Consider the following 50,099-nt stretch of genomic DNA (forward strand, 5'->3'; position numbering starts at 1 on the left):
AAAAGCATCATTTTATTTTTTAAAAATTCAACCTTTGCTGAAACGGCTCTGATTAAGGCTGTCATGCAAAGGTCTCAGATAGTTAAAAATTCTCATATTGTATTGAGATACCTTTATTCAGATAAATAATGAATATTCGACCACAGCCCAGCATACTGCTTTCGTAATGTACTTATTTTCAGCTTTTACTTTTTTAAATCCAAATACATTAGCCAGTAAAAACTTGAACGTAACTCTAGATCTTGATCGCGATTTCAATAATTTTAGAGCATTTAAACTGAAAAATTACTACTTTGATTCGAAAAAATAAGCTCGATCAACAACTTATGTTATTGAAAGGCGTCTGAACTTTCTAAGCAACCCAAAACAGCTTTCAGGCTCCCTTTGAATAGTAAATTAAGGGTCGTATAAAAAATTATTTTATTTTCGTTGCTGCTTCAAAATCAAAAAGACGAAATTTGCGTTTTACTCAAAGCCTTTTTCAAAAGCACTATAGCGTAAAGAAAGTATGGCATGTCCGCTGTTCTCAACGTCATTAGACAAAATTTATACAGCATCCCTTTCATGAAAATTTGCTGAGTCTGTAGTTGAAAAGATGTTTGGCATACAGCGCTGTAAAAAAATCGCCAGCGATACATTAGCCGACTTAAAACAGGCTGTAAGACTGGTACAAAAATTAGGTATTTCTCAAATATCTCATCGTAAATCCGCACTTTATGAAGCAAATTTTTCTGGACATTGCTTTCCTTACTACCAGTCTTCCATCCTATGCCCGTGATGTGAGTAGTAGCGACAGGCAGGTGATTTTGGATGCCGCTCGTTCTGTTGCAAGCACCAAGGCGGGTCAACCAGTGCGCTTAAAGGCGAGTAAACTCAATGTGGATCGAAATTGGGCAGTCTTGGTCGGATATATTGTTCCCGTCGACGGTAAAGGCTTAGATTGGGATTTGACGTATGGTGAGTGCAACCCCCATTTAGACAAAATGTTATGGGTGGTACTGAACCAAAAACACAAGCGATGGACAGTTAAATACATCGAGATTTGTGCAGCCGAGCCACCTTATTGGAGCATGGAACAATACGGTGGTTTAGTCTGGCCGTGTGGTGTTTACAAAGGGCTGGAGGATGGTAGTGGCGAGACGCTGGATGTTCAGTGCCGCAAACAGATTAATGCTAGGCACTAACTGCCGTTTGGCGAGTAGTCAATTGGCGGCGTTGTCATCAGGGGGCGGGTAACCCCGCCCTGAGAGCGGAGTCACAAATTATTTAGTAACAGTAGCAGTAGTTGCTTGAGCTGGAGTCTGACTAGCTGATGCTGTTGGCGCAACTGGAGCTGTCGTTGCCGCAGGTGTTTGGACGCCGACTACTTCACCGATTTTGCGCAATATTATCGTTACAGATGATGGGTAATCAAAGCCTGCGCCTGTGTTTCTATCCACGATGTAACCAATTCCACCACCGAGCAAGATATTGCCCCAGACCGCGCCGTTAGATTTTGATACTAGCGCTGTGTTACCAGCTAAGTCGTCTTTTTTGCAGTCAATTGCCAAATCACCTGTGCTTTTATGCACGACAACACTGGCTGGTGATGTGACGAACCAAGAGCCTGCATCGTTTTTCAAAGTACAACCGATGCCAGCTACTTCTTTATTATCTTGGACGGTAATGACAGAAACTGGTTGCAGTTTTTCACCGGAAACAGATGCGCAGCCAGTCAGGACTAAAGCGGAGGTAATCACCAATAATTTGAACATGAAATCTTTCTTTTAGTTATTAGTAACGAATTGTTACCGTGCAGATAATAAATGAGATTATTTCCTGAGAAAATGGCATAGAAGAAATAGCCTAAATTTTGCGCTCTGTTCTTTCATTTTTGAGGCAAAAGTGTCGTATTTTGAGCTTTAAGATGAGTGATACGGATAGGATGCAACTACTTGTTTGCCTGTTTAGAAACTCATTTGCGGCCCAACAAAATACCCTACAATAACGGCTCGATCTCATTGCTAGGAAACCTCATGGCCGTTAATTCTCCCATCCCTGTCGCCGCTGATTTAAAACCTGTTGCGGGTATCCAGCTTGGCTATGCCGAGGCAGGTATTAAAAAACCGAATCGTAAAGACATTGTGGTGATGGTACTGGCACCTTCTGCCACCGTCTCTGGTGTGTTTACCACAAATCGTTTTTGTGCTGCGCCGGTCCAAGTATGTAAGGCGCATCTGGAAGGTCTGCACATCACGGCCGGTCCCATCCGTGCGTTGGTGGTAAATACGGGTAATGCCAATGCCGGGACGGGTGATGCTGGTCTGGCTGCGGCTAATGCCACTTGTGCCGCGCTGGCGGAACTGATGCAGTGCGAGGCATCACAGATTTTGCCGTTTTCAACGGGGGTGATTCTGGAGCCGTTGCCGGTAGATAAATTAATTGCCGGCTTGCCGCAAGCACTTGCTAATCTGAAAGAAGACAACTGGTTTCTGGCCGCAGAAGCGATCATGACGACCGACACTCAGCCAAAAGCTGCATCCGCTACGGTGGTAATTAATGGTCAGACTGTGACCATGACGGGCATCAGTAAAGGTGCTGGCATGATCAAGCCGAATATGGCGACAATGCTGGGTTACCTGGCGCTGGATGCGAAGGTCGCGCAACCTGTGCTGGATCATCTGGTGAAACAGGCGGCGGACAAATCGTTTAATTGCATTACGATTGATGGCGACACCTCGACCAATGATTCTTTCATGCTGATCGCTACTGGTGCTGCCGACGTAGAAGTCACAGAGATCGATTCGCCAGAATATAAATTATTGGCGGATGCGGTGATCGCCTTGTCGCAAAAACTGGCGCACATGATTATTCGGGACGGTGAGGGCGCAACTAAGTTTATGACGATCGCGGTAGAAGAAGGTCGTGATGTAGAAGAGTGCCGCAAGATTGCCTATTCGATCGCGCATTCTCCTTTGGTCAAAACGGCATTCTTCGCATCGGACCCCAACCTTGGCCGTATTCTGGCTGCGATTGGTTATGCTGGCGTGCTGGATTTAGATGTTAGCAAACTCAACTTGTATCTGGATGATGTCTGGGTTGCTAAAAACGGCGGGCGCAATCCTGATTATCGTGAGGAAGACGGTAAGCGCGTGATGCAGCAAAGCGAGATCACGATTCGCGTCAAACTGGCGCGCGGTGCGGCAGAGGCTACCGTCTGGACTTGCGATTTGTCGCATGATTATGTATCGATTAATGCTGACTATCGTTCTTAAATCTCGCTTTTAAATCTGGTCTTTGATCCTGGTTATTAAGCTTGGTTTTAAGGCAGGCGATTAGCTGCACCAAAATTCTCAATAAATTTGTCCCTAAAACTCGCCGGACTGTATGACTCAATTAGATCAATTTTTAATCCGTGCCGAGCAGGTATTAAACCGTTTAGAAACACTATTACCACCTGTAATGCCTGTGCCAGATTTTTCCTTGGCGACGGCATTTCGCTGGCGCAAGCGCGGCGGCAGCGGCAGTAGCGCAGCCTATTTGCAAGCGGTGCGTCATGCGTCTCATATTGCCTTAAGCGATCTGCATAACATCGCTAATCAGAAGCATCAGATAGAGCAAAATACTTTGCAATTCGTGAATGGCAAACCTGCCAATAATGTGTTGCTAACAGGCGCGCGTGGCACGGGTAAGTCGTCTTTAATCAAAGCTTGCCTGAACCAATTTGCCGATCAGGGTTTGCGTTTGATTGAGGTGGATAAATCGGATCTGGCCGATTTGCCGGATATTGTCGATCTGGTGGCGGAACGTCAAGAGCGCCTTATCATTTTTTGCGATGATCTGTCATTTGAAGACGGCGAAGCAGGTTACAAGGCGTTGAAGGTTGCACTCGATGGCAGCATCGCGACGCAGTCTGATAATGTGCTGATCTATGCGACCTCAAATCGGCGCCATTTGTTGCCGGAGAAGATGTCGGATAACGCTAGTTATACCCATGGTGATGATGGTGATCTGCATCCCGGTGAGACGGTGGAAGAGAAAATCTCTTTGTCCGAGCGCTTTGGCCTGTGGGTGTCGTTTTATCCGTTTAAGCAAGATGATTACCTCAACATCGTGGCGCATTGGTTGGGCAGCATGGGTTGTAACGCCGAGCAAATTACCGCAGCACGCGGTGATGCTTTGCGCTGGGCTTTGCAACGGGGATCGCGCTCGGGCCGTGTCGCCTGGCAATTTGCCCGTGATTACGCAGGCAAGTTAGCCTAATTCTTTTGGTATGTATTTATATACCGGGGTAGAGTACAAGTGTTTTATTGCCTATCGTCCAAATAATACTTGGACAATTAAAAATACTCCCCTTATTTCTTTAATTTGATTAGGACTTATGCAAAACCGCCCCAGCTGCGTTGCAGCGACTAGCCGTACTAAAGTATCGTCGTCGCTACGCCTTGCTGGGACAATTTTGCGTAAGTCCTGCTGATATTGGCTCATTTATGACAAAACCCCCGATTGATGTTGCTGTTGGTATTTTGATGAAACCCAACGGTGACGTCTTGCTCGGACAGCGTCCGGCTGGCAAGCCGTATGAAGGTTACTGGGAGTTCCCAGGCGGTAAAGTTGAGGCGGGCGAAGATATTCTGGCTGCGCTGAAGCGCGAGTTTGTCGAGGAATTGGGTGTGCATATCCAGACGGCTGAGCCTTGGTGCGGAGTAGAGCATATTTATCCGCATGCTCATGTCCGGCTACATTTTTATATTAGCCGCGACTGGCAAGGCGAGCCACAAAGTCTGGAAGATCAGGCATTTGCCTGGCAGGGGAGTGTGGCTGTGTCCCCATTATTGCCAGCAACGATCCCGCTGCTAGAATGGTTAGATGTTTTGCGGGCAGAGTTGGTAGTCCGCCAAGCCTGATCAAGCTTAATTTGTAGAGCTGATACAAAACCGTCACCATTACATAAGCCTTAATCGGTCATATTTATCCGAATCTGAATCTGAATATGAGCACGTTTCTGTTGTGGTGAACTATGGATTTATACCGTTTTCCTGTGTGTATTTCACTACAGTGAGTAATTCCACGTATTGTTTCTTATTGCCAATACTGAAATCATCCAAATTCAAATCGATTTTTTGAAGGTTTTCTCGTCTTTTCTATTGTGTCGTATTAGAATTGATACACTGTATTTAAATCAATACGGCAGATGGATTGCAATATGCACTAGAAGAAAATCTCTAAATTTGTTCTAATCCCTATTAGATGTATTGAAAATGATACACGTCGGATTGGTTGACTCAGATTAAAATTTTCTAAGTCCATGAATTGATTCAATAAAATATTGTGGCACGGCGATTGCTAAGAAGAATCCCATGTGATGATCACAACGGAGATGCGCAGATGCAGCTAATAGCAGAACAGTCAGCGGAATATTCAGTAAAACATTCTGGAGCAGCTGGACGTGCCGGCGCCGTGCTGACAATTAATCTGCAAGCTCTGCGCTATAACTATCGCTTTCTTCAAAACAAACTAGGGCGGGCTCGATGCGGCGCAGCCGTTAAAGCAGATGCCTATGGTCTGGGCGCTGTAAGAGTCGCCTTAGCTTTGCAAGAAGAAGGCTGCCGAGATTTTTTTGTGGCACATCTTGATGAGGCAATTGCACTCCGTCCCCACTTGTTAAAAGACAGCATGTTGTATGTCATGCACGGGCCGCCAGTGGGATATGAGGCTGAATTTTTAGAACACGCCTGTACACCCGTTTTAAATAGTTTGGAGCAAATCGCCGCATGGCGTCGCCTTGCTCAGGCCAAACAAACCTCCTTGCTTGCATTTATTCAAGTCGATACAGGTATGTCGCGCATGGGCTTATCGACTAAAGAGGTCAATGCCTGGATTGCTGATCCCTCCTTAACCCAAGGCATTGCTATTAGTCACCTGATGAGTCACCTGGCTTGCGCCGAAGATCAGCAGCATCCAATGAATCAGCAGCAATTACAGACCTTTAAAACCCTGCGCGCTCAATTGCCCGCTTGCGCCGCTAGCTTGGCAAACTCTTCCGGTATTTTTTTAGGCTCTGACTTTCACTTCAATCTTGCTCGTCCCGGTGCTGCTTTATATGGCGTAGCACCCGTTGCCGGGCAAGCAAATCCTTTGAAGGCAGTCGCTTTATTGCAAGGCAAAATCATCCAGATTCGCGATATTCCTGCAGGTACTGGCGTTGGCTACAGTCTGACGTATCGCAGTCAGCAGCCGCGCAAGATTGCGACCGTGGCCGTTGGTTATGCCGATGGCTGGATGCGTAGCCTGAGCAACCGTGGCGTGGCATATATCGCTGGCCAGCCTGCGCCTATGGTCGGCAATGTGTCAATGGATACGATTACGCTGGATGTCAGCGATATTGCCCCGGAGAGTTTATATCCTGGTGCAGCGGTAGACCTGCTATCTGCTACTAACACAGTCGATATGGTTGCCAAACTGGCTGGCACGATCGGCTATGAAATCCTGACCAGTCTGGGGCAGCGTTATTATCGTGAATATACCGATGCCGTTTCTTCTGGATTTTCCAGCTCAAGTTTGTCTATCGATTCCGAATTACAGCATCAAAAATCTCAGCATAAAGTAACAAGTCATTCCGGCACTGTCAATACAGACGCCATTAAGGGAGAAGCACAATGAAAGTAGTCATACTCGGCGCAGGTGTGATTGGTACGGCATCGGCTTATTATCTGGCGAAGGCGGGGCATGAGGTTACGGTCATAGAGCGTCAGCCTGCTGCAGCTCTGGAAACCAGTTATGCCAATGCAGGTGAGGTTTCTCCTGGTTATTCGGCACCGTGGGCTGGTCCTGGTGTGCCAATGAAAGCTATTAAATGGCTAATGATGAAACACAGTCCGCTGGCGATACGTCCTAGTTTAGATCCTCATATGTGGCGCTGGGTAACCCAGATGCTGTTTAATTGCACAACCAAGCGCTACGAAATCAACAAAGGTCGTATGTTGCGGATGGCAGAATATAGCCGTGACACTTTGCAAGAATTACGTGCCGAGACAGGTATCCATTACGACGAGCGCACCCAAGGCACTTTGCAATTGTTCCGGAATCAGGCTCAGGTGGAGGCAGCGCAAGCAGATATCGCTATTTTAAAAAGTTATGGCGTGCCGTATGAGTTACTGGATAAAGCAGCGTGTCTGGCAGTGGAGCCAGCTTTAAAGCATGTGCAAGAGAAGTTTATCGGTGCTTTGCGTTTGCCCGGCGATGAGACTGGCGATTGCTTTAAATTTACTCAAAATCTAGCCAAATTGGCTGAGGATTTGGGAGCCCAGTTTAAGTACGGCGTAAGCATAGAAAAATTGCTGCATGAGGGCGATAAAATCACTGGTGTGAAAACCTCAGCAGGTACTTTTCAGGGTGATTCTTATGTACTTGCTCTTGGCAGTTATTCGCCAATATTACTACGTGAGCTGGGTATTAAAATCCCTGTTTATCCGATCAAAGGTTATTCAATCACTGTCCCTATCACCGATGTGTCAGGCGCACCGGAATCCACCGTGATGGATGAAACCTATAAGGTCGCGATTACGAGACTGGGAGATCGTATCCGCGTTGGCGGCACGGCTGAAATTACTGGTTATGACTTGCGACTGCGTGAAGATCGCCGTGCAACGCTGGTGCACTCTGTTACCGATTTATTCCCGCATGGCGGCGATGTAGAAAAGGCCGAATTCTGGACTGGTCTGCGTCCGATGACGCCAGATGGCACGCCAATTGTTGGTCCCACACCTTATCGTAATTTGTATCTTAATACTGGTCATGGCACCTTAGGTTGGACGATGTCTTGTGGCTCTGGCCGCTTCATCGCTGATGTCGTATCCAACAAACGCCCGGCAATTTCTACCGAAGGCTTGTACATGGATCGTTATGGCAGCGTCAATCGTCCCATCATTGTCTCTAAGGAGTTGCAAGCATGAATTTAATTGAACGCGAACATTTGGTCTCTACTACAGAGATATTTGCTGACCCGACTTTAAATATGCGTTTTTATATCGCAATTGAATTATTAGCGCAGATTGTGATGGTAATGCCCCGCACAGCGACGGTCGCTTCATTAGCGCAGGCTACCGGTAAAACACCAAGGTTGGTACGTTCGATATTGTCCACTCTGAGCAAAGATGGCCTGGTCGCACGCGATGTAAAAGAGAAGGACGCCTGGCATTGCCGCTCTTGTAACGGGATTATTACGCTGGCCGATATTTATCGTTGCTTTTGTCTGGCAGAGGAAAAAGCAGTCGCTAAAGCAGAAGAAAAAGCACGTATAGAATCCGATGCAAAAGCAGAGCAAGCAGCGATTGATGCTGAGGCTAATGGAGATTCTGAGCAAATAGCGGATCGTGCTTCAGAGCGTGATAAGCAAACCAGACCCCGTAGCTCAAACCAACAAAGTGTTGATCTGCTGATGATGCAAGTCAAAATGACGGTTAATCGTGCGGTGTTCCAGCAACTAGAGCAATTTGATCTTGGGCGCTTGCGCGGTTTGGCATCGACTACCAGCTTCCGCAGTCATAACGCACGGCCGCGTGGTTACATTCCGGAACCGCATTAAACATGATTTGATCGGCTCCAATGCGCATTAATATTCAGTTTAAAGACAGAGTTGGTATTGCGCATGAAATACTGGCAGTGTTTGCTCTGCGTGGTTTGAATGTAGTTGGCGTAGAGGTTGATCCGCCGAATATTTATATCGATAGTCCAGAGTTGCTAGAGTTCATGCTGCCATCTCTGCAGCAAGACTGTGACCAAGTGCGTGGTGTCGGTAAGATTAACGTTCTGGATATTTTGCCTGGTAAGCGCCGTCGTCTCAACTTAGATACTGTGATGGCGGTGATGGAAGATCCCGTACTTGCTATTGACGCTAATGGCAAAGTTGTCATTGCTAATGCCGCCGCCGCTGCCGTGTCTGGTATGACGGAAGACATTCTTTGTCAGAAAAATCTACGTGATCTGCTGGAAGATCCTTTGGTCGAGCATGAATTGATTACCCATTCTTTTCATGTACCAAGTCGAGAAGTCATTCTCAATGGCGAGCCGTTTTGGATGGACGTAACACCCGTCTCTGAGACTTTGTCAAATCCACAAATATCCAGTCTAACAATCAGCCAGACAACCAGTCCAATTAATATAAAACCCAATGGTCAGACTGTGGGTGCCGTACTGACTTTGCACGCCCCAAAGCGTATGGGAGGGCGGTTACATGCGCTACAGCATTCTGAGGGTAGCGGTTTTCATTTCATTATCGGTGAGTCCGAGCAAATCAAGGCACTAAAAGTACGTGCAGCTAAAGTGGCTGTCGTGGATGCACCCTTGCTGATTACCGGTGAGACAGGGACCGGTAAGGAGTTATTAGCGCAAGCTTGCCACGGTGTCAGTGCTCGTAGCAACGCGCCTTTTCTGGAATTGAACTGTGCCGCTTTACCTGAGAGTTTGGCTGAGAGTGAATTGTTCGGTTATATGTCCGGCGCCTTCACCGGTGCGCAACGTGGCGGTAAACCAGGCCTGATAGAAATGGCGGACGGCGGTACCGTATTTTTGGATGAGATTGGCGAAATGTCGCTCTACTTGCAAGCGAAGTTATTGCGCTTCCTGAATGACGGCAAGTTTCGTCGCATTGGTGGTGATAAAGAGGTTAAGGTTAACGTTCGCATTATCAGCGCCACCCACCGTAATTTGCGCAAGATGGTACATGAAGGCTTATTCCGTGAAGATCTGTTTTATCGGCTGAACGTACTTCATTTAGAAATGCCAGCCTTACGCGAAAGACCAGACGATATTTTGCAATTAGCCCGGCATTTTATTGAACGCGCCTGCACTCAGGCGCAAAAGCCCGTGTGTCGTTTGAACTCGGCCGCTTGCGCCGCGTTGTTGTCTAATCGTTGGCCTGGTAATGTCCGCCAGCTTCAGAATGTGGTTTTTAGAGCGATCACTATGTCTGATCAGCGTGTATTAGACGCAGCAGATTTAGATTGGGCTGAGGGTAGTATCACGGCAGACGAGGTTCATATTGATGCTGCCGAAAGCTGGGAGCTGTCCGTTAGAGAGTTTGAATCAGCCTTGCTAGAAAAGCTCTACTCACAATATCCATCTAGCCGCAAACTTGCTGCCAGATTAGATACGTCACACTCAATGATCGCGGCTAAACTCAGGAAATACGGCATACCTCAAAAACGCTGATACTTATCCCAAACATTGATTTTTGAATGGCAATCAAGAGCGAGCAGGTAGATTTAATGAGAGTTAATGACTTGATTGTGATAAATCTTCGTCAGGCTCTTCTGGTAAGTTGACTGCAGGGATTGTATATTTTTCTTCAGCCCATGCGCCCAAATCAATTTGTTTGCAGCGATCAGAGCAAAAAGGCCGGTAAGGACTCGCTTCCGACCAAACCACTTTTTTGCCGCAAGTAGGGCAATCTACAACTGTACTCATATAATTAATTCCAACTAAAGACGATCAGCGCATTGCACGATATCGCCATACAAAAACTTTTATAAGCACTCAACTCAAGGTTTATGAGTAGTGCGTAGCAAACAAAAAATTAAAAATTACAAAGTGTCAGATCAAATGGAATATCGCTTTCAAATGCCTTAGGTTTCATCGTTCCATCTTGCGACATAAAGCGTATCCAAAGCATATATTTATTAGCAGAAATTTCTGGAATAGCGCCCATATCTTGTACTAAAGTGACGCGTAACAGCTGATAAATTTTCCCTTGTAGCATTTGCTGATAACTGCCTGTTTGTGCAATCACTTTTGTAGTTACGCCAGACTCACGTAATAACCTCAGCACAATATTGATCGCATCAAATAGAGGAGCTATAGGTGCAAACCAGTTAGAGATATCGGAAAAGCGTTTTTCAGAGGTATTTTTTTGCCAGGCATGATAGCTAGGGAGATCAAATTCGCAAGCGCCGCCTGGAATAATGGTACGACCGCGAATACTCATCAACCATTCGTTATCGCGAACATTTTGCCCAGTCTTACCTGTGGAGGCAATTAGAGCACTACTTGCACGATCAACTTCATCCAGAATTTGATCCAGCATATCCGCTTGTACATTTGGATTTGATTTGAAGCTGATGAGAGTATGTTTTTGTCGTTCTAGTTCTTGGAGTAAATCAGACTTAAGGTCGGCACGACCAGCAACCTCCAGCATTTCAAAAATGGTGGACAGTGCGACGTGATGCTGCATAGGATCAGACTGATGTAGAAAAAAAGTGAATTTTTCATACAGATCTTCTAGCCGCAATAACGTGCGAATACGCTCGTTAAAAGGGTATTCGTAAACAATCAAAATAATGTCCTTGTTTAAATTGGTGCCAACGCGCAAGTGCCATATGATTCTGAACCATGCTGACTAAAATTACAAACGTTGTATGAGGATTATCAGTCATTTTCCTCGAGATTAATCAAGGATGATTTGGCTAATTGCAGATATTGACTGTGTAACTTTATAACCTGCTTATGAATCTGCGTTAAATCGCCCTCATTAAAAATAATATCGTCGGCGGCTTCAAGTCTTTGTTCTCGACTGACTTGAGCGTGCATGATGGCTAGTACTTGCTCTTGACTCAATCCATTTCTTGCCATAACACGGCTAATTTGAGTTTCTTCTTGGCAGTCGACTACTAATATTCGGCTGACTTTTTGTCTCCAATTGCTAGATTCGACCAATAGGGGAACAACAAATATAGTGTAAGCGCCATTTACGTTTTTTGCCGCTCGATTTGTTTCTTGACGTATTAACGGGTGAAGAATATTCTCAAGTTGTAATTTCTTTGCTGGATCGGCAAATACGCATTCGCGCATTTTTGCTCGATCCATTGCTCCATCAGGTTGAATAAATTCTGCACCAAATTCATTTTGGATTGGTTTAATAGCTATTCCATTGGCTGCAGTAAGTTCATGGGCGATTAGGTCGGTATCAACCAGACTTGCGCCAAGCTCTGCGAACATATTGGCAATAGTAGTTTTACCACTTCCAATACCCCCAGTAAGTCCTAAACTAAAGGCGCTTATTGCATGCATTAGCCTAGTAATCCCAAATAGTGTTGAGACAGCGTTTTCCCCCAAATTAGCGCAATTAAACCCGCCCCTGCCAAATAAGGGCCGAATGGAATGGGATTATTTCTACCCATTTTTTTAAAAACGATCATGCTAATACCAACTACAGCACCGACGGCCGAGGAGAGCAACACAATCACTGGTAGCATGCTCCAACCCATCCACGCGCCAAGCGCTGCGAGTAGTTTGAAATCACCATAACCCATGCCATCTTTTCCAGTAGCTAGCTTAAACAACCAGTAGATCGACCATAGACTTAAATATCCAGCAACCGCGCCGATCACTGCATCAGTAAGTGGTGTAAAGGTAGTATTCAGGTTAATTAGAAGACCGCACCAAAGCAATGGTAGCGTTAGATCGTCAGGCAACAATTGAGTATCGGCATCTATAAATGTCATGGCAATTAGAAGCCAGCCAAATAACACTGCTCCCAGTCCTGCAAGCCCACTGCCAAAATGCCAGACCAACAAAGCGGATATCGCGGCAGTTAGTAATTCTACTATTGGATAACGGATAGAAATTGGTGCTTTGCAACCTGCGCATTTACCACCGATCATTATGTAGCTAATGACGGGGATATTTTCTACGGCCGTAATTTGATGTCCGCAATTAGGGCATGCAGAGCGCGGTACCATTAAATTATAGCGATCTGTATGAGGCAGTACTTCACCTTTCTCACTGGCCACGTAATTGTCAGATTCACGCTGCATCATCTTTGGAACTCGATGAATTACAACATTAAGGAAGCTACCAACTAACAAGCTAATAATACCTACCGCACCAGTGCTGATCCAGTTGTTTGGCGTAGTAAAGAAAATTAATTCCCACATTAAACGACTTGTCCTAATTTGAAAATTGGCAAATACATTGCAACGACTAGACCACCAATTATTACACCAAGTATTACCATAATCATTGGTTCCATCAGGCTTGACAGCGATGAAACAGCTTCATCTACTTCTTCTTCATAAAAGTCAGCAACTTTACCCAACATTTGATCTAACGCACCTGACTCCTCTCCAATAGAAACCATTTGCGTCACCATATTGGGAAAAACATTAGAGTTTTGCATTGCAACAGTAAGGCTTGTACCTGTGCTTACCTCTGTTTGAATTTTAATTGTTGCATCGAGATAAACAGCATTGCCCGCTGCACCACCGACTGAGTCTAGTGACTCAACCAAAGGTACGCCGGCAGCAAACATAGTTGCTAAAGTACGCGTCCAGCGTGCAATGGTTGCTTTTCTAATAACTGCGCCAAATACCGGGGCTTGTAGCAGTAATCTATCCATCGTTCGCTGCATGCTAAGCGAGCGTTGCCAGGATTGAAAGAAAAAATAGATACTTCCGAAGATGCCTCCAAATATCAGATACCAATTTTTTACGAAAAAATCAGAAATTGCCATAACAAAAAGAGTTGGTGCTGGAAGAGTGGCTCCAAAGCTTGAAAATACGTCTTTGAACGCTGGTACAACCCAAATCATGATTACAGCGGTGACAATGAATGCAATTGATAAGATTGCTATTGGGTAAGTTAATGCAGATTTAATCTTAGCCTTAATCGCTAATGTTTTTTCTTTGTAAATAGCAAGCCTAGTCAGCAAATCCTCTAGTATACCTGCTTGTTCGCCTGCATCAACTAGATTGCAAAATAAAGGGTCGAAATACAGGGGAAATTTACGGAATGCTTGACTTAGGCTTGTTCCGGTTTCAACGTCCCCCCTAATATCTTGCAAAAGTTTGGAAACAGATGGATTTTCATTTCCCTTCGCGACAATATCAAAAGATTGCAATAGAGGAACGCCTGCTCGCATCATAGTTGCCAGTTGACGCGTAAATAAGGTAATGTCTTTATCAGTAACTCTTTTGCCCGAAGTATAACTTTTTTTCTTAACTTTACTAACTAGAACACCCTGACGTCTTAACGTTGCGTTGACTATGGCTTCACCTCCGGCGCGTATTTCACCGCGTACCGTTTTGCCAAATTTATCTTTGCCCTCCCAAGCGTATAAATATTCTTTAATTTGCGGAGCTTTTGGTGCTGTTTTTGGTGTGGTAGCCATATTGCTATCCCATTATTCGTTGGTACAGCCTAGGACTTCTTCCAAGCTTGTGAGTCCTTGCTTAACTTTTTGTAATCCAGATTTTCTAAGACTTCTTACACCTTCTTTTTCGGATTGTTTTTCAATTTCTAACGATGTGCCGTTTGAAAGAATAATACGTTCAATTGCTTCAGTAATTGGCATTATCTGATAAATGCCTACTCGTCCTTTGTAGCCACTACCGCTGCAGCGTTCACAACCTACAGGATGGTAAGGTTTCCAAGTTCCGTCTAGCTCCTCATCTTTAAATCCAGCCTGAAGAAGAACTTCGTCTAATACATCGGCAGGCTTTTTACAGGTGCAAAGACGTCTAGCTAATCTCTGCGCAGTTATCAAAATGACTGAAGATGCAATATTAAACGGTGCTACGCCCATGTTCATGAGACGAGTCAGGGTAGAGGGGGCATCATTGGTATGCAAGGTTGAGAAAACCATATGGCCAGTTTGCGCCGCTTTGATCGCGATATCTGCAGTTTCCAGGTCACGAATTTCACCTACCATAATGACATCGGGATCTTGTCGAAGGAATGACTTTAAAGCGACCGGAAATGTTAAGCCCGCTCTGTCGTTGATATTAACTTGATTGACTCCTGGTAAGTTGATCTCAGCTGGATCTTCAGCGGTTGAAATATTGATGCCCGGTTTGTTAATCACGTTAAGGCAAGTATATAAAGAGACGGTTTTACCTGAGCCTGTCGGTCCGGTAACTAATACCATGCCATATGGACGTTGTATGGCATTCATCAGAATCTCTTTTTGATCAGGATCGTAACCTAGCGCATCAATACCCATTTGCGCTTGAGATCCATCCAAAATCCGCATAACTATTTTTTCGCCAAATAGCGTCGGCAGCGTACTCACTCGAAAATCAATTGCTTTGGACACAGATAAAACTAATTTCATACGCCCATCTTGGGGAACGCGCTTTTCAGAAATATCCAATTTAGAAATGACTTTTATCCGTGAAACTAGCTTGTCTTTAATTGCAATCGGTGGCTGTGCTATCTCACGAAGTTCTCCATCAACCCTGAACCGAATACGATAGAATTTCTCAAAAGGTTCAAAATGTAAATCGGAGGCGCCCATATTGATCGCATCGATCAACATTTTTTGTAAAAATTTTACGATTGGCGCATCGTCAACTTCGGCTGCCTGAGCATCAGCAGCGCCAGTATTAATGTCTTCCTCTTTAAATTCAATATCGTAGTCATCGCCGGATATATCACTTAAGCTTTGTTCCGACGTTTTACTCAGTTTTTCTAATAGTTTAAGCAGTGCATCGTGTTGTACAACCACAATTTCTATACCTAAACCCGTTTGAAATTTAATTTGATCTTGAGCGGAGACATTGGTTGGGTCGGAAACAGCCAAAGAAATTTTATTACCACGCTTGGCTAACGCTACGATGCGTTGTGTCTGCATCAATTTAGAATCAACAATTTTTTCGGGTAAGGTCGCCTCATTAAAAACGCCCAGATCGACTAAAGGATAGCCAAATGTTTCAGAACAAAATGCAGCAAGATCTCTCGCGTTGATTAGACCGCTTTGCAGTAAGCTGTCAACGAAGGGTTTTTTTTCTAACTGAGATTTTTTTTGTACGTCATCTATTTGTGATGCTGGCAAAACATTACCTTGGATTAGCGCTCTGGCAAGTCCTGAGGTTGGTAAGGCTGGAGTCGTATTCGGTAGAACTGCTGACATAAGATCTCACATAGGGCTCTTGCTCAAATTAATCGATGTTATCGTTGCTTTAAGATAATGCAACCAAGCACCTCTTTTGTAAAGGAGCGCACATCATTTGTTTGATGCATTTTGCCTAAAAAAATATAAAGAAGCACAACTGCTTAAAATAACCCATCCTAAATAATTTATATCGCGATCTTCATATCAATAAAAATTAATGATTTCTATCAACCGAAAATTTACAAAGCGCTAATAATGCATCTTTGTATTGACTGTCTTGGAGATGCTGGATAGATTGAATCGCACGATCTGCAGCTTTTATTGCTTTTGCACGCGTAAAGTCAAGTGCACCTGATTTAGTGATTGCTTCGAGTATCACATCAAATTTGGATTCATCTCCTTGTTCTATGCAGCTGCGGACAAGCTTTTTTTCTTCGTCGGTACCATTTTTCATTAAGTAAATTAGGGGCAGTGTTGGTTTCCCCTCCCTTAGATCGTCGCCTACGTTTTTTCCAATATCAACCGCGTTACCGGAATAATCCAGTACATCATCAATTAACTGAAATGCTGTTCCAAGGGAGCGGCCATATTCTGCGGCAGCCTCAATTTGTATAGGGTCTGCGCCAGCAATCAATGCGCCTACTTGTGCGGCTGCTTCAAATAATTTTGCAGTTTTTGAGCGAATTACTTGCAGATAGCGCTCTTCATTTACATCGGGGTCATGCATATTAAGTAGCTGTAATACTTCACCCTCTGCGATCACATTTGTTGCATCCGCCAGGATTTGCATGATTTGCATACTATTAATTGAAACCATCATTTGGAAAGCACGGGAATACAAGAAGTCGCCAACTAACACTGAGGCGGCATTACCAAACATGGCATTTGCAGTTTTTCGCCCGCGACGCAAAGAAGATTCATCAACTACGTCATCGTGCAACAAGGTTGCCGTATGAATAAATTCAATAATTGCAGCTAGTTCGTGGTGCTGAGTGCCTCGATATTGATAGGCGTTAGCAACCAACAATACCAACACCGGGCGTATTCTTTTGCCGCCAGCATTGATAATATATTCAGCAATCTGATTGACTAAAGGTACTTCGGAGTGAAGCTTATTTCGAATCACCTGATTAACCGCAGTCATGTCGGTTGCGATGGATTCTGTGATACTTATTTGACGTGATGTTGTGGCAGACAAGGCGGTACCTGCTAAAAAATGCGTGTGAGTACTTAAGATAAGCATAGATTATACGATGCCAAGATGATTTCGCGTCAGGCCGAAACACTACGAGACTTATTCCCGCAACGACTTGCTGACGCAGGCTCTAATTTGGACGTTGATTTGTAAGAATTGCCCGCGGTTATCAGCCTCAGCGACAATTTGAGGAAAGTTTTGACGTCGTAGCTAAGTCTATGTATAATTGGAGGTTTTCCCGATTTATAAGCTTAATTTTTGGTTTATTCGGGGAATAAAAAATCGATTATTAATATCATTTGATGAGGTTTCACATGTACGCGGTCATAAAAACCGGTGGCAAACAATACAAAGTTGTCGCTGGTGAAAAACTTAAAGTAGAACAGATACCTGCAGACATTGGCTCCGAAATCACCATTGATCAAGTGCTCGCATTGGGCGCTGGTGACACCATTAAATTTGGTGCTCCCTTGGTCGCAGGTGCTACGGTGCTGGCTACGGTAATTTCGCAAGGTCGTCACGACAAAGTGCGCATTTTCAAAATGCGTCGTCGTAAGCATTACCAAAAGCGTCAAGGCCATCGCCAAAATTACACAGAACTGCAAATCGTTTCTATCAACGGCTAATCCTGTTTGATTTAATCAGAACCCAAGGAGCTAATAAATGGCACACAAAAAAGGCGGCGGCACCACGCGAAATGGTCGTGACTCAGAGTCAAAACGCTTAGGCGTTAAAGTTTACGGCGGCCAAACTATCAATGCTGGCGGTATCATCATTCGTCAACGCGGTACACGCGTTCACCCGGGTGAAAACGTTGGTATGGGCAAAGATCATACTTTGTTCGCATTGATCAACGGTAAAGTACAGTTTGCAATCAAAGGTGCAGCTCAGCACCAATACGCGATTGTTGTAGCAGCGTAATAGCTCGTTACAGACAGTACAATAAGGCGTAAGCCTGACGAAAAAGGCTCTGCCGTTGGTGGAGCCTTTTTAGTTTCAAAAGATCCTGTATAAATCTGTTGTCGGTATTTTAAACACGGTTTACACAAAGATTTATACAAGCTCTTTTTAGTAAGTGGTCTTGCATTGCTTGTTTTAATGGCAGGTTTTAAGCATCAAGCTACAGTTCCTGCTACTTTTTTTGACAAGGGTAGAGGATTAAGGCGCATTCGCTATTGATATTGAATTAATAATTAATTTATAACGAAGCGCGCCGAATTTATAGGTGAAACAAATGAAATTTATCGACGAAGCACGAATTGAAGTGATTGCTGGTGATGGCGGAAATGGTGTCGCCTCCTTCTGTCGTGAAAAATTCCGCCCATTTGGCGGCCCTGATGGCGGTGATGGCGGTAAGGGCGGCAGCATTATTGCGGTAGCTGATCGCAACATCAATACGCTAGTTGATTTTCGCTACGCAAAATTACACAAAGCGCGCGATGGGGAAAACGGTCGTGGTGCAGATTGCTATGGTAAAGGTGCAGACGATATTTTGCTACGTATGCCAGTCGGTACCTTGATTATTGATCGAAATACGGACGAATTGATTGCTGATTTAACCGAGCATGAGCAGCAAGTTGTATTGGTCAAAGGTGGCGAGGGTGGATGGGGGAATATTCACTTTAAATCATCTACCAATCGTGCGCCACGTCAACGTGGTGACGGCAAAGAAGGAGAACGTCGTGAATTACGTTTAGAGCTGAAAGTGCTGGCTGACGTTGGTTTGCTCGGCTTGCCAAATGCCGGTAAATCTACGTTTATTACTGCAGTATCGAACGCACGGCCTAAGATCGCTGATTATCCGTTCACGACATTGCATCCTAATTTGGGTATGGTTCGTGTCAGCCACGAAAAAAGTTTTGTGATTGCCGACATCCCTGGTTTGATCGAAGGCGCTGCGGATGGCGCTGGCCTGGGTATCCAATTTTTAAAGCATTTACAACGTACTGGTTTGCTACTGCATATAGTTGATCTGGCACCATTTGATGATAGCGTTGATCCGGTCAAAGATGCAAAAGCGTTGATCAAAGAACTGCGTAAATACGACGAATCTTTATACGAGAAGCCGCGCTGGTTAGTGTTGAATAAGCTCGATATGCTGAACGAAGAAGAGCGTAAAAAGAAAGTCAAAGACTTCGTAAAACGTTTTGGCTGGAAAGGTCCGGTATTTGAGATTTCCGCCTTAAATCGTGAAGGCTGTGAAGATTTAGTCACTGAAATTTACGCCTATCTTGCTGAAAAACGCATGCAAGAACAGCGTTCGCAAGAGACTCAGATGAAAGAAGAAGCGCAAGGCATTTTGTCGATCGATCCTGACGATCCTCGCTTTAAAGTGCTTGATTGAGTTTCAACTGAACTTCAACTGAATTTTAGCTGAGCTTCATTCCCCGTCGTCGCTGCACTCGCAGCGACGTTCCACATACAGTTTTGTTCGTAGCGCACACCTATGCATTCTGTCATCCAGCAAGCCAAGCGGCTTATCATCAAAGTTGGTTCTTCTCTAGTGACCAACGATGGTAAGGGGCTAGACCATCAAGCGATACAAAAGTGGGCCGCGCAAATTGCAGAATTGCGACAGATGGGCAAAGAGGTTGTGCTGGTTAGTTCCGGTGCGATTGCTGAAGGTCGTCAGCGCCTAGGATTTGATAAGCGCCCGACCGGCATTCACGAATTACAAGCCTGTGCCGCAGTCGGCCAGATGGGGCTCGCGCAAATTTATGAAAGTAGTTTTCGCGCACATGGTATAGGCACCGCTCAGATTCTGCTGACCCACGCCGACTTGGCGGACCGCGAACGTTATCTGAATGCGCGCTCTACCTTATTTACGCTGCTGCGTTTTGGCATCGTCTCGATCATTAATGAAAACGATACGGTCGTCACTGATGAAATCAAGTTTGGTGACAACGACACTTTGGGCGCATTGGTAGCGAATTTGATTGAAGGTGACGCGCTGATTATTCTGACAGATCAAAAAGGTTTGTACACTGCCGATCCGCGCAAACATCCCGATGCGCAATTTGTGCATGAAGCTAAAGCGGGCGATCCCGCATTGGAGGCCATGGCTGGCGGCGCTGGTTCCAGCTTAGGAAGCGGCGGTATGCTGACTAAAATCCTGGCAGCCAAACGCGGCGCTAGTTCTGGTGCGCATACGGTGATTGCCTGGGGACGTGAAGAGAATGTTCTGATTCGTCTGGCACAGGGCGAGGCGATTGGTACGCAATTAATTTCTCAGATGGCACCGTTGGCAGCGCGTAAGCAATGGATGGCAGATCATTTGCAAACCGCCGGACAATTGATATTAGACGCTGGCGCAGTTCAAAAATTGAGCCGCGAAGGTAAATCTTTGTTGCCTATCGGCGTGTTGGATGTCAAAGGTGAGTTTGGTCGAGGTGCCGTAGTCACTTGTTATAACGAAGCAGGGCAGGCAATTGCCCGCGGACTCAGCAATTACACCAGCACAGAAGCGCGCCGGATTAAGCGCCACCCGTCCACCGAGATTGCACAAATTCTTGGCTTTGTGGAAGAGCCAGAATTGATCCATAGAGACAACATGGTGTTGCTTTAACCAAGATTTTCCATTAGGCGCACCAGAGGTGCTATCTGAATGCTGGCGGCGCATTTTCGGTCATTTTTGGCGTTCTTCGTTGCTCATGGCTGGTGATGAGCGCCTTATTTACGACAAACTCACATCAAAACTGCCTCGAAAAGTCCATCCGTCATCAACTCAAATCCTAATGGAAAATCTCGGTTTAATCTGGTTTCAGCTGAAAGCGAATCAAGTAAAACGAAGATGTGGATGTTAGTAGGTTGCTGGCGCTATTTCTTCGGATACTTAAAATGAAATGAAAAAAATGAGGGGGCGTATTAATATACTCCCCCTCATTTTGTTAAAAATTGCTCTATTGTCCAATGATTCTCTGGGCAATTAAATATACTACTGATGAGTATATTTAATTGTTCTGATTATCGTCATCTCAAAAAATGCTAGAGCTGTATGTAATTAATGGTTATCCGTTGCGGCTACAAAGCCACTGCAAAGTTGACTTCAAGGAGTTAAAGCGGTTTCAGTGGTTGCCGTTTTTTCAGCCGTTCTAGCATTGCCGGTGCTTTTCCTGCGATGGTATTGCCCTCGCAAAAATAATCCGTGAATAAAGTCGAATGTTGTTTGTTCGCTGCTAATGCTTGAATGCTATCCCACTGATTGCGGCGAGAACGTGACCAACTGCCATCTGCGCGCCCGAATGCGTACAGTTTTTTCTCGTATGTGCTGCAGCGAATTCCCTCGTAACTGACATTCTTCGCACCAGAACTGCTGATCGATACCAGTGTGTACCTGACGATCCCATCGCTAGTAATCGTCAGCGATTTAGCATCGACAGAAAATGCCTGATTATCACTGTTATAAAACGGCAGCAGATTCGTGGCCTGAGGCGCTTCAGGAAGTTGCAAGGCAACTTCTTTCCACTCCTTCTCCGCATCCTCGTCGTCCATGGGTTGCGCATGCAAAGGTGCAAGCAAGCTAGCCATCAATATCAAACCTAACATCGAGTTTTTGATCATAGTGCGTGAAGTTATTTTTCGCGTCGTTGTTTGTGTCATCTTTTGCGCCATCATCATAGTCACTCAGGTTTATCTTGCGCAGCAGGTAGCTCTACTATTGCCGGAGCGATCTTGATCTCGATTTCGATCTCACTTTTGTCTGCGTCTGAAACGGTATCTAACCCGGCTTGTAGCTTGGCGGGACCATTAGCCTGGCGCGCAGTTCCCAAGCGCTCAGTACGATGGACAAAGCGCGACAATTCCTGCAGAGCCAATTGATAAACACCCCGTTTAAATTCAATCACTACGTCCAGCGGCACCCAATACTCGTGCCAGCGCCAGGCATCAAACTCAGGATGATTGCTGGCACGCAGATTAACGTCACAATCGCGCCCCAGCATCCGTAGCAAAAACCATATTTGTTTTTGCCCACGGTAATGTCCACGGATTTCACGTTTGATGAAATGATCGGGCACCTCATAGCGCAGCCAGTCGCGGGTGCGACCGATGACTTTGACATGCTCAGGCAACAAACCGGTCTCTTCTTCCAGCTCGCGAAACATCGCTTGCTCGGGTGATTCTCCGTATTTGATACCGCCTTGCGGAAACTGCCAGGAGTGCTCTCGCACCCGTTTGCCCCACCAAACTTCGTTGTTGGCGTTGAGCAATATAATGCCTACGTTAGGCCGGAAGCCTTCACGATCTAGCATGATCTTACCTCGAAACTTTCTGCCACTAAACGTTCTGTTACCCCAATTTGTCATTGGAATTGTTATGACACCAATCAACAAAGTGCTTGTAAATACACAGAAAAAATTGGCCGTTTTGATTTTATAAAAACGTCATTTTTTTCACTTCAAGTCGTCACTCTGTCGATATCACGTCGATGTCATATCGATCTAACGCTGATTTCAGGTTTATTTCGCACCTATCAAGCGTTTTTCCATCATCAAATTGGTAAACAGTGGGCGCATTAGTCAGCTAATCCTTTAAAATTGAGTCGATTATAACCCTCAATTTTTGAAAAGAATCATTGTCATGCGCGCTACACGATTTTTTATTTCCACTTTAAAAGAAGCTCCTGCCGATGCTGAAATCGTCAGCCATAAACTGATGATGCGTGCCGGGATGATTAAACGTCTTGGTTCCGGTATTTATAACTATATGCCGATGGGTTTGCGTGTGATCCGCAAAGTCGAAGCGATCGTCCGCGAAGAGATGAATCGTGCCGGTGCGATTGAAATGTTAATGCCCGTGGTGCAACCTGCAGAGCTGTGGCAAGAGACTGGCCGTTGGGACAAAATGGGGCCGGAGCTGATGCGCGTCAAAGACCGGCACGGTCGTGACTTCGTAATCCAGCCAACGTCGGAGGAAGTAATGACGGACGTTGCCCGCGCTGACATCAAATCCTATCGCCAGCTGCCGCTGAATTTTTATCATATCCAAACCAAGTTTCGTGATGAACGTCGCCCCCGTTTTGGTTTGATGCGTGGTCGTGAATTTACGATGAAAGACGCCTACTCTTTTGATCGTGATGTCGAAGGCATGAAAAAATCCTATCAAGCGATGTATGACGCTTATGTCAGAGTATTCAACCGCTTTGGCTTAGAGTTCCGCGCCGTGGCTGCGGATAACGGCGCGATTGGCGGCTCTGGCTCGCATGAATTTCACGTTATTGCAGAGACCGGCGAAGATGCTTTGGTGTATTGCCCGACCTCCGATTACGCAGCGAATATGGAAGCTGCCGAGGCCGTATCTTTGTTCTCGCAACGTCAGGCTGCAACACAAGTCCTGACTAAAACGGCGACACCAGGCAAGGCCAAGTGTGAAGACGTAGCAGCTCTGTTGAATATCCCGCTGGAGCGCACAGTTAAATCGATTGTGCTGACAGTCGAGACAGAAGAAAAAGAAAAAATCACTAAACAAGTCTGGCTCTTATTATTGCGCGGCGATCATGATTTGAATGAAATCAAAGCTAATAAAGTCGCCGGTTTAGCCAATTATCGCTTTGCCACAGAAGATGAAATTGTGGAGCATTTCGGAACCAAGCCAGGCTATCTCGGACCTATCAACACTAAATTACCCGTCAACATTGTGGCAGATCGTACCGTCGCCATGATGGGGGATTTTGTGTGTGGCGCGAATGAAGAAGACTTCCATTACACCGGCGTGAATTGGGAACGTGATTTGTCAGAGTCTTTGGTCGCGGATTTGCGTAACGTAGTTGCTGGCGACCCCTCTCCAGATGGTAAAGGTGTATTAGCGATCCAGCGCGGGATTGAAGTTGGTCATGTGTTCCAACTAGGTACGCGTTATTCGCAAGATATGAAAGCCACTTTCTTAGATGAAAACGGCAAACCGCAGTTTTTACAAATGGGTTCTTACGGCATCGGCGTGACCCGGATTTTGGGTGCAGCGATTGAGCAAAATTTTGATGAAAAAGGCATAGTCTGGCCGTTGGCACTGGCACCTTTTGAAGTCGTACTTTGCCCGATGGGTATGGATAAAAGTGAAGCCGTCAAAGCAGAAGCAGAAAAGCTATACCAAGCTTTGCTGGATGCAGGCGTTGATGTTATGTTTGATGACCGCGGCGAGCGCCCGGGTGCGATGTTCGCTGATTGGGAGTTGATCGGCGTGCCGCTCCGTGTCGTGATTGGTGACCGTGGTCTGAAAGAAGGCAAGCTGGAATATAAAGGTCGTCGGGATGCAGAGGCGATCGAATTACCTGTTGCCGAGATGCTTGCGTTTATCCAATCTAAGATTCAAGGGAAATAAGATATTAGGATGGAGTATTTTATAAGGTCCATATCTTTCCTGCTTAATAAGCCAGTTTTTAATGATACTCCTGTAAAAATCGGTAATTTTCATAGAAAATCTGGTTTCTTGAGTCGCTTGCTTAGTGCGTTTGGTCTGTGTGCTTTTCTGGTTGCCGGTCCGGCAATGGCTGGTAATCAGAAAGAAGAAGCGATGGCAGATTCGGTACGGCTGGCTTTGTCCAAAGCCGTTACCGATTCGCGCCCGCCCAAACCCAGTTTCGACAATATCAATGAGCGCATCGATTATTTGCTGTGGTTGGGCGAGATGTCCGACCGCCTTAAGCGCAGGATTCCTGACGCGAAGACAAGGCAAGAATTGCTGGAAGCGATATGGTACGAATCCAAACGAGCAGGGCTAGAACCGGCGATGGTGTTAGGACTGATCCAGGTCGAATCCGCTTTTCGTAAATACGCGACATCGGTGGTCGGCGCCCGCGGCTTTATGCAGGTCATGCCGTTTTGGTCGAAGACGATTGGTGACGGTGACGCACAAAAGCTATTCCAGATGCAAACCAATCTACGCTATGGTTGCTCGATTCTCCGCTTGTATATTGATATGGAAGCAGGCAATTTATATCTTGCTTTAGGGCGCTATAACGGTAGCCGTGGACGCCCGGAATATCCGAATGCGGTATTAGCTAATTGGAAGAATTGGGAGTACAAAAAAGACGCAACTAAAAACTAAAAAAGAAGTCAGACAAGTATGGAGCTGGAATAAAAATGGACTAAAAAAAGGTGAAGCATTGCGTTTAAATGAAAAAAATCCGGTACGCTGGACGTGGTTTTTAGTCATTATCGGAGTGCATATTGCCTTTCTCTTTTTGTGGCCAAAAGCAGAACCACGGCATGAAAAAAAGCCAGCATTGACGGAGCTGGTAATTCAATTACTGCTCCAGCCCACATCTCTTCCGCCCTTAAATCAACTACCACCGGTAGCGAATTCCCGCCAGATTAAGCCGATATTACCGATTGACCCAAAAAATAATCCATCTAAAAAAGATTTAGCGAAGCCATCAGCATCGCAAAATATTTCTATACCGATCACAGACGAAAGTCTGGCGAATACGCCGATTGCGCCGATTACGTCGACTACTAATCCGGCGATCAGCTCAGAGACTAAGCTTAATTTAGATGTACGTAGGATCAGTAAGGATCTGTTAGCAGAGCAACGTCCCACCCAATTCCCTGCCAGGCCCGCCGCATCTTCTTTCATTGCTTTTGCAAATAATGTGGCAGCGGCAGCGAGACCGCGAGACACCTCCGCACAGAATTTTGTGATGCCAGACGGTACTCGTATCACCAAAATGATTACACCCAGCGGTACCTATTGTGTGATCGCCGCTAACGCAGCCGGTGGCAGCACAATCATTGCGCGAGAAGTTTCCAGAGTGGTTAATTGCGGTAATTTATAAAGGAGGCGCTTTGGATTTAAATCTTACAAAACCACTGCGCTGGCCCTACTTACTATTGATTGCCGCAATCCATGGTGCTTTATTTTTTGTATGGACGGACACGACGGCTCATAAAAAAGCGAACGAGCAATTATCTGCACTTTTTGTGCTTCTGATTCCTGGCAATGCATTAGTGGTGCCTCAGAAAAAAGATGTGCATGAGTCAGAGAGCAAGCCAGTTTTCAACGCGCAAGAGAATGTACTAAAACATCATGAGCAAAAAATAATCGCATCCTCGGTTACTGTCATCAAAAACGAGAAGATCGCTAAGACCAAAACAACTACTGCACCTGTCAATACACTAATGATAGCGACTGAGAGCCAAGCAATGCCCACAGCACCAGCAAGTCAGGCGATGGTTGATAAAGGCCTCAACACCGATATAACTAACATCACCAAGGGATTAAAAACCGATTTTGAAGCCCGTGATCGCGTTACCCTAAAACCACCCGCATCTCCGATGAGTAAGCTGGCGCAAAATATCGCGGCGGCAGCGACCACGCAAAGAGAGGGCTATCACGAAGAGCGTGTGCTCCTAGGCGATGGTCGCCCAGTCACCAAAGTTATTACGCCATATGGGACTTACTGCATATTGCACAGAAAACCAGGAGAAATCATTGGCAATGAGTTGGCCGCGGTGCCAGTAACTTGTGGCAATTTGTAGGCGATCAATCTAAGTAGCGGAGATCGGGCTCGGAAGGGGTGGATTGAATATACTCCCCGTTATTTTTTTAAACATATGCCTGATTGTCCAAATATTATATGGACAATTAACAAATACCCTACCCGAGTATTTTCTTATTAAAAACAAAAAAGCCCGCGCGATGCGGGCTTTTTTGTTTGGGATTGGGATTGCGATGAAGCTTGCAATACGCCAATAAGTCGCCCAAAACGACTGCGGTCAAATTAAGACAGGTGACCGGAAATCAACTTTGTCATTTCAAACATAGAGACTTGAGCTTTGCCGCCGAAGACAGCTTTCAATTTGTCATCTGCATTGATGTTGCGTTTGTTTGCTTCATCTTGCAGCTTGTGCTTCTTGATGTATTCCCATACTTTTTTAGTGACTTCAGTACGAGGAATCGGCGCTGCGCCGATGACTGCTGCCAAAGTTGGCGAGATCGTCATTGGTTTCATAAATGCTGCATTTGGCTTACGTGCAGGTGCGTCTGCCTTAGCTGCTTTAGCCACTTTAGCTGCTGGTGCGGCCTTAGGTGCTGCTACTTTTTTAACTGCTGCTGGCGCTGCTGGTTTTTTTGCCACTGGTTTTTTTGCTGCTGTTGCCATATTGAGGCTCCTTCACAAGTATCTTGGAAAATGCGCCGTTTCACGCATCGCTAATAGTGGTGCGCTTTGCAGAGTGATGCAAGTGTTTTTTGTGGCTTTTTGTATAAAATGTGTCGTAATTAGCAGAGTGCAGTGCTGTAGAGTGAAAAAAACCGAATCACGCCTTAAATTTACATATTTTCAGGGCGGTATTCGGTCTGTAGTCTTGCGGTGTTACTGTTTGTGTCGGGGTTAGCAGAGGGCGCCATAGAGCACCATAGAGCGCTGGTATTGCTTTTGCGCTTATCTCGATTTGCCCGGCATCATGCCTTTCATGCTGCGCATCATCTTCATCATGCCGCCGCCTTGCAGCTTTTTCATCATGCTTTGCATTTGTTCAAATTGGGCTAGCATGCGGTTGACTTCTTGAATCTGGACGCCTGCACCCATTGCAATCCGGCGTTTGCGCGATGCTTTGATCAGATCTGGTTTTGCTCTTTCTCTTGGCGTCATGGAATTGATCATACCTTCCATGCGACGCACACTTTTTTCTGCCTGATCCATATTCGCGCCACTCGCAGCTTGCTGCATTTGCGCAGGCAGTTTGTCCATCAAATTGGACAAACCGCCCATCTTTTTCATTTGCGATAGCTGTAGCTTGAAGTCATTCATATCAAACTTACCGCCACCTTTGATCTTGTGCGCCAGATCTTGTGCTGCAGCGACGTCCATGCCTTTTTGAGCGGATTCGACCAATGCCAGAATATCGCCCATGCCCAAAATACGGTTCGCCATGCGGACTGGATCGAAGGCTTCTAAGCCATCTAGTTTTTCCGCTACACCCGCAAATTTAATTGGTTTGCCAGTGATATGACGTACCGACAATGCAGCACCACCGCGCGAATCGCCATCTAGTTTGGTCAGTACGATACCGGTTAGGGGCAAAGCATCGTTAAAGGCTTTTGCCGTATTGACCGCATCTTGGCCAAGCATGGCATCGACCACGAACAGGGTTTCTATTGGCTTGACCGCGGCATGTATCGCGGAGATTTCTTGCATCATTGCTTCATCAATACCCAGACGACCGGCGGTATCAATAATCAGCACATCGTGGTAATGCTTTTTTGCAAAATCCAGCGCAGCTAAAGCGATATCAACTGGGTTGTCGGTCGGCAGCGTCGGGAAGAAGTCAGCGCCTACTTGCGCAGTCACAGTTTGTAGCTGACCAATCGCAGCCGGGCGATACACGTCGGCAGAGACGGTTAAAACTTTTTTCTTTTTTTGCTCGCGTAAAAATTTAGCGAGTTTACCGACTGTGGTCGTTTTACCGGCACCTTGCAAACCTGCCATCAAAATAATTGCCGGAGGTTGGGTCGCAAAGCTGAGTTGATAGGCTTCGGGGCCGAGATCGGCACCCATTAAGCTTGCCAATTCCTTTTGCACCACGCCGACCAGCGCCTGGCCCGGCGTGAGCGAACTGATGACCTCTTCGCCCAAGGCTTTTTCTTTGACGCGGGCGATTAAATCACGCACCGCAGGCAAGGCAACGTCGGCCTCCAGTAAAGCCATACGTACTTCGCGCAACATCTCGGCGGTATTGGATTCAGTTAAACGAGCTTCGCCGCGCATGGTTTTCACCACTTTGGCAAGGCGTTGGGTCAGATTATCGAGCATGGATGAGATTTAATTTTCAGATAAATTATGGATGCAGCAACATTTAGAGCGAAATTCGGGTGCGCTAATCAGGCTAGCATTTTACCTGATCGAGCGTTCTGCTTGTTCCAATTCTGGAATAGGGCGGCAAACCCTTCGTACAACTTGTAAAAATCCCAAATAGTACGGTGTAGTTGCCTAAGATTAAACACCGATGCGTAGTATTACCGATGTTGGACATGGTTTTGTCCTGTTTAATCCTAGCGGTGTATTGCGGGGTTTGATTGCTGTTCAATATTGCCTAATATTGTGTAAGGCAGTGCGAGTGTTTGAATTCAAACAGATGTGTCAAAAAACTCAAACCTAGCTAATTACACTTAAACACAAAAAATAAAATATAAAAAAGAGAGTTCATTTCACTCATGTCGAGGAAATTTTCTCTCATAACAGGAGACAAATATGCTGCGATCTACATGGTATTTTTCGGCCAGGCTGTGCGCATCCCTGGCTTTGGTGTCCTCAACGCTGGGTGCTGGCGGTCTTGCCTATGCCGAAGATGGCGTAAGTGAGAGCACGATTTTACTGGGGCAGACGGTTGGTTTGACAGGGCAAATTGCCGGGCCCGTTAAAGAGATGAATGCAGGCGCAAATGCCTATTTTGCTTACATCAATAAAAATGGTGGCGTGAACGGGCGAAAGATCGAAGTCCGCACACTCGATGATAAGTTTGAGCCAGCGCTTGCCGCCGGTAATGCCGGGACATTAATCAAAACAGAACATGTGTTTGCTCTGTTTCAGTCGCGCGGTACGCCACATACCGAGGCTTTGTTGCCCCTATTGGCTGAAAATAAAATCCCCCTGATTGCACCAAGCACGGGTGCGACCTTATTTCATACACCGAATAACCGCTATGTCTTCAATGTCCGCGCCAAATACCGGGATGAGGTCACGCGAGGTGTGGAACAGTTTAATACGGTGGGTATCAAAGAGATCGGCGTATTGCATGTAGACGATAGTTTTGGCAATGATGGATTGATCGGTTTTAATCATGCAATGGCGAAATACAATCTGACACCAGCAATCGTCTTCAAATACGATCGCACAAAACCTGATGTTGCTGCTGTCGTAGCTACGTTGAACCAAAGTAAAGCAAAGGCCTTGATTATCGTCGGTTCTGCAACGACTACGGTAGACATCATTAAAGCCGTTCGTGCACAAGGCAATGCTGTGCAAATCATGACCTTATCCAACAACTCCTCTCAATCCTTTGTCGAGGCTCTGGGCAAGGCTAGTGCTGGCATTATTGTGTCGCAAATTATGCCTGCACCTAATTCGACCTCTACCAAGCTAGGACAGGAATTTAAAGAGATAGCTGCTCCGCAGGGCGTCAATTCTTCTTATGCCTCAATGGAGGGGTTTGTCGGCGCTAAAGTGATGGTGGAGGCTTTACGTCGTGCGGGTCGTAACTTGACACGTGATAGTTTGATTCGCGCTTTAGAATCAATGCGTCGTTTTGATCTTGGTGGAGTAGTGCTAAGTTACACCGACCAAAATCACAGTGGTAGCGAATTTGTAGAGTTGACGATCATCAGCAAAGACGGCAAGTTCCTTCGCTAAGCCTTGGTTTTGGAAAATGAAGTTTTGTCGTAGCGCTGAAATCCTCGCTTAATGATACAAGCTTTATTTTCGTCGCTAATAGCAAAGATATAGAAGAAATGATGCGTTAGAATTCACGCTCGGAGATGGCATTCCTCCTGCATTTTTCGCTAACCGCTTTAGGTCAACACACCCTAGTGCTAATGATGCCTACATTTGTCCCTGATCAATTGGGAAGGTGTAGGCGCATAGTCAACACAGCGATTTTCAATTGATCCGGTTTTGTCTTATAGTCCAAGATAAAGATATAACAGGATTCGCATGAAAACCTCAAAACAAACCAGACCTCCGAAATCTCTTCAAAGTATTAATTCATCTCGCCCGATTGAGCAACTGGCGATCGTGCCTTACATGGTCAAATGGATTTTATTGGCCACCGCAGTCGCGGCGCTGGCAGGGACGGCATCTGCTTTTTTTCTGTTCGCGCTGGAGTGGGCTACCAATACCCGGCTGACACACCGCTGGCTGATTGCTTTATTGCCTGTGGCTGGTTTTGTTGTAGGTTGGCTGTATCTCAAATTGGGGCAGCAGGTAGAGGCTGGTAATAATCTCTTGATCGATGAAATCCATGATCCTAAAAAACTGATTCCATTGCGTATGGCACCGTTGGTACTAGCTGGCACAGTAGTGTCACATTTGTTTGGCGCCTCTGTCGGACGCGAGGGTACGGCGGTACAAATGGGCGGTGCTCTGGCGGATCAATTAACACAGCTATTCAAACTTAAACACGAAGACCGCCGGATTATTTTAATGGCAGGCATCAGCGCAGGTTTCGCTTCGGTATTTGGGACGCCTTTAGCCGGTGCGATTTTTGGATTAGAAGTGTTGGCGATTGGTCGCTTGCGTTACGACGCGATTTTGCCTTGTCTGGTGGCGGCTATCGTGGCTGACCAGGTAGGTTTGCTTTGGGGGCCAATTTTGGACATACACCATACGTATTATGCGATTCCTTTTATCCCCGCTATATCCGCCTGGGGATTGGTCGCGATGCTAATCGCAGGAATACTGTTTGGATTGGCCGGGAAAATATTTGCAGATGCAACCCATAGTCTAAGTGCCTTGATGAAGCGGCTGATTCACTACGCGCCGCTGCGACCTTTTATTGGTGGTGTAGTGATCGCTGCTGCGTTCTGGTTGTTGGGTAGCGATAGCCGGGTAGATCGTTATATAGGCTTGGGTATTCCCACTATCGTAGAGGCTTTTCAGCATCCTTTAGCGTCTTATGATTTTGCTGCCAAGATGCTATTTACCATTGTGTCGCTGGGAACTGGCTTTAAGGGTGGCGAGGTTACACCACTGTTTTATATCGGTGCTACGTTGGGAAATGCGCTTGCGCCACTACTGAATATGCCTTTCCCTTTATTGGCAGGCGTTGGTTTTGTCGCGGTATTTGCCGGTGCTGCGAATACGCCGATTGCTTCTACTTTAATGGCGATGGAGCTATTTGGTGCCGAGGTTGGCGTGTATGCGGGGATTGCCTGTGTGGTCAGTTATTTGTTCTCAGGACACACCGGCATTTATCGCTCGCAACGCGTGGGACAGGCAAAACATTTGCATGCTAACCTGGATGCAGCTGCGGGAGCGAGGCCGGTGAAACTTAGTGAGTTTCACAATCAGGCCAAGGATCTCGTCACAACATCAAAAAAGAATAAGCCCTGATAAGCTATCTCGCGTTTGTGTTCTAAATTGAATTCAATTTGTGTCTGTGCGAAAAACGGCAAACTTTTTCGTTTTAGCTCCAGATTATTCTGGTTCGTCAGAATAATCCGGGTAACTAGCCCGACCAAGATGATAAAAATCAATGACTTGCAAAATAATCGAAGCTGGCACAAAGTCTGCTATACCCGTTGTACAAATCAATAATAGTCAGGAGACCATCATGTTTAAAAAAGCTATCGTCACGTCCCTCGTTTTATCCATTTCTGCTGCATTCGCCGGCGCCGCTCAGGCAGAAGATGTTGTGCGATTGGGTAATCTCAAATTTGCTCATTACGGTGCAGTGTCTTATATCAAAGAGATCGCGCCAAAATGCGGTATCAAAGTCGATGAAAAAGTATTCCCCAAAGGCCTCGATGCGATGCAAGCAGTGATCGCTGGCGAACTGGATGTGGCCGCTGTGTCGTCTGAAGCTGTGATCTCTGCCAGAGCCAGCGGTGCACCTATCTATATCGTTGCTGGATTTGCCAAAGGTGGTGCACGTTTGGTGACACGTCCTGACTTGGGAATTAAAACCGTTAAAGAATTAAAAGGTAAAAAAGTCGGCGTTACCCGTGGTGGTATTCAGGATATTTTGCTGGCGGCAGAGTTGTCGCAAAATGGCTTAAGTTATTCTGATCAACCGGGCAAAGATGTGCAGATTATTTATCTTGGCTTTCCTGATTTGAATCAAGCTTTGCTTGGTAAAAATGTCGATGCCATCATGCAATCTGAACCATATTCGGCGCAAGCAATTAACAAAGGTTTTGGTGCAGAACTGATCAAACCTTACGACACACCAATTGGTGAGCCAGTACGCACGATGGTCATGACAGAAAAATTCTATAAAGAGAACCGCCCACTCGCAGAAAAATTTATGCGCTGTTTTGTAGAGGCGACTAAAACCTTTATCGATAACAAAGACCTGGCCGAAAAATATGTCCGCGAAACGATTTTCAAAGGACAAATCACAAAAGAAGATTTTGTCAACGCGATTGGCAATTCTCCTTATTCCTACGATGTCACGCCAGAGCATATCCAGATCACTACGGATCTGATGCAAAAATATGGCGTCGGCAAAATGGCAAAGCCACCCGTCGCCAAAGATTGGGTCAAGACCGATTTGCTCGACGCTGCAAAAAAATCGCTTAATATCAAATAGGCTGACATAGTTACGGCTAAGGTAACCGGAGTAATGCCCGTATCTCTTAGCCGTCAATGATCGTCTCCGATGGATGCTTGCCATTCATCGACAGCATTTTCTCTATAAGGAAGCAATATGAAGAAATGGCGTGAAATCGGCGCGGGCTTAGTGGTGCCTGCGGTCTTAATTTTGTTCTGGCATGTGGTCACGACGATGGGTTGGGTTAATCCACAAGTCCTGCCATCACCTTGGGCTGTGGTAAAAAAGTGGTGTGAGTATGCCTCACCTATGGAAGCCTTTGATCCGGCGACGATGTCGCGCCTGGGTTGGCTGGTATCGGGTGAATTGATACGCGATACGATTGGCAGTATGTACCGCGTGGTAGTCGGTTTTGTGGTCGGCGCTGGTTTGGCCTTGCCGTTAGGTTTGGCGATGGGTGCTAGTCAGCGCGCCTATGCCTGGATGAATCCCTTAATGCAAGTACTGCGACCTATCCCTCCGATTGCGTATATTCCTTTGTCGATTTTATGGTTTGGACTGGGTAATCCACCAGCGATATTTTTGATCGCGATCGGCGCATTTTTCCCTGTTTTGATGAATACGATTGCTGGCGTACGTCATGTTGACGGTATTTATATCCGTGCAGCGCGCAATCTGGGGGCGAGCCAAACAACCTTGTTCTTACGAGTCATGTTGCCTGCCGCTGTGCCGTATATTTTGTCGGGTGTGCGTATCGGCATCGGTACCGCTTTTATCGTTGTGATCGTGTCAGAAATGATCGCGGTTAATAATGGCCTGGGCTTTAGAATTTTAGAGGCGCGTGAGTATTTCTGGTCGGACAAAATTATTGCCGGCATGATCAGTATCGGTATGCTGGGCCTGGCAATTGACCTGGCGATGAACAAACTGAATAACCATTTGCTGCGCTGGCACCGTGGTCTGGAGAATTAATATGACAAGCCCAAATCCTGTACAGATCAAAGTCAATGCGGTGAATAAAATTTTCACCACTAGTGACCGTGAGGTGGTCGCCCTCAAAGATATTCAATTAGAGATTCCAGAGGGCCAATTTGTGTGTTTGCTGGGGCCATCGGGTTGCGGCAAATCGACTTTATTGAATGCGGTAGCGGGTTTCTCTTTGCCGACCAGCGGGACGATTACAGCGGAAGGGAAGTTAGTCACTGCGCCGGGGCCAGATCGTGGCATGGTATTCCAGGAGTACGCGCTTTTTCCTTGGATGACGGTAGAGAAAAACATCGCATTTGGACTAGAAATAAAAGGCGTCAGTAAGTCAGAAATCCAGAAAAAAGTCTCAGATTTATTAGCGATGCTGGGCTTAAGTGATTTTAAAAGCCGTTTCCCCAAAGACCTGTCTGGCGGTATGCGTCAGCGGGTAGCGATTGCCCGCGTACTGGCATTAGATTCGCCCATCATGTTGATGGATGAGCCATTCGGTGCGCTGGATGCCTTGACCCGCCGTAATTTGCAAGATGAGTTGTTACGCATCTGGTCTGAGCTAAAAAAGACGATTATTTTTGTCACGCATAGCATAGAAGAAGCGATTTATCTGGCGGATCGGATTGTCGTCATGACCTATCGTCCCGGTACGGTCAAACGCGACCTGATGGTGGAGTTACCACGTTTGCGTGATCCGTCTTCTGCCGAGTTCAATCTGCTTAAACGTGAGTTAGGCCAACTGGTGATGGAAGAGCAGCAACGCCATCACACGGATGAGCTGAAAATGGCGGTAGTCGATTAAACTTTTAAAGTTAATCTCTTAAAACTATATCGTCACATTTCATCAGGCGAACTCATCCCAATGCGACGTACATCTGACTCGCATCAACCAGCTACGCTGCTATCTGGCAGTGTAGTTGTCGCCTTTGCCTTATTAATATGTGCCGTGCTGTTTATCCTTGGTGCATATTGGTGGGCATCTGGCAAAGCACGGGAAGAAATCCGCTCCGCCGGAGACCGGCATTTGCAGATCATCTCCCTCGATCTGGAATCGGTGCTTGAGCGTTACGAAACCTTGCCGTACGCATTAGCGTATCTGCCTTTGGCCGCGCAAATCCTGGCGACGCCCGGCGATGCGCAGAAGCTGGCACAATTTCATGCAGCGCTGAAAGACATTCAACAGCAATCCAAGCTCGCAGCGATTTATCTGATGGATAAAAACGGTAACACCATTGCTGCTAGCAATTGGGATACGCCGCAAAGTTTTATGGGGCAGAATTTTAGTTTTCGTCCGTATTTTAAAGAGGCAATACAGGGCGGTACCGGACATTTTTATGCGATCGGCAATACCACCAGCGTCCCCGGATATTTTATCTCCCAACCGGTATTTGGAGATGGTAGTGGGGATGACAATGTGGGTGAAAGCACGGATAAAAACGCGGATGAAAATACCCATCAACTGGCCGGCAAAAAGCTGGACCGTATCCGCTCTGCTGTTCACAATCTCGATAGTTCGCCTAAACACACTCCCATTGGTGTCATCGCCGTCAAGATTAGTCTTACCGAATTTGAAAAAGCCTGGCGTAGCAGTGAAGAGCCGATTGCCTTGAGCGACCAGCATGGCGTGATTTTTTTAAGCAATCGTCCAGCTTGGCAATACCATAGTTTGCAAACGCTGAATGACGATGTGCAGAGATTGATTGCGCAGACCCTGCAATATGGCGGCAAGCCAATTGCCTCACTTGCCAGTTTGCCCAAGTCCGAGCGGGCTGATATTGGTCAGCTTGGTGAGTCTTCTCGTGATGAACTGAGTGACGTGAAAAGTAAGGTGCAAAGTAAGGTGCAAAGTAACTACGTCACTCGCCCTATAGGTCGTTTGTCCTGGCAATTGATGCTGTTTCCGTCGGAGTCTACCATCCGCCGTGCCGGTATTCAGGCCGCGCTGGTGGCTTTTCTTTTGCTGATTTTGCTCGCAACTGCGGCAGCGGTGTTTCATCAGCGGCGACGACGTCTGGATGAAAGACACCTAGCGCGGCAAGAGTTGCAGAGCGCTTTACAGCAAGCGGCCGATGATCTGGAGCAGCGCATCGCGCTACGCACGCAAGAACTGACCCATGCCAATGCGCAGTTGGCGACCAAGTACAGCAAGTTGCAAGATGCCGAAAATCTGCTGCGATCCACCCAAGACGAGATGGTACAAACCGGTAAGCTGGCGATGCTAGGGCAGATGGCCGCCGGCATGACGCATGAGCTGAATCAACCGCTGACGGCTATCCGCGCCTTCGCTGATAATGCAATGACCTTCCTGGCGCGTGGCAAAGTACCGCAGGCCAACGAGAATCTTCAACATATCAGCGATGCCAGTGCCAGAATGGGCGCGATTATCAGCCAGCTAAAAGGTTTCGCCAGAAAAAGTCCCGAGGCCGTTGCTGAGGTTGACCTTGCCGTGTCATTAAAAGCAGCGGCGCTATTAATGCAAAGTGAGTTTGAGCGACAAAACGTCGCTTTACTCTTATCGTCGCAAACCGGTTTGCTGGTATTGGGTGACGCAGTCAGAATCGAGCAAGTACTGATTAATTTGATGCGCAATGCCTTGGATTCTGTCGTGCAAAAAATGCAGCGGCAGCAGGAGATTGAATATAGTCAGCATGGGCCAACACAAGTCAGCGTCTTGCTGGAAGCTGATGAGCAGGACGCGATTATCCGTATTATTGATACTGGGACGGGTTTGCCAGAGCAGGTGATACAGCATTTGTTTGAGCCGTTTTTTACCACCAAAGCATCAGAGCAGGGCTTGGGTCTGGGGCTGGCGATTTCATCCTCGATAGTGCAGGCGATGAACGGGAGTCTTTGTGCTGAAAACCGCTTGCAAGGCGGGGCAGAATTTACGGTCAAAATCCCGCGCTGGATGGGGCGGGTCTAGACCTTCCCCAGAGCATAGATATAGATACATTAATAAAGATGTAAATTAATACTCCTACTATGTATATTTAAAGTGTCCAATAATAATATGGACAATCAGAATTATTTCCGTAAAAAATAGGGGAGTATATGGTTTTCCTCAAGGTTTTTAGTTTGGGAGTCAGGTGTGATAAACGTCGATAGCATGTTAAAAGCCATCTTGATTGAAGACGAGCAAGCGGTTCGTCTGGCAACTGCACAGACCTTGGAGTTGGGCGGGTTTCAAGTACATGCATGCGCTAGTGCCGAGGCGGCACAGATTTATTTGCAGCCAGAATTTAGCGGGATTGTTGTGACGGATGTGCGCTTGCCTGGTCAATCAGGTTTAGACGTACTGGCACAAGTGGCGGCACTGGATGCTGATTTGCCTGTGATTTTGATTACGGGTCACGGCGATGTCAGTATGGCGGTGGCGGCAATGCGCAATGGTGCGTATGACTTTATCGAAAAACCGTTTGCGGCTGATCGCTTATTAAACACCTGTTTGCGCGCGCAAGAGAAGCGCCGCCTGGTCATGGACAATCGCAAGCTCAAGCAACAAGTTGTTAGCCAGTCTGTGGTACCAGAGTTGATCGGGCAAACCGCCGCGATTGAGCAGGTGCGCAAATTTATCCGAACGATAGGCCCGACTCAGGCCGATGTATTGATCAACGGCGCGACGGGTACCGGCAAAGAAGTCGTCGCCCAGCAATTGCATCTGGCCAGCGGACGTACGGGCGAATTTGTCGCCATCAATTGCGGTGCATTGCCCGAGTCGATGTTTGAGAGTGAAATGTTCGGTCATGAGGCGGGTGCTTTCACCAGCGCCCAAAAGCGTCGCATCGGTAAGCTGGAATATGCTAACGGCGGCACTATTTTTCTGGATGAAATCGAAAGTATGCCGCTGGCTTTGCAGGTCAAACTCTTGCGTGTGCTACAAGAGCGCAAGCTGGAGCGACTGGGTGGTAATGCACAAATTACGTTGGATTGCCGCATCATCGCCGCCAGCAAATTAGATTTGTTGCAATTGAGCGCAGAATCTAAGTTCCGCGAAGATTTGTATTACCGCATCAGTGTCGTCAGTCTGGAGCTGCCACGTCTGAATGAACGCCGCGAGGATATTCCCTTACTGCTGGCGCATTTCCTAAAGTTGGCAGCGATCCGGTACCAGCAAGCTGCACCGCTGATTCCTACTGCGCAGATGCTGCAATGGCAGCAGCGCGACTGGCCCGGTAATGTGCGTGAGCTGCGCAACTTTGCGGATAAATTAGTGCTGGGAGTCGCTGATATAAACCTGATGCACGTCAATCAGGATAATCTGAACGCTAGCGATGCGCCATTGACCAAAATTTCTACTGCAAATTCGAACATAAATTTGAACGCGAATTTGAATATAAGTGATGCTCTGCCAAAACGCATAGAGGAGTTTGAGGCGACGCTGATCCAGCAAGCCTTGCAACAGCAAGACGGCAATGTCGCTTCGGCGGCGGAGCAGTTAGGGATTCCGAAAAAAACGCTGTATGACAAACTGAAAAAATATCAGTTGTCGTTTAAGCCTGCTGCTGATTGATATAGCTGTAATGCCCATCCATAGCGGTAAAAAATTACCTCACTCTAAATAAATATCCTACAATCCTCGCTCGCTAAGGTTCGACCCTTCCTATACTTTGTCCGCCAGAGGATTCAGATGTATTCAGCTACATTTATCTTTAATAAAAAGCAGTACGACGCAGAGTTTTATGCGCTGGATCAAGCGATTGCCGAAGTCGCCAAACAAACTACGGGCTATATAGGGGAAGAGGCTTGGGAGAATGTAGCGACCGGACAAATTTCTAATGTCTATTATTGGGAGACCATGGACGGCTTACATGCATTGATGCAGCATCCCAAACATCTGGAGGCAAAAGCCGCGCAAGCCAGCTGGCTGGACGGTTATCAAGTGGTTATTGCTCAAGTCTTGCGTGCTTATGGCGACGGATTAATTCCACATCCAACTGCTGGATTTGTGAATCATTAAGGTGGTGCTAAAACAGTGCTTCATTCATGACTGACTCAAAATGAAATTAGGCTAGGCTCCTTCAATGCTATTCCCGCCTGCGCAGAAGCCACGAACAAATAGTTTTGCAGCCTGCGCTCCGCCTTCCTTCAAGAGTTTTTAGAGGATATTATTGGACGGCTTGCAACAAGCTTACGGTCTAAACTCAATTCAGGTCTTGATCCGACTAGCAATTCTCATACTAAATCCCAAGCTAAATCTGAGCCTACATGGTGTAAACTTAAACCATGCAAACTTACCTCCCTTTTCTTGCCGCTGCACTATATATCGCTTGCAGCTTTATCCCCGGCCAGCGCCGCTTGCTGGATTCTATGACGACGATTGCTGGCTGGCTGGTGCATGCAGCGGCTTTGTATCTGACTATTTTTATGCCGAACGAGTTGCGGGTAGGGTTTGCCGTGATGTTGTCAGCCGCATTGTGGGTATCTGTATTTGTTTACTGGTTGGAGAGTCGTAATTTATCCTTAGATGGTTTGAAAGTATTGTTACTGCCTAATGCGGCAATCATGGCGATCTTGCCTGTGTTCTTCCCTGGTAGTTTGGTCGCAATGGCAGGCAAGCCTGCGATGTTTCCCTGGCATATTGCGATTGCCTTGCTGTCTTACAGTACATTAACGATCGCTGCTTTCCATGCCGTTGTAATGACTTTGCAAGATGCGCATCTGCACAAGCAAGCTAGCAAAGCGACACCGCCTTGGCTTAGCAAGGCGATAGAGCGCTTGCCTGCTTTGCTGATGATGGAAAAAATTCTGTTCCGGCTGGTGGCGATGGGATTTGTTTTATTGACCCTGACTGTTTTGTCCGGCATCGTATTTTCAGAGGAAATCTTGGGCGTGGCGTTCAAATGGGATCACAAAACCATTTTGTCGCTATTCTCCTGGATGTTATTTGGTATTTTGCTGATCGGTCGCCATTGGCGCGGTTGGCGTGGGAAAACGGTATTGAGTTTTACCCTAAGCGGTTTTTTAACCTTGTTACTTGCCTACGTCGGTAGCCGGTTTGTCTTAGAAGTGATATTGCACAGGAGCCTGTCATGAAGTTCTTAATGTGGCTGGTGCTTGCCGTGTTGGTGGTGTTGGCTTTGCGTAAAAAAAGTTCAACGATCTCATCGGCTCAGCAACAAGCACCTTTGGATGGTGGGTCAACTGGCTCAAGTCCTAATCCCAATCCGGCAAATCAACATGCCGAGACTATGGTTTGTTGTGAGCATTGCCAGGTGTATGTGCCCTCGTCCGAGGCAGTGTACCGGCAGCAGCAAGTGTTTTGTAGCGTCGCCCATGCAGACTTGCATTAGACCGCTGCATTAAATGTCCAGCTCCGCTAGCTCCTCCTCTTTACCTAGCGCCACTTTCTGGCGTTCCCTTCAGACCCTGAATGTGTCACGGGTGGTCGTTGCCATCGTGTTGTTTGGTTACATGAGCCTGAAGGGTGGTAAAGAAATATGGTTGACGGAGTACAACGTATTCACCCTGGCTTGTACCGCCTACCTGATCATCGCCATTTTCTTTGTCCTGATTAAAATTAATTATCAGCGACGGTTCATGCTGCAATTAGCTAGCCAGATAACGCTTGATATCATTGTTATTTCTATTATTTATCTGGCGTCTGGCGGTAATAAAAATGGCTTGACAATTCTGTATTTATTTCCCTTGGCGGGCGTCGGTATTCTGGCTCCCTTATTGTGGGGCTTGTTTTTTGCCGCCTTTGTTACTTTATTTTTATTAGTAGAAAGTATTTATCGGGTCTTACAGCAAGAAGATCCTGGCCTGACATCACAAGCGGGCTTGTATGGCGCCGCTTATTTTGCCGTGGTGTTTGTACTCAACCGCTTAGCAAAAAACCTGATCCAGCAAGAGGCTTTGGCAGTGCAGCGAGGCAAAGCACTGGCGATACAACAGGCGATTAATCGCCTGGTAATTGCGGATATGGGTGATGGTATTTTGGTTATCGATCAGGCGGAACATTTAGTTGAAATGAATCCAGCAGCAGAGCGCATATTGGGCGCACGTCTTATACAGCAAGCCAGCCGCGCCCGTTTGCGCGATATTCCGGCCTTGCGATCGATTGCCGAAGTTTTGTCCAGCAGAAATGACTCTACATTTAATGCCAAGACTATTCATACGGGCATTATGCCGTGGACGGTCGGCGAAGATATTTCCTTCATCTCTATCCGGCAAGTAAACGATGCCACCATTGATGCCAGTTCACCAGAAAACTTGAATCGGTCTGATTTAGTGACGCATTTAAAATTGCGCTTTGTAGATGTCGATAGTGCGGATATTGCGGGGTTTAGCCATGAGCAGGGTACTTACACGATTATCTTTATGCAGGATGTGTCGGATATCGAGAATCAGGCGCAGCAATTAAAGCTAGCGTCAATGGGACGTTTGACGGCGAGCATTGCGCATGAGGTCAGAAATCCTTTGTCGTCGATTTCTTATGCCGCCTCGTTGTTGGGTGAGGATATGTCTAACCCGGTACAAGCGCGGCGCCTGCTAAAAATTGTGGATGATAATGTCGGACGCTTGAACCAGTTGATCGAGGATATTCTTAAGTTATCACGCAAGGCGCAGGCAGATACGAAGCCGTTTTCTTTGTTACCTTTTATCACTGAGATTGTGCAAGACTTTGTGGAGACACGTGGCTTGGATCCACATTTGATTTATACGGACAGGTCAGTTACTTTTCATATTGTGTTTGATCCCGGCCATTTGCGAGAAATTGTGGTTAACCTGCTGTCGAATGCTGTTCGTTATGCCAGTGGCAAGCCAGGCAGCATACGGATTTATGCGCAAATGAGTGCGATCAACCGGCAAGAGTTGCATATTCAGGATGATGGCCCTGGTATCGGTGCTGAAGTGCGCTCACATTTATTTGAGCCTTTTTATACGACATCCAGTAAAGGTACCGGTTTAGGTTTGTATATGGCGCGTGAACTATGTTTGAATAATCATGCTTTGCTTGATTATGAATACCATACGGATGATCCTTACTCATTATTTGGTGAATCAAAAGGCCGTTTTGTGGTTAACTTCACTTTAATCGACTCTTATCCTTCTTAAGTTGCGATAACTAAGCAGGGTGAACTAAGTTGCAAGAACTAACTTGCATGCACTAAGGCGCATAAAAGATACGAGTAAATATGAATAATAAAGAGTTGAACTCTAAAGATTTGCCAGGCAGTCCACGCATTCTTGTTGTGGATGATGAGGCGCATCTGCGCGAGTTGCTGGAAATTACTCTGATCAAGATGGGATTGGACGTAGATAGCGCCGAGACACTCGCGGTAGCACGCAATTATTTATCCAAATCCAGTTATGCCTTAATTCTGACGGATATGCGCTTACCAGATGGTTCTGGTATGGAGTTAGTTCAGGACGTTAACAGTCATTATAAAAATACGCCGATTGCTGTCATTACCGCTTTTGGCAGTGCTGATAACGCGGTAGTTGCCCTTAAGGCAGGTGCGTTTGATTATGTGTCTAAGCCGGTGGCACTGGATCAGTTGCGTAAGCTGGTCAGATCAGCTTTACAATTGGGCGAAATCCGTACAGCACACGACATTCAAGATGGCAACGATAGCAAGCAAGCAGAGCGCATCCTACCCTCTGGTTTGATCGGACGTTCTGAGGCGCTACAGCATGTTCGCTCCCAAATCAGTAGACTGGCGCGCAGCATGGCACCAGTCATCATCACCGGAGAATCAGGTAGCGGTAAAGAGCTGGCAGCGCGTGAGATACATAATAATAGTGCGCGTGCGGACAAATCATTTATTGCAGTTAATTGTGGTGCCATCCCAGAGGCCTTGATGGAGGCGGAATTTTTCGGCTATCGCAAAGGCGCGTTCACTGGCGCTAGCGATGACCGTGATGGGTTTTTTCAGGCGGCGAGCGGCGGTACGCTGATGTTGGATGAGGTTGCTGATTTGCCGCTGGCGATGCAGGTCAAGCTGTTGCGTGCGATACAAGAGAGGCGAGTCCGCAAGGTCGGCGCTACTAACGAAGAGCCTGTCGATGTCCGTATTATTAGCGCGACTCACCAAAACCTCGCTAATTGCGTGACGGCAGGTAAATTTCGCCAAGATTTATATTACCGCCTGAATGTCATTGAGTTGCATTTGCCTCCGCTACGCGAGCGTTTAGAGGATGTGGCAGAATTGGCGCAAGGTATTTTGCGACGTCTTTCTACCCCAGAACTTTCTAATTCTGGCGCTGCTACCTTACTATCTGATGAGGCGCTGCAAGCTTTGGCCGCCTATGATTTTCCGGGTAATGTGCGCGAACTGGAGAATATTCTGGAGCGTGCGCTGGCATTTGCGAATGATGGCTGTATTGAAGTCAGTGATCTGGCTTTGCGTCCTGCGACAAAAGCATTGCCAGTACTTTCACCAGCAATGACGAGCCTGCCTGACACGCCTGAAACATCGACCCCTGCAGAGGTGCTAAACCCAAGCCATGCGATTGAAACTAGCTCTGCCGCTTTGTCTCGGGATCAGAATGCGCATCATGTAGAGCCTGTTGTTAGCGTCACGGACAGCGGAAAAAATATTTTCATCGAGCCTGATTTACCATGTTCTCTGCCTGATTATCTGGAGCGGATAGAGAAGGAAGTTATTCGCCGTGCGCTAGTTAAAACGCGCAATAACCGCACACAAGCGGCAGAATTGTTGGGAGTAAGTTTCCGGCAATTGCGTTACCAGATACAAAAACTGAAAATTCATGACCCGGAGTAAATCGGGTCATTTGGCTATGTCAAATCCATTAAAACCATCAAACTCAGCAAGTCAGACTAGCTCGGTTTCTTCAAGAGCCACCGACGCATTGGATGAAGATGGTTGGTACTCATTAGCAACGCGGCTGCCGTCTTCTAATTTTGATGCTCGCTCCGAGCATGCTGAAGTTTCGCTGCTGATAATTCACAACATCAGCTTGCCTGCCGGTCAATTTGGCGGCTCTGCAATTTCCGATTTATTCTTAAATCAGCTTGATTACTCAATGCATCCTAGTTTTGAGTCTCTGCGCGGCATACGCGTGTCTAGCCATTTTTTGATACGCCGTGACGGAAGCTTATTGCAGTTCGTCTCAACCTTGGCGCGTGCCTGGCACGCGGGTGTGTCGCAGTTCAATGGAGAATCTGGCTGTAACGATTTTTCTGTAGGTATAGAGCTTGAGGGGACTGATACTCAGGAGTTTGAAGCTGGGCAATATAAGACCTTGGCATCGCTCAGTTGCGCCCTGTGCCAAAAACTACCTATCCGTCACATCGTTGGACATCAAGATATTGCTCCCGGAAGGAAGACTGACCCCGGCCCCTATTTTGACTGGAAACAATATAAAAAATTATTGGATCAAGAATTTAGGTTAGTGCTTACTCACGCTGCACCAAGCTTTCCATTCATGCTTTGAGATTGTCAATCAACAAACCTAGCTGTCGTAAAAAAATAATTCTCTTTTTAACAAAAAAAGCGATTGCACATCTCCCTCTCTGGCACTAGAATTAGTGCAAATCAAATCTTCTGCACTACATCTAGTGGTTTGGTTTAAATAATGCTGCTGTTAATCCTGTTTCACTTGATCTTTTTTTTATCCCGGTTTTATTGTCATAAATGATTTATAAAACAGAGACTTGGATCAGATTTTGAATCCACGCTGAATTTATCTTGCTTGACTCAAATGGAGTAAAAACCTAATTCAAGACAGTAGGCAATTCCAGTAAATACAAACCAAACGCAGTAAATCAAACGTAGTTGAGCAACTTAGTTCGGTAACTTAGTTGAAAAAATAAGCATTGCGATCGATATCATCGGTCTCAAAACACGAAGTACGACGTAAACACAATTCACGCTGACCCCGGAGGCCAAATGCACTCTTCAATAGAAACATCAACACCAATCACATCTGATCTGTCGGCTTTGCAGTCGCATGCAGTTAACCATGCGCCAGTTTCGCAAGCTACCAGTTACAGTGACTACCGCATCATTCGCCGGAATGGTGCTGTGGTTGGTTTTGAGCCTTCCAAAATCGCAATCGCTGTGACCAAAGCCTTTTTGGCAGTTAACGGCGGCCAGGGTGCGGCGTCTGCCCGTATCCGTGAATTGGTAGAGCAATTAACTGCGAGTGTCGTGTCTGCTTTGGTACGCAGGCAGCCAACTGGCGGTACGTTTCATATTGAAGATATCCAGGATCAAGTTGAATTAGCACTGATGCGTTCTGGCGAACATGATGTGGCACGTGCCTATGTTTTGTATCGTGCCAAGCGTCAAGATGAGCGCCGCCAGCAATTAGAATCGCAACAGGCATCCAAGACCGATATCGCAGTACCGCAAATTCATGTGATCGTTGATGGTCAACCTACGGTGCTGGATATCGCACAAGTTCGTAACTTGATTACAGCTGCGTGCGTTGGTTTGGACAAGTTGGCCGATCCAGAAGCAATTCTGGCAGAAACCTTAAAGAATTTGTACGATGGCGTGCCAGTTGAAGAACTGCATAAATCGGCTATTTTGGCTGCCCGCGCTTTGATGGAAAAAGAGCCTGCCTATAGTCAGGTTACGGCACGCCTCTTGTTGCACACGGTACGTAAAGAGGTATTTGGTAAAGAAGTTGCGCAACAAGCAGCGGCGGCAGAATACGTTGACTATTTCCCTAAATTTATCAAAAAAGGTATTGAAGCAGAGCTGTTGGATGCAAAATTAGGTCAGTTCGATTTGAAAAAGCTTGCAAACGCGCTGGTTGCTGATCGTGATTTGCAATTTGGTTACATCGGTCTACAAACTTTGTATGACCGTTATTTTTTGCATGTACGTGGAACACGTATTGAGATGCCGCAAGCTTTTTACATGCGTGTTGCGATGGGTCTTGCTATTAGCGAGATTGATCGTGAAGCTCGTGCAATTGAGTTTTATAACTTATTGTCTAGCTTTGATTTTATGAGCTCGACTCCGACTTTGTTCAACTCAGGTACACAACGCTCACAACTGTCGTCTTGCTACCTGACGACAGTCGCGGATGATCTCGATGGTATTTACGAAGCGATCAAAGAAAACGCTCTGCTGGCGAAATATGCAGGTGGTCTGGGCAATGACTGGACGCCAGTCCGCTCACTCGGCGCACATATTAAAGGAACTAACGGTAAATCCCAAGGCGTCGTGCCTTTCCTGAAAGTCGTCAACGATACTGCCGTTGCGGTCAACCAAGGTGGTAAGCGTAAAGGTGCAGTCTGCGCTTACCTGGAAACCTGGCATATGGATATTGAGGAGTTTCTTGATCTGCGTAAAAACACTGGCGATGATCGTCGTCGTACGCATGACATGAATACCGCTAACTGGATTCCTGACTTGTTTATGAAGCGTGTCATGGAAAAAGGCGACTGGACTTTATTCTCGCCGTCCGATGTACCTGACTTGCATGAGAAGTTTGGCAAAGCTTTCGAGCAGGCTTACGTTGCTTATGAAGCTAAAGCGGCGAGCGGTGAGCTGGAACTATCCAAGAAAATCCCTGCGCTAGACTTGTGGCGCAAGATGTTATCCATGCTGTTTGAAACTGGTCATCCATGGATTACATTTAAAGACCCATGCAATATTCGCTCGCCACAACAACATGCGGGCGTAGTTCACTCATCTAATTTGTGCACCGAAATCACACTCAACACAAACGATAGCGAGATCGCAGTATGTAATTTAGGTTCGGTCAATATGCCAGCGCACATGAAGGACGGCAAACTCGATCACATCAAGTTACAAAAAACTATCCGCACAGCGATGCGCATGCTGGATAACGTGATCGACATCAACTATTATGCAGTCAAGAAAGCGCGTGACTCCAACTTACGTCATCGTCCGGTTGGCCTCGGCATTATGGGTTTTCAGGATTGCTTGCACATGATGCGCATACCTTATGCCTCAATGGATGCAGTGCAATTTGCTGATAACTCGATGGAAGCAGTTTGCTATTACGCTTATCTGGCATCGTCTGAGTTGGCAGAAGAGCGCGGCGCTTACAGCTCGTATCGTGGTTCTTTGTGGGATCGTGGCATTCTCCCGCAAGATTCTCTGAAGCTGTTAGCAGAAGAGCGCGGTGGTTATCTGGAGGTCGATTATTCTGAAACGATGGATTGGTCTGTTATCCGTAATCGTATTAAGCAGTTCGGTATGCGCAACTCCAACTGTGTAGCGATTGCGCCTACAGCGACGATTTCTAACATTATTGGTGTATCGGCTTGTATCGAACCGACTTATCAAAACTTGTATGTAAAATCGAATTTGTCTGGCGAGTTTACTGAGATTAATGAATCCTTGGTGCGTGATCTGAAAGCACGTGGTTTATGGGACGAAGTCATGATCGCTGATCTGAAATACTTCGACGGTAGCCTGGCAAAGATTGATCGTATCCCGCAAGACCTGCGTGAATTATATGCAACTGCATTTGAAGTTAGTCCATCTTGGTTGGTAGAAGCTGCGTCACGTCGCCAGAAATGGATAGATCAAGCGCAGTCACTGAATATCTACATGTCAGGTGCTTCAGGTAAAAAACTGGACGAGACTTATAAGTTAGCTTGGTTGCGTGGTCTGAAAACCACTTATTACCTGCGTACGATAGGTGCGACTCATACTGAAAAGTCCACAAGCAAAACCGGTGCACTGAATGCAGTTGCCGTTGATGGTAGTGGCGGATATTCTGCTGGCGCAGAAGTGCCTGTAGCTGCTGCATCAGAAGCCGATGGTGCTGCTTGCTACTTGCGTCCTGGCGATGCTGGTTTCGAAGAGTGCGAAGCTTGTCAGTAATTGCAGGAAGTGAATTAGCCGCTCATCAGTAAATAAGCGGGTAAATAACAGAACTACTGCAACTACAGCAAGTGATCAAGGATGAGGGGTAGAGCGATAGTGCTCGCTCCCTCTGAAAACGATAGAATTATTTAGTAAGTGAATTTAAGGAATATACCAATGCTTTCTTGGGATGAAGAAGTCGCTCCAGCAGCGCCGATGGCTCCAGCGACACCAGCGATGCCAACGATCAATACCCGTATGCCATTACCAGAGCTTGCTGCAATAGTTGCGCCGATAAAATCTGTTGAAGCTGCACCCGCAGAGGTTGCACGTCGCGTCAATGCTGCGGACAAGCGGATTATCAATGGTCAAACTGATGTCAATCAGCTCGTACCGTTTAAATATAAATGGGCATGGGATAAATATCTGGCTGGTTGTGCTAACCACTGGATGCCGCAAGAAATCAATATGCAGCGTGATATTGAACTTTGGAAAAGTCCAAATGGTTTGACAGAAGACGAACGTCGTTTAGTCAAACGTAATCTGGGTTTCTTTGTGACCGCTGATTCCCTGGCCGCGAATAATATTGTGCTGGGTACTTACCGCCACATCACCGCACCAGAATGCCGTCAGTATTTGTTACGTCAAGCCTTTGAAGAGGCGATTCATACTCATGCTTATCAGTATATCGTTGAGTCGTTGGGTTTGGACGAGGCAGAAATCTTCAATGCTTACAATGAAGTTGAGTCGATTCGTGATAAAGATCAGTTCCTGATCCCGTTCATCAACGCATTGACCGATCCGGAATTTAAGACCGGTACGATGGAGACAGATCAGACTTTGTTAAAGTCCTTAATCGTCTTTGCATGTCTGATGGAAGGTCTGTTTTTCTACGTCGGCTTTACACAAATTTTGGCGCTCGGTCGTCAAAATAAAATGATGGGCGCAGCAGAACAATATCAATATATTTTGCGTGATGAATCGATGCACTGCAATTTCGGAATTGATTTGATCAACACGATCAAGATGGAAAATCCGCATTTGTGGACAGCGACATTTCGTGATGAAATTAAATCGTTGTTTTTGCGTGCGGTGGAGTTGGAATATCGCTACGCAGAGGATACAATGCCGCGTGGAGTGCTTGGTTTGAATGCGCCGATGTTCAAAGGATATTTACGGTTCATCGCAAATCGCCGCGCACAACAAATTGGTCTTGATACTTTGTTTCCGCAGGAAGAGAATCCGTTTCCGTGGATGAGCGAAATGATAGACCTGAAAAAAGAACGCAACTTTTTTGAAACACGTGTGATTGAGTATCAAACTGGCGGAGCGCTCAACTGGGAATAACAGTTGAAAAACAGTGAAAATAATTTCCGCTAAAATTCAGATTAGTCTGGATGCCTTACTCAAATTCGCATGACGTGTAAAACGCGAGAGGCCTCACCAAACTGAATGGACAGTCATAGACCGAATCGATCTACTCTGTTTGTGCCGCGACACCACGAAAGTGTCGCGGCTTTTGGTTTTGGAAAAACTCCTGCAATACAAAATACCGACGCCGGCATTGATTAATGCGGGCGTTTTTTTTGGCTGTTTGTTTTGCTTGATTCTGATATTGGTATCTGCAACTGTGCTGGCAAGCGCTGGATTGTGATACCCGGGATACGGAATCGCCTTCAAAAGCCATATGGCTGAAGTGCTGCATCAATAGAGGAGATGCAGCAGTTCAGCCGGTGCCGCATTCATTAGCGCAAACAACAGTTTGTTTGTGCCCATGAATAATCCGCTCGCCTTATTGTTTTAATGAGCGGATTTAATTGATCAATTTTTTCCATCTCATGAAGGAGAAACAAAATGGCAACAGGACCAAAACCACCAGAGGCAAAGAAAGCCTCTGCAAAAAAAGCAGCAGCTAAGCCAGTGGTAAAAGCCGCAGCGAAACCTGCAGCAAAAGCAACAGCTAAGCCAGCAGCTAAAAAAGTTGTAGCTAAGCCAGCAGCAAAAGCAGCAGCTAAGCCAGTCGCCAAAAAAGCGGTAGCAAAGCCAGCAGCGAAAGCAGCAGCGAAGCCAGTCGCTAAAAAAGCGGTAGCAAAGCCAGCAGC

44 protein-coding genes and 1 riboswitch are annotated in these 50,099 nt (G+C 46.4%); of the genes, 32 read left to right on the forward strand and 12 right to left on the reverse strand.

The features are described from left to right. Window positions 1-716 precede the first annotated feature (716 nt). On the forward strand, window positions 717-1,184 hold the full coding sequence (locus QN395_RS16440; protein ID WP_323491843.1) for a hypothetical protein: 468 nt from the start codon (window positions 717-719) through the stop codon (window positions 1,182-1,184). Window positions 1,185-1,262: 78 nt separating this feature from the next. On the opposite strand, the gene QN395_RS16445 is transcribed toward QN395_RS16440, so the two are convergent. Continuing rightward, entirely contained in the window at window positions 1,263-1,754 is a 492-nt protein-coding gene (locus tag QN395_RS16445; RefSeq protein WP_322121422.1) for a hypothetical protein, read from the reverse strand. A gap of 261 nt (window positions 1,755-2,015) precedes the next feature. On the opposite strand from QN395_RS16445, the gene argJ reads away from it, so the two are divergent. The 7 genes from argJ (at window position 2,016) to QN395_RS16480 (ending at window position 10,191) form a co-directional block, all read left to right on the forward strand. Beyond that, on the forward strand, window positions 2,016-3,254 hold the full coding sequence (argJ, locus tag QN395_RS16450) for a bifunctional glutamate N-acetyltransferase/amino-acid acetyltransferase ArgJ (RefSeq protein ID WP_322121423.1): 1,239 nt from the start codon (window positions 2,016-2,018) through the stop codon (window positions 3,252-3,254). A 112-nt stretch (window positions 3,255-3,366) separates the two neighbouring features. Beyond that, complete coding sequence (locus QN395_RS16455; RefSeq protein ID WP_323491842.1) at window positions 3,367-4,242, forward strand: ATP-binding protein; 876 nt, start codon at window positions 3,367-3,369, stop codon at window positions 4,240-4,242. 227 nt (window positions 4,243-4,469) lie between these two features. Beyond that, window positions 4,470-4,886, forward strand: a complete 417-nt coding sequence (locus QN395_RS16460) for an NUDIX domain-containing protein (RefSeq protein ID WP_322121425.1) — start codon at window positions 4,470-4,472, stop codon at window positions 4,884-4,886. 481 nt (window positions 4,887-5,367) lie between these two features. Beyond that, entirely contained in the window at window positions 5,368-6,642 is a 1,275-nt protein-coding gene (gene alr, locus QN395_RS16465) for an alanine racemase (RefSeq protein ID WP_323491841.1), read from the forward strand. Then, on the forward strand, window positions 6,639-7,934 hold the full coding sequence (locus QN395_RS16470; RefSeq protein ID WP_322121427.1) for a D-amino acid dehydrogenase: 1,296 nt from the start codon (window positions 6,639-6,641) through the stop codon (window positions 7,932-7,934). Before alr ends, QN395_RS16470 begins: the two co-directional genes overlap by 4 nt. After that, window positions 7,931-8,566 (forward strand): hypothetical protein, encoded by a 636-nt coding sequence (locus QN395_RS16475; RefSeq protein WP_322121428.1) that lies wholly within the window; start codon window positions 7,931-7,933, stop codon window positions 8,564-8,566. The genes QN395_RS16470 and QN395_RS16475 overlap by 4 nt, the downstream gene beginning before the upstream one ends. 20 nt (window positions 8,567-8,586) lie before the next feature. Continuing rightward, complete coding sequence (locus QN395_RS16480; protein ID WP_322121429.1) at window positions 8,587-10,191, forward strand: sigma-54-dependent transcriptional regulator; 1,605 nt, start codon at window positions 8,587-8,589, stop codon at window positions 10,189-10,191. Between the two features lie 63 nt (window positions 10,192-10,254). On the opposite strand, the gene yacG is transcribed toward QN395_RS16480, so the two are convergent. The 7 genes from yacG to ispB form a co-directional block, all read right to left on the reverse strand. Further along, the gene (yacG, locus tag QN395_RS16485; RefSeq protein WP_322121430.1) at window positions 10,255-10,446 is read right to left on the reverse strand and encodes a DNA gyrase inhibitor YacG; all 192 of its coding nucleotides are present in this window, start codon (window positions 10,444-10,446) and stop codon (window positions 10,255-10,257) included. A gap of 109 nt (window positions 10,447-10,555) precedes the next feature. Next, on the reverse strand, window positions 10,556-11,311 hold the full coding sequence (gene zapD, locus QN395_RS16490) for a cell division protein ZapD (RefSeq protein ID WP_322121431.1): 756 nt from the start codon (window positions 11,309-11,311) through the stop codon (window positions 10,556-10,558). 92 nt (window positions 11,312-11,403) lie between these two features. Next, on the reverse strand, window positions 11,404-12,045 hold the full coding sequence (gene coaE, locus QN395_RS16495; RefSeq protein WP_322121432.1) for a dephospho-CoA kinase: 642 nt from the start codon (window positions 12,043-12,045) through the stop codon (window positions 11,404-11,406). Next, entirely contained in the window at window positions 12,045-12,911 is an 867-nt protein-coding gene (locus QN395_RS16500; RefSeq protein WP_322121433.1) for an A24 family peptidase, read from the reverse strand. The genes coaE and QN395_RS16500 overlap by 1 nt, the downstream gene beginning before the upstream one ends. After that, window positions 12,911-14,143 carry a type II secretion system F family protein gene (locus tag QN395_RS16505; RefSeq protein WP_323491840.1) on the reverse strand — a complete coding sequence of 411 codons (1,233 nt, stop codon included), beginning with the start codon at window positions 14,141-14,143 and terminating at the stop codon, window positions 12,911-12,913. The genes QN395_RS16500 and QN395_RS16505 overlap by 1 nt, the downstream gene beginning before the upstream one ends. 12 nt (window positions 14,144-14,155) lie before the next feature. Continuing rightward, window positions 14,156-15,883 (reverse strand): type IV-A pilus assembly ATPase PilB, encoded by a 1,728-nt coding sequence (pilB, locus tag QN395_RS16510; protein WP_322121435.1) that lies wholly within the window; start codon window positions 15,881-15,883, stop codon window positions 14,156-14,158. 196 nt (window positions 15,884-16,079) lie between these two features. Next, window positions 16,080-17,009, reverse strand: a complete 930-nt coding sequence (gene ispB, locus QN395_RS16515) for an octaprenyl diphosphate synthase (RefSeq protein WP_416200170.1) — start codon at window positions 17,007-17,009, stop codon at window positions 16,080-16,082. A gap of 365 nt (window positions 17,010-17,374) precedes the next feature. Between ispB and rplU the strand changes: the two genes are divergently transcribed. The 4 genes from rplU (at window position 17,375) to proB (ending at window position 20,625) form a co-directional block, all read left to right on the forward strand. Beyond that, window positions 17,375-17,686 (forward strand): 50S ribosomal protein L21, encoded by a 312-nt coding sequence (rplU, locus tag QN395_RS16520; RefSeq protein WP_262835192.1) that lies wholly within the window; start codon window positions 17,375-17,377, stop codon window positions 17,684-17,686. Between the two features lie 37 nt (window positions 17,687-17,723). Beyond that, window positions 17,724-17,981 carry a 50S ribosomal protein L27 gene (gene rpmA / locus QN395_RS16525; protein ID WP_322121437.1) on the forward strand — a complete coding sequence of 86 codons (258 nt, stop codon included), beginning with the start codon at window positions 17,724-17,726 and terminating at the stop codon, window positions 17,979-17,981. Between the two features lie 313 nt (window positions 17,982-18,294). Continuing rightward, a complete protein-coding gene (gene obgE / locus QN395_RS16530) occupies window positions 18,295-19,404 on the forward strand; it encodes a GTPase ObgE (protein ID WP_322121438.1) in 1,110 nt (369 codons plus the stop codon). A gap of 102 nt (window positions 19,405-19,506) precedes the next feature. Beyond that, on the forward strand, window positions 19,507-20,625 hold the full coding sequence (gene proB, locus QN395_RS16535) for a glutamate 5-kinase (protein WP_322121439.1): 1,119 nt from the start codon (window positions 19,507-19,509) through the stop codon (window positions 20,623-20,625). 488 nt (window positions 20,626-21,113) lie between these two features. Here the strand turns inward: proB and QN395_RS16540 are convergent, their stop codons facing one another. Together QN395_RS16540 and QN395_RS16545 are read right to left on the reverse strand one after the other, a co-directional pair. Beyond that, on the reverse strand, window positions 21,114-21,659 hold the full coding sequence (locus QN395_RS16540) for a CNP1-like family protein (protein ID WP_322121440.1): 546 nt from the start codon (window positions 21,657-21,659) through the stop codon (window positions 21,114-21,116). Between the two features lie 20 nt (window positions 21,660-21,679). Continuing rightward, a complete protein-coding gene (locus tag QN395_RS16545; RefSeq protein WP_416200140.1) occupies window positions 21,680-22,309 on the reverse strand; it encodes an RNA pyrophosphohydrolase in 630 nt (209 codons plus the stop codon). 328 nt (window positions 22,310-22,637) lie between these two features. Here QN395_RS16545 and QN395_RS16550 point away from each other — a divergent pair, with 328 nt between their 5' ends. From QN395_RS16550 to QN395_RS16565, 4 genes are all read left to right on the forward strand, one after another. Next, complete coding sequence (locus QN395_RS16550; RefSeq protein ID WP_322121441.1) at window positions 22,638-24,374, forward strand: proline--tRNA ligase; 1,737 nt, start codon at window positions 22,638-22,640, stop codon at window positions 24,372-24,374. 165 nt (window positions 24,375-24,539) lie between these two features. After that, window positions 24,540-25,100: a lytic transglycosylase domain-containing protein gene (locus QN395_RS16555; protein WP_322121701.1), complete on the forward strand. Its 561-nt coding sequence runs from the start codon at window positions 24,540-24,542 to the stop codon at window positions 25,098-25,100. Window positions 25,101-25,158: 58 nt separating this feature from the next. Beyond that, window positions 25,159-25,827, forward strand: a complete 669-nt coding sequence (locus tag QN395_RS16560; protein ID WP_322121442.1) for a hypothetical protein — start codon at window positions 25,159-25,161, stop codon at window positions 25,825-25,827. Window positions 25,828-25,837: 10 nt separating this feature from the next. After that, window positions 25,838-26,530: a hypothetical protein gene (locus QN395_RS16565; protein WP_322121443.1), complete on the forward strand. Its 693-nt coding sequence runs from the start codon at window positions 25,838-25,840 to the stop codon at window positions 26,528-26,530. Window positions 26,531-26,772: 242 nt separating this feature from the next. Here QN395_RS16565 and QN395_RS16570 read toward each other — a convergent pair whose 3' ends face one another. Both QN395_RS16570 and ffh read right to left on the reverse strand, forming a co-directional pair. Beyond that, window positions 26,773-27,153 (reverse strand): SWIB/MDM2 domain-containing protein, encoded by a 381-nt coding sequence (locus tag QN395_RS16570; RefSeq protein ID WP_322121444.1) that lies wholly within the window; start codon window positions 27,151-27,153, stop codon window positions 26,773-26,775. Window positions 27,154-27,435: 282 nt separating this feature from the next. Then, window positions 27,436-28,806, reverse strand: a complete 1,371-nt coding sequence (ffh, locus tag QN395_RS16575; RefSeq protein ID WP_323491838.1) for a signal recognition particle protein — start codon at window positions 28,804-28,806, stop codon at window positions 27,436-27,438. Window positions 28,807-29,244: 438 nt separating this feature from the next. Between ffh and QN395_RS16580 the strand changes: the two genes are divergently transcribed. The 16 genes from QN395_RS16580 to QN395_RS16655 all read left to right on the forward strand — a co-directional run. Then, on the forward strand, window positions 29,245-30,402 hold the full coding sequence (locus QN395_RS16580) for an ABC transporter substrate-binding protein (protein ID WP_322121446.1): 1,158 nt from the start codon (window positions 29,245-29,247) through the stop codon (window positions 30,400-30,402). A gap of 112 nt (window positions 30,403-30,514) precedes the next feature. Continuing rightward, window positions 30,515-30,601: riboswitch (Fluoride riboswitch) on the forward strand. Between the two features lie 191 nt (window positions 30,602-30,792). Further along, a complete protein-coding gene (locus QN395_RS16585; RefSeq protein WP_322121702.1) occupies window positions 30,793-32,100 on the forward strand; it encodes a voltage-gated chloride channel family protein in 1,308 nt (435 codons plus the stop codon). Between the two features lie 220 nt (window positions 32,101-32,320). Continuing rightward, a complete protein-coding gene (locus QN395_RS16590; protein ID WP_322121447.1) occupies window positions 32,321-33,298 on the forward strand; it encodes an ABC transporter substrate-binding protein in 978 nt (325 codons plus the stop codon). Window positions 33,299-33,415: 117 nt separating this feature from the next. After that, window positions 33,416-34,231, forward strand: coding sequence for an ABC transporter permease (locus QN395_RS16595; protein WP_322121448.1), 816 nt, complete (start codon window positions 33,416-33,418; stop codon window positions 34,229-34,231). Window position 34,232: 1 nt separating this feature from the next. Beyond that, complete coding sequence (locus QN395_RS16600) at window positions 34,233-35,039, forward strand: ABC transporter ATP-binding protein (protein ID WP_322121449.1); 807 nt, start codon at window positions 34,233-34,235, stop codon at window positions 35,037-35,039. Window positions 35,040-35,099: 60 nt separating this feature from the next. Then, window positions 35,100-37,160 carry an ATP-binding protein gene (locus tag QN395_RS16605; protein ID WP_322121450.1) on the forward strand — a complete coding sequence of 687 codons (2,061 nt, stop codon included), beginning with the start codon at window positions 35,100-35,102 and terminating at the stop codon, window positions 37,158-37,160. A 183-nt stretch (window positions 37,161-37,343) separates the two neighbouring features. Next, window positions 37,344-38,747 (forward strand): sigma-54 dependent transcriptional regulator, encoded by a 1,404-nt coding sequence (locus tag QN395_RS16610; protein ID WP_322121703.1) that lies wholly within the window; start codon window positions 37,344-37,346, stop codon window positions 38,745-38,747. A 117-nt stretch (window positions 38,748-38,864) separates the two neighbouring features. After that, window positions 38,865-39,194, forward strand: a complete 330-nt coding sequence (locus QN395_RS16615) for an antibiotic biosynthesis monooxygenase (RefSeq protein WP_322121451.1) — start codon at window positions 38,865-38,867, stop codon at window positions 39,192-39,194. Between the two features lie 266 nt (window positions 39,195-39,460). Then, on the forward strand, window positions 39,461-40,270 hold the full coding sequence (locus tag QN395_RS16620; protein ID WP_322121452.1) for a cytochrome C assembly family protein: 810 nt from the start codon (window positions 39,461-39,463) through the stop codon (window positions 40,268-40,270). Then, window positions 40,267-40,527: a PP0621 family protein gene (locus QN395_RS16625; protein ID WP_322121453.1), complete on the forward strand. Its 261-nt coding sequence runs from the start codon at window positions 40,267-40,269 to the stop codon at window positions 40,525-40,527. The genes QN395_RS16620 and QN395_RS16625 overlap by 4 nt, the downstream gene beginning before the upstream one ends. Before the next feature lie 13 nt (window positions 40,528-40,540). Further along, complete coding sequence (locus QN395_RS16630) at window positions 40,541-42,295, forward strand: two-component system sensor histidine kinase NtrB (RefSeq protein WP_322121454.1); 1,755 nt, start codon at window positions 40,541-40,543, stop codon at window positions 42,293-42,295. Window positions 42,296-42,375: 80 nt separating this feature from the next. Continuing rightward, the gene (locus QN395_RS16635) at window positions 42,376-43,965 is read left to right on the forward strand and encodes a sigma-54 dependent transcriptional regulator (RefSeq protein WP_322121455.1); all 1,590 of its coding nucleotides are present in this window, start codon (window positions 42,376-42,378) and stop codon (window positions 43,963-43,965) included. A 16-nt stretch (window positions 43,966-43,981) separates the two neighbouring features. Next, on the forward strand, window positions 43,982-44,638 hold the full coding sequence (ampD, locus tag QN395_RS16640; protein ID WP_322121456.1) for a 1,6-anhydro-N-acetylmuramyl-L-alanine amidase AmpD: 657 nt from the start codon (window positions 43,982-43,984) through the stop codon (window positions 44,636-44,638). Window positions 44,639-45,093: 455 nt separating this feature from the next. Next, window positions 45,094-48,015 carry a ribonucleoside-diphosphate reductase subunit alpha gene (locus tag QN395_RS16645; RefSeq protein WP_322121457.1) on the forward strand — a complete coding sequence of 974 codons (2,922 nt, stop codon included), beginning with the start codon at window positions 45,094-45,096 and terminating at the stop codon, window positions 48,013-48,015. A gap of 159 nt (window positions 48,016-48,174) precedes the next feature. Continuing rightward, window positions 48,175-49,344, forward strand: coding sequence for a ribonucleotide-diphosphate reductase subunit beta (locus QN395_RS16650; protein ID WP_322121458.1), 1,170 nt, complete (start codon window positions 48,175-48,177; stop codon window positions 49,342-49,344). 507 nt (window positions 49,345-49,851) lie between these two features. Next, window positions 49,852-50,099 (forward strand): hypothetical protein (locus tag QN395_RS16655; protein WP_323493111.1); only part of this gene is annotated, 248 nt, incomplete at its 3' end.

It is taken from the genome of Undibacterium sp. RTI2.2 (assembly GCF_035018705.1).
Taxonomy (GTDB): domain Bacteria; phylum Pseudomonadota; class Gammaproteobacteria; order Burkholderiales; family Burkholderiaceae_D; genus Undibacterium.

Coding starts and splice junctions, on each gene's coding strand:
- QN395_RS16550 (WP_322121441.1), top strand. CDS start 22,638: ATGCGCGCTACACGATTTTTTATTTCCACTTTAAAAGAAGCTCCTGCC.
- pilB (WP_322121435.1), bottom strand. CDS start 15,883: ATGTCAGCAGTTCTACCGAATACGACTCCAGCCTTACCAACCTCAGGA.
- QN395_RS16540 (WP_322121440.1), bottom strand. CDS start 21,659: ATGACACAAACAACGACGCGAAAAATAACTTCACGCACTATGATCAAA.
- QN395_RS16610 (WP_322121703.1), top strand. CDS start 37,344: ATGTTAAAAGCCATCTTGATTGAAGACGAGCAAGCGGTTCGTCTGGCA.
- QN395_RS16570 (WP_322121444.1), bottom strand. CDS start 27,153: ATGGCAACAGCAGCAAAAAAACCAGTGGCAAAAAAACCAGCAGCGCCA.
- QN395_RS16500 (WP_322121433.1), bottom strand. CDS start 12,911: ATGTGGGAATTAATTTTCTTTACTACGCCAAACAACTGGATCAGCACT.
- QN395_RS16505 (WP_323491840.1), bottom strand. CDS start 14,143: ATGGCTACCACACCAAAAACAGCACCAAAAGCTCCGCAAATTAAAGAA.
- ispB (WP_416200170.1), bottom strand. CDS start 17,009: ATGACTGCGGTTAATCAGGTGATTCGAAATAAGCTTCACTCCGAAGTA.
- QN395_RS16475 (WP_322121428.1), top strand. CDS start 7,931: ATGAATTTAATTGAACGCGAACATTTGGTCTCTACTACAGAGATATTT.
- QN395_RS16555 (WP_322121701.1), top strand. CDS start 24,540: ATGGCTGGTAATCAGAAAGAAGAAGCGATGGCAGATTCGGTACGGCTG.
- QN395_RS16595 (WP_322121448.1), top strand. CDS start 33,416: ATGAAGAAATGGCGTGAAATCGGCGCGGGCTTAGTGGTGCCTGCGGTC.
- QN395_RS16645 (WP_322121457.1), top strand. CDS start 45,094: ATGCACTCTTCAATAGAAACATCAACACCAATCACATCTGATCTGTCG.
- QN395_RS16545 (WP_416200140.1), bottom strand. CDS start 22,309: ATGCTAGATCGTGAAGGCTTCCGGCCTAACGTAGGCATTATATTGCTC.
- QN395_RS16445 (WP_322121422.1), bottom strand. CDS start 1,754: ATGTTCAAATTATTGGTGATTACCTCCGCTTTAGTCCTGACTGGCTGC.
- QN395_RS16585 (WP_322121702.1), top strand. CDS start 30,793: ATGGTCAAATGGATTTTATTGGCCACCGCAGTCGCGGCGCTGGCAGGG.
- QN395_RS16480 (WP_322121429.1), top strand. CDS start 8,587: ATGCGCATTAATATTCAGTTTAAAGACAGAGTTGGTATTGCGCATGAA.
- alr (WP_323491841.1), top strand. CDS start 5,368: ATGCAGCTAATAGCAGAACAGTCAGCGGAATATTCAGTAAAACATTCT.
- QN395_RS16630 (WP_322121454.1), top strand. CDS start 40,541: ATGTCCAGCTCCGCTAGCTCCTCCTCTTTACCTAGCGCCACTTTCTGG.
- ampD (WP_322121456.1), top strand. CDS start 43,982: ATGTCAAATCCATTAAAACCATCAAACTCAGCAAGTCAGACTAGCTCG.
- QN395_RS16615 (WP_322121451.1), top strand. CDS start 38,865: ATGTATTCAGCTACATTTATCTTTAATAAAAAGCAGTACGACGCAGAG.
- rplU (WP_262835192.1), top strand. CDS start 17,375: ATGTACGCGGTCATAAAAACCGGTGGCAAACAATACAAAGTTGTCGCT.
- QN395_RS16600 (WP_322121449.1), top strand. CDS start 34,233: ATGACAAGCCCAAATCCTGTACAGATCAAAGTCAATGCGGTGAATAAA.
- coaE (WP_322121432.1), bottom strand. CDS start 12,045: ATGCATGCAATAAGCGCCTTTAGTTTAGGACTTACTGGGGGTATTGGA.
- ffh (WP_323491838.1), bottom strand. CDS start 28,806: ATGCTCGATAATCTGACCCAACGCCTTGCCAAAGTGGTGAAAACCATG.
- yacG (WP_322121430.1), bottom strand. CDS start 10,446: ATGAGTACAGTTGTAGATTGCCCTACTTGCGGCAAAAAAGTGGTTTGG.
- QN395_RS16470 (WP_322121427.1), top strand. CDS start 6,639: ATGAAAGTAGTCATACTCGGCGCAGGTGTGATTGGTACGGCATCGGCT.
- QN395_RS16650 (WP_322121458.1), top strand. CDS start 48,175: ATGCTTTCTTGGGATGAAGAAGTCGCTCCAGCAGCGCCGATGGCTCCA.
- obgE (WP_322121438.1), top strand. CDS start 18,295: ATGAAATTTATCGACGAAGCACGAATTGAAGTGATTGCTGGTGATGGC.
- QN395_RS16440 (WP_323491843.1), top strand. CDS start 717: ATGAAGCAAATTTTTCTGGACATTGCTTTCCTTACTACCAGTCTTCCA.
- argJ (WP_322121423.1), top strand. CDS start 2,016: ATGGCCGTTAATTCTCCCATCCCTGTCGCCGCTGATTTAAAACCTGTT.
- QN395_RS16625 (WP_322121453.1), top strand. CDS start 40,267: ATGAAGTTCTTAATGTGGCTGGTGCTTGCCGTGTTGGTGGTGTTGGCT.
- rpmA (WP_322121437.1), top strand. CDS start 17,724: ATGGCACACAAAAAAGGCGGCGGCACCACGCGAAATGGTCGTGACTCA.
- QN395_RS16580 (WP_322121446.1), top strand. CDS start 29,245: ATGCTGCGATCTACATGGTATTTTTCGGCCAGGCTGTGCGCATCCCTG.
- QN395_RS16590 (WP_322121447.1), top strand. CDS start 32,321: ATGTTTAAAAAAGCTATCGTCACGTCCCTCGTTTTATCCATTTCTGCT.
- QN395_RS16460 (WP_322121425.1), top strand. CDS start 4,470: ATGACAAAACCCCCGATTGATGTTGCTGTTGGTATTTTGATGAAACCC.
- QN395_RS16455 (WP_323491842.1), top strand. CDS start 3,367: ATGACTCAATTAGATCAATTTTTAATCCGTGCCGAGCAGGTATTAAAC.
- proB (WP_322121439.1), top strand. CDS start 19,507: ATGCATTCTGTCATCCAGCAAGCCAAGCGGCTTATCATCAAAGTTGGT.
- QN395_RS16620 (WP_322121452.1), top strand. CDS start 39,461: ATGCAAACTTACCTCCCTTTTCTTGCCGCTGCACTATATATCGCTTGC.
- QN395_RS16635 (WP_322121455.1), top strand. CDS start 42,376: ATGAATAATAAAGAGTTGAACTCTAAAGATTTGCCAGGCAGTCCACGC.
- QN395_RS16605 (WP_322121450.1), top strand. CDS start 35,100: ATGCGACGTACATCTGACTCGCATCAACCAGCTACGCTGCTATCTGGC.